The 56394-nt window shown below is 70.6% G+C and carries 58 protein-coding genes (2 of these 58 cut by a window edge); 32 read left to right on the top strand and 26 right to left on the bottom strand.

Annotation, left to right across the window (positions count from 1 at the left end; genetic code table 11):
• Window positions 1-922 carry the 3' portion of a S1C family serine protease gene (locus FK268_RS03840; protein WP_146431248.1) on the top strand. The gene continues 548 nt to the left of window position 1, outside the view, so only the last 922 of its 1470 coding nucleotides appear in the window; its start codon lies off the left edge, out of view; it ends in the stop codon at window positions 920-922.
• A 47-nt stretch (window positions 923-969) separates the two neighbouring features.
• The gene (gene tatB, locus FK268_RS03835; RefSeq protein ID WP_146431246.1) at window positions 970-1446 is read left to right on the top strand and encodes a Sec-independent protein translocase protein TatB; all 477 of its coding nucleotides are present in this window, start codon (window positions 970-972) and stop codon (window positions 1444-1446) included.
• Window positions 1447-1453: 7 nt separating this feature from the next.
• Here the strand turns inward: tatB and FK268_RS03830 are convergent, their stop codons facing one another.
• The 4 genes from FK268_RS03830 to FK268_RS03815 form a co-directional block, all read right to left on the bottom strand.
• Window positions 1454-1858 (bottom strand): GNAT family N-acetyltransferase, encoded by a 405-nt coding sequence (locus FK268_RS03830; protein ID WP_146431244.1) that lies wholly within the window; start codon window positions 1856-1858, stop codon window positions 1454-1456.
• A complete protein-coding gene (locus FK268_RS03825; RefSeq protein WP_146431242.1) occupies window positions 1855-2991 on the bottom strand; it encodes an Mrp/NBP35 family ATP-binding protein in 1137 nt (378 codons plus the stop codon). The genes FK268_RS03830 and FK268_RS03825 overlap by 4 nt, the downstream gene beginning before the upstream one ends.
• A 45-nt stretch (window positions 2992-3036) precedes the next feature.
• On the bottom strand, window positions 3037-4326 hold the full coding sequence (locus FK268_RS03820) for a lytic transglycosylase domain-containing protein (RefSeq protein ID WP_146431241.1): 1290 nt from the start codon (window positions 4324-4326) through the stop codon (window positions 3037-3039).
• Window positions 4327-4426: 100 nt separating this feature from the next.
• Window positions 4427-5065, bottom strand: coding sequence for a dTMP kinase (locus FK268_RS03815; RefSeq protein ID WP_146431239.1), 639 nt, complete (start codon window positions 5063-5065; stop codon window positions 4427-4429).
• A 65-nt stretch (window positions 5066-5130) separates the two neighbouring features.
• Between FK268_RS03815 and mtrA the strand changes: the two genes are divergently transcribed.
• From mtrA to FK268_RS03795, 4 genes are all read left to right on the top strand, one after another.
• Window positions 5131-5817 carry an MtrAB system response regulator MtrA gene (gene mtrA, locus FK268_RS03810; RefSeq protein ID WP_146431237.1) on the top strand — a complete coding sequence of 229 codons (687 nt, stop codon included), beginning with the start codon at window positions 5131-5133 and terminating at the stop codon, window positions 5815-5817.
• Between the two features lie 97 nt (window positions 5818-5914).
• Window positions 5915-7519: an MtrAB system histidine kinase MtrB gene (mtrB, locus tag FK268_RS03805; RefSeq protein ID WP_231706932.1), complete on the top strand. Its 1605-nt coding sequence runs from the start codon at window positions 5915-5917 to the stop codon at window positions 7517-7519.
• Window positions 7512-9308, top strand: coding sequence for an MtrAB system accessory lipoprotein LpqB (lpqB, locus tag FK268_RS03800; protein ID WP_146431235.1), 1797 nt, complete (start codon window positions 7512-7514; stop codon window positions 9306-9308). The genes mtrB and lpqB overlap by 8 nt, the downstream gene beginning before the upstream one ends.
• A 24-nt stretch (window positions 9309-9332) precedes the next feature.
• The gene (locus tag FK268_RS03795) at window positions 9333-10016 is read left to right on the top strand and encodes a ComF family protein (protein ID WP_231706896.1); all 684 of its coding nucleotides are present in this window, start codon (window positions 9333-9335) and stop codon (window positions 10014-10016) included.
• A 60-nt stretch (window positions 10017-10076) separates the two neighbouring features.
• On the opposite strand, the gene FK268_RS03790 is transcribed toward FK268_RS03795, so the two are convergent.
• Window positions 10077-11015 carry a hypothetical protein gene (locus FK268_RS03790; protein ID WP_146431233.1) on the bottom strand — a complete coding sequence of 313 codons (939 nt, stop codon included), beginning with the start codon at window positions 11013-11015 and terminating at the stop codon, window positions 10077-10079.
• Between the two features lie 344 nt (window positions 11016-11359).
• Between FK268_RS03790 and hpf the strand changes: the two genes are divergently transcribed.
• Window positions 11360-12079 (top strand): ribosome hibernation-promoting factor, HPF/YfiA family, encoded by a 720-nt coding sequence (gene hpf / locus FK268_RS03785; RefSeq protein WP_146431232.1) that lies wholly within the window; start codon window positions 11360-11362, stop codon window positions 12077-12079.
• A 128-nt stretch (window positions 12080-12207) separates the two neighbouring features.
• Window positions 12208-14910, top strand: coding sequence for a preprotein translocase subunit SecA (secA, locus tag FK268_RS03780; RefSeq protein WP_231706931.1), 2703 nt, complete (start codon window positions 12208-12210; stop codon window positions 14908-14910).
• A 28-nt stretch (window positions 14911-14938) separates the two neighbouring features.
• Here secA and FK268_RS03775 read toward each other — a convergent pair whose 3' ends face one another.
• The 3 genes from FK268_RS03775 to FK268_RS03765 all read right to left on the bottom strand — a co-directional run bounded on the left by FK268_RS03775 (window position 14939) and on the right by FK268_RS03765 (window position 16983).
• On the bottom strand, window positions 14939-15454 hold the full coding sequence (locus FK268_RS03775) for a hypothetical protein (RefSeq protein WP_146431228.1): 516 nt from the start codon (window positions 15452-15454) through the stop codon (window positions 14939-14941).
• 194 nt (window positions 15455-15648) lie between these two features.
• Complete coding sequence (locus FK268_RS03770; protein ID WP_146431226.1) at window positions 15649-16329, bottom strand: lysophospholipid acyltransferase family protein; 681 nt, start codon at window positions 16327-16329, stop codon at window positions 15649-15651.
• 66 nt (window positions 16330-16395) lie between these two features.
• Window positions 16396-16983, bottom strand: a complete 588-nt coding sequence (locus tag FK268_RS03765; protein WP_146431224.1) for an Rv3235 family protein — start codon at window positions 16981-16983, stop codon at window positions 16396-16398.
• Between the two features lie 92 nt (window positions 16984-17075).
• Here FK268_RS03765 and FK268_RS03760 point away from each other — a divergent pair, with 92 nt between their 5' ends.
• The 12 genes from FK268_RS03760 (at window position 17076) to msrA (ending at window position 29677) form a co-directional block, all read left to right on the top strand.
• The gene (locus tag FK268_RS03760) at window positions 17076-18479 is read left to right on the top strand and encodes a WS/DGAT/MGAT family O-acyltransferase (protein ID WP_146431871.1); all 1404 of its coding nucleotides are present in this window, start codon (window positions 17076-17078) and stop codon (window positions 18477-18479) included.
• The gene (locus tag FK268_RS03755) at window positions 18480-19004 is read left to right on the top strand and encodes a DUF6912 family protein (protein ID WP_146431223.1); all 525 of its coding nucleotides are present in this window, start codon (window positions 18480-18482) and stop codon (window positions 19002-19004) included. It abuts the gene before it with no gap.
• Window positions 19005-19044: 40 nt separating this feature from the next.
• A complete protein-coding gene (locus FK268_RS03750) occupies window positions 19045-19497 on the top strand; it encodes an META domain-containing protein (protein WP_146431221.1) in 453 nt (150 codons plus the stop codon).
• A 53-nt stretch (window positions 19498-19550) separates the two neighbouring features.
• Window positions 19551-20696: a ferredoxin reductase gene (locus FK268_RS03745; RefSeq protein WP_146431219.1), complete on the top strand. Its 1146-nt coding sequence runs from the start codon at window positions 19551-19553 to the stop codon at window positions 20694-20696.
• A gap of 102 nt (window positions 20697-20798) precedes the next feature.
• The gene (locus FK268_RS03740) at window positions 20799-22058 is read left to right on the top strand and encodes a fatty acid desaturase family protein (RefSeq protein ID WP_146431218.1); all 1260 of its coding nucleotides are present in this window, start codon (window positions 20799-20801) and stop codon (window positions 22056-22058) included.
• A gap of 154 nt (window positions 22059-22212) precedes the next feature.
• Window positions 22213-22737 (top strand): LacI family DNA-binding transcriptional regulator, encoded by a 525-nt coding sequence (locus tag FK268_RS03735; protein WP_205124443.1) that lies wholly within the window; start codon window positions 22213-22215, stop codon window positions 22735-22737.
• 136 nt (window positions 22738-22873) lie between these two features.
• Window positions 22874-24295: a GntP family permease gene (locus FK268_RS03730; protein ID WP_146431213.1), complete on the top strand. Its 1422-nt coding sequence runs from the start codon at window positions 22874-22876 to the stop codon at window positions 24293-24295.
• A gap of 145 nt (window positions 24296-24440) precedes the next feature.
• On the top strand, window positions 24441-25727 hold the full coding sequence (locus FK268_RS03725; protein ID WP_146431211.1) for a fatty acid desaturase family protein: 1287 nt from the start codon (window positions 24441-24443) through the stop codon (window positions 25725-25727).
• A gap of 33 nt (window positions 25728-25760) precedes the next feature.
• Window positions 25761-27179 (top strand): fatty acid desaturase family protein, encoded by a 1419-nt coding sequence (locus FK268_RS03720; RefSeq protein ID WP_146431210.1) that lies wholly within the window; start codon window positions 25761-25763, stop codon window positions 27177-27179.
• A gap of 61 nt (window positions 27180-27240) precedes the next feature.
• Complete coding sequence (locus FK268_RS03715; RefSeq protein WP_146431208.1) at window positions 27241-28608, top strand: ferredoxin--NADP reductase domain-containing protein; 1368 nt, start codon at window positions 27241-27243, stop codon at window positions 28606-28608.
• Window positions 28605-29075: a GNAT family N-acetyltransferase gene (locus FK268_RS03710; RefSeq protein ID WP_438695957.1), complete on the top strand. Its 471-nt coding sequence runs from the start codon at window positions 28605-28607 to the stop codon at window positions 29073-29075. The genes FK268_RS03715 and FK268_RS03710 overlap by 4 nt, the downstream gene beginning before the upstream one ends.
• A gap of 62 nt (window positions 29076-29137) precedes the next feature.
• Window positions 29138-29677, top strand: a complete 540-nt coding sequence (gene msrA, locus FK268_RS03705; RefSeq protein WP_146431206.1) for a peptide-methionine (S)-S-oxide reductase MsrA — start codon at window positions 29138-29140, stop codon at window positions 29675-29677.
• Window positions 29678-29715: 38 nt separating this feature from the next.
• On the opposite strand, the gene FK268_RS03700 is transcribed toward msrA, so the two are convergent.
• The 3 genes from FK268_RS03700 to aroA form a co-directional block, all read right to left on the bottom strand.
• Window positions 29716-30798, bottom strand: a complete 1083-nt coding sequence (locus FK268_RS03700) for a glycosyltransferase (RefSeq protein WP_146431204.1) — start codon at window positions 30796-30798, stop codon at window positions 29716-29718.
• A 127-nt stretch (window positions 30799-30925) separates the two neighbouring features.
• On the bottom strand, window positions 30926-31918 hold the full coding sequence (gene rsgA, locus FK268_RS03695) for a ribosome small subunit-dependent GTPase A (protein WP_146431202.1): 993 nt from the start codon (window positions 31916-31918) through the stop codon (window positions 30926-30928).
• Window positions 31911-33212, bottom strand: a complete 1302-nt coding sequence (gene aroA / locus FK268_RS03690) for a 3-phosphoshikimate 1-carboxyvinyltransferase (protein ID WP_146431867.1) — start codon at window positions 33210-33212, stop codon at window positions 31911-31913. Before aroA ends, rsgA begins: the two co-directional genes overlap by 8 nt.
• Before the next feature lie 72 nt (window positions 33213-33284).
• On the opposite strand from aroA, the gene FK268_RS03685 reads away from it, so the two are divergent.
• From FK268_RS03685 to FK268_RS03675, 3 genes are all read left to right on the top strand, one after another.
• Window positions 33285-34115: a hypothetical protein gene (locus FK268_RS03685; protein WP_146431200.1), complete on the top strand. Its 831-nt coding sequence runs from the start codon at window positions 33285-33287 to the stop codon at window positions 34113-34115.
• A 33-nt stretch (window positions 34116-34148) separates the two neighbouring features.
• Entirely contained in the window at window positions 34149-34601 is a 453-nt protein-coding gene (gene soxR, locus FK268_RS03680; RefSeq protein WP_146431198.1) for a redox-sensitive transcriptional activator SoxR, read from the top strand.
• A 61-nt stretch (window positions 34602-34662) separates the two neighbouring features.
• The gene (locus FK268_RS03675; RefSeq protein WP_146431196.1) at window positions 34663-35427 is read left to right on the top strand and encodes an SOS response-associated peptidase; all 765 of its coding nucleotides are present in this window, start codon (window positions 34663-34665) and stop codon (window positions 35425-35427) included.
• A 30-nt stretch (window positions 35428-35457) separates the two neighbouring features.
• Here FK268_RS03675 and FK268_RS03670 read toward each other — a convergent pair whose 3' ends face one another.
• The 4 genes from FK268_RS03670 to FK268_RS03655 form a co-directional block, all read right to left on the bottom strand.
• Entirely contained in the window at window positions 35458-35982 is a 525-nt protein-coding gene (locus tag FK268_RS03670; protein WP_146431194.1) for an FAS1-like dehydratase domain-containing protein, read from the bottom strand.
• Between the two features lie 120 nt (window positions 35983-36102).
• Window positions 36103-36462: a hypothetical protein gene (locus FK268_RS03665; RefSeq protein ID WP_146431192.1), complete on the bottom strand. Its 360-nt coding sequence runs from the start codon at window positions 36460-36462 to the stop codon at window positions 36103-36105.
• Window positions 36463-36606: 144 nt separating this feature from the next.
• On the bottom strand, window positions 36607-37959 hold the full coding sequence (locus FK268_RS03660; RefSeq protein WP_146431190.1) for an NAD-dependent succinate-semialdehyde dehydrogenase: 1353 nt from the start codon (window positions 37957-37959) through the stop codon (window positions 36607-36609).
• Window positions 37960-38087: 128 nt separating this feature from the next.
• Window positions 38088-38480 carry a VOC family protein gene (locus FK268_RS03655; RefSeq protein ID WP_146431188.1) on the bottom strand — a complete coding sequence of 131 codons (393 nt, stop codon included), beginning with the start codon at window positions 38478-38480 and terminating at the stop codon, window positions 38088-38090.
• A 59-nt stretch (window positions 38481-38539) separates the two neighbouring features.
• Here FK268_RS03655 and FK268_RS03650 point away from each other — a divergent pair, with 59 nt between their 5' ends.
• Window positions 38540-38974: a DUF6597 domain-containing transcriptional factor gene (locus tag FK268_RS03650; protein WP_231706895.1), complete on the top strand. Its 435-nt coding sequence runs from the start codon at window positions 38540-38542 to the stop codon at window positions 38972-38974.
• Between the two features lie 6 nt (window positions 38975-38980).
• Complete coding sequence (locus FK268_RS24920) at window positions 38981-39193, top strand: helix-turn-helix domain-containing protein (protein ID WP_306461485.1); 213 nt, start codon at window positions 38981-38983, stop codon at window positions 39191-39193.
• On the opposite strand, the gene FK268_RS03645 is transcribed toward FK268_RS24920, so the two are convergent.
• A complete protein-coding gene (locus FK268_RS03645; RefSeq protein ID WP_146431186.1) occupies window positions 39183-41294 on the bottom strand; it encodes an SDR family oxidoreductase in 2112 nt (703 codons plus the stop codon). The genes FK268_RS24920 and FK268_RS03645 overlap by 11 nt on opposite strands.
• Window positions 41295-41316: 22 nt before the next feature.
• Window positions 41317-41805: a Cys-tRNA(Pro) deacylase gene (gene ybaK / locus FK268_RS03640; RefSeq protein ID WP_146431183.1), complete on the bottom strand. Its 489-nt coding sequence runs from the start codon at window positions 41803-41805 to the stop codon at window positions 41317-41319.
• 512 nt (window positions 41806-42317) lie between these two features.
• Between ybaK and FK268_RS03635 the strand changes: the two genes are divergently transcribed.
• Window positions 42318-42992 (top strand): sigma-70 family RNA polymerase sigma factor, encoded by a 675-nt coding sequence (locus FK268_RS03635; RefSeq protein ID WP_146431180.1) that lies wholly within the window; start codon window positions 42318-42320, stop codon window positions 42990-42992.
• Window positions 42989-43270 (top strand): mycothiol system anti-sigma-R factor, encoded by a 282-nt coding sequence (gene rsrA / locus FK268_RS03630; protein ID WP_146431178.1) that lies wholly within the window; start codon window positions 42989-42991, stop codon window positions 43268-43270. The genes FK268_RS03635 and rsrA overlap by 4 nt, the downstream gene beginning before the upstream one ends.
• A 92-nt stretch (window positions 43271-43362) precedes the next feature.
• Here the strand turns inward: rsrA and FK268_RS25745 are convergent, their stop codons facing one another.
• Entirely contained in the window at window positions 43363-43437 is a 75-nt protein-coding gene (locus tag FK268_RS25745) for a 50S ribosomal protein bL37 (RefSeq protein WP_371820987.1), read from the bottom strand.
• An 84-nt stretch (window positions 43438-43521) separates the two neighbouring features.
• Here FK268_RS25745 and FK268_RS03625 point away from each other — a divergent pair, with 84 nt between their 5' ends.
• The gene (locus tag FK268_RS03625; RefSeq protein WP_146431175.1) at window positions 43522-45015 is read left to right on the top strand and encodes a sensor histidine kinase; all 1494 of its coding nucleotides are present in this window, start codon (window positions 43522-43524) and stop codon (window positions 45013-45015) included.
• Window positions 45016-45111: 96 nt separating this feature from the next.
• Here the strand turns inward: FK268_RS03625 and FK268_RS03620 are convergent, their stop codons facing one another.
• Both FK268_RS03620 and FK268_RS03615 read right to left on the bottom strand, forming a co-directional pair.
• The gene (locus FK268_RS03620) at window positions 45112-45366 is read right to left on the bottom strand and encodes a WhiB family transcriptional regulator (RefSeq protein WP_013125780.1); all 255 of its coding nucleotides are present in this window, start codon (window positions 45364-45366) and stop codon (window positions 45112-45114) included.
• A gap of 374 nt (window positions 45367-45740) precedes the next feature.
• Entirely contained in the window at window positions 45741-46736 is a 996-nt protein-coding gene (locus tag FK268_RS03615; protein ID WP_146431173.1) for a diacylglycerol/lipid kinase family protein, read from the bottom strand.
• Window positions 46737-46776: 40 nt separating this feature from the next.
• On the opposite strand from FK268_RS03615, the gene FK268_RS03610 reads away from it, so the two are divergent.
• Window positions 46777-47247: a hypothetical protein gene (locus FK268_RS03610; RefSeq protein ID WP_146431170.1), complete on the top strand. Its 471-nt coding sequence runs from the start codon at window positions 46777-46779 to the stop codon at window positions 47245-47247.
• Between the two features lie 6 nt (window positions 47248-47253).
• On the opposite strand, the gene FK268_RS03605 is transcribed toward FK268_RS03610, so the two are convergent.
• Complete coding sequence (locus FK268_RS03605) at window positions 47254-47868, bottom strand: acid phosphatase (protein WP_438695964.1); 615 nt, start codon at window positions 47866-47868, stop codon at window positions 47254-47256.
• Between the two features lie 37 nt (window positions 47869-47905).
• Here FK268_RS03605 and FK268_RS03600 point away from each other — a divergent pair, with 37 nt between their 5' ends.
• Entirely contained in the window at window positions 47906-48724 is an 819-nt protein-coding gene (locus FK268_RS03600; RefSeq protein WP_146431164.1) for a ParA family protein, read from the top strand.
• 12 nt (window positions 48725-48736) lie between these two features.
• Here FK268_RS03600 and FK268_RS03595 read toward each other — a convergent pair whose 3' ends face one another.
• The 3 genes from FK268_RS03595 to FK268_RS03585 form a co-directional block, all read right to left on the bottom strand.
• Window positions 48737-49981: an Rv3212 family protein gene (locus FK268_RS03595; RefSeq protein WP_146431160.1), complete on the bottom strand. Its 1245-nt coding sequence runs from the start codon at window positions 49979-49981 to the stop codon at window positions 48737-48739.
• 36 nt (window positions 49982-50017) lie between these two features.
• Complete coding sequence (locus FK268_RS03590) at window positions 50018-50245, bottom strand: DUF3107 domain-containing protein (RefSeq protein WP_146431157.1); 228 nt, start codon at window positions 50243-50245, stop codon at window positions 50018-50020.
• Window positions 50246-50329: 84 nt separating this feature from the next.
• Entirely contained in the window at window positions 50330-51001 is a 672-nt protein-coding gene (locus tag FK268_RS03585; RefSeq protein WP_146431155.1) for a ferritin-like fold-containing protein, read from the bottom strand.
• A 204-nt stretch (window positions 51002-51205) separates the two neighbouring features.
• Here FK268_RS03585 and FK268_RS03580 point away from each other — a divergent pair, with 204 nt between their 5' ends.
• Entirely contained in the window at window positions 51206-52831 is a 1626-nt protein-coding gene (locus tag FK268_RS03580; protein ID WP_146431153.1) for a DEAD/DEAH box helicase, read from the top strand.
• A 136-nt stretch (window positions 52832-52967) separates the two neighbouring features.
• Window positions 52968-54116 (top strand): DUF418 domain-containing protein, encoded by a 1149-nt coding sequence (locus tag FK268_RS03575; RefSeq protein ID WP_146431151.1) that lies wholly within the window; start codon window positions 52968-52970, stop codon window positions 54114-54116.
• A 56-nt stretch (window positions 54117-54172) separates the two neighbouring features.
• On the opposite strand, the gene FK268_RS03570 is transcribed toward FK268_RS03575, so the two are convergent.
• A complete protein-coding gene (locus tag FK268_RS03570) occupies window positions 54173-56023 on the bottom strand; it encodes a phospholipase C (RefSeq protein ID WP_146431150.1) in 1851 nt (616 codons plus the stop codon).
• On the bottom strand, window positions 56020-56394 hold the 3' end of the coding sequence (locus FK268_RS03565; RefSeq protein ID WP_146431148.1) for a Dyp-type peroxidase. Its footprint extends 762 nt past the window's final position; 375 of the gene's 1137 nt are visible here — the last part of the coding sequence; its start codon lies off the right edge, out of view; it ends in the stop codon at window positions 56020-56022. Before FK268_RS03565 ends, FK268_RS03570 begins: the two co-directional genes overlap by 4 nt.

The following is a 56394-nucleotide window of genomic DNA, read 5'->3' as shown; positions in this document are numbered from 1 at the left end:
CACGAAGGTCACCGATCAGGGCGCGATCGCGGGCATGGTCGCCAAGGTCGGGGCCAGTGTGGTCACGATCGAGGTGCGCACCAAGACCACGGGCGAGACGGGCTCCGGCTCCGTGATCGACGCCCAGCGCGGCTACATCATGACCAACAACCACGTCGTCGAGACGGCGTCCACCAACAAGGACGCCAAGATCGAGGTCGTCTTCTGGAACGGCACGCGCACCCCGGCGCAGCTCGTCGGCACGGATCCGTACACCGACGTCGCCGTCGTCAAGGTCGCCGTGGACGGGCTGCAGCAGATCAGCCGCGGCGATTCCAGCCAGCTCGTCGCGGGCCAGCAGGTCGTCGCGATCGGCTCCCCACTCGGATTGCGGCGCACCGTCACCTCCGGCGTGGTGTCGGCGACGCACCGTCCGGTCCAGGGGCCCGCGAACGGCCCGAATCCGCCGGCGACCTTCGACTCGGTGCAGACCGACGCCGCCATCAACCCCGGCAACTCGGGCGGCCCGCTGCTCGACCTCAAGGGGCGGCAGATCGGCATCAACACCCTCGGCCTGGCACCGTCCGGCGGTTCGATCGGCCTGAACTTCGCCATCGCCGCCGATGTCGCCTTCCCGATCGCCGAGTTGATCATCCGCGGCGACAAGGTGGTCCACGCCGATCTCGGCATCAACGGCCGCGAGGTGAGCAACGAGACCGCGTCCGGTGTGCGCGTGGAGAACGTCAAGAAGGGCGGCGCCGCCGAGAAGGCGGGCATCCGCGAGGGCGACGTGATCACCAAGGTCGGCGACACCGAGGTCGCCGAGGCGGCCGACGTCATCGTCGCGATCCGCGCCACGGGCGTCGGCAAGGAGACGACGGTGACGGTGGCCCGCGACGGCCGGCAGGTCCCGATCAAGGTCACGCCCCAGCCGCTGAGCTGAGCGGCCGCGGGGTGCGCTCGGTACTGAGCCTCCCGTAGCATGACGGGGTGTTCTCGAATCTCGGCATGGGGGAGATCTTCATGCTGGTCGTCGTGGGTCTGGTGATCCTGGGGCCGGAGCGACTCCCGGGTGCGGTCAACTGGTTCTTCACGACGCTGCGGCAGGTGCGCGACTACGCGACCGGTGCCACGCAGCAGCTCAAGGACGACATGGGCGGCGATTTCGACGCCATCCGCGAGCCCCTGCAGCAGATCCAGAACCTGCGCGGTATGACGCCCACCGCCATCGTCACCAAGCACCTGCTCAACGGCGACGACACGGTGATCCGTGAGATGAGCGAGCAGGTGCGGTCCACTGCCGACGCGCTGAACCTGCGCAAGGCCGTGGAGTCCGCGGCCGGGCCCGCGGCGCCCATCGACGCCGCGTCGTCGGAACTCAGCCTCGACAAGCCCCCGACGATGCCGCGGATGCACACGCCGCTCGCCCCCGAGGAGCGCGCCCCCTTCGACCCCGACGCGACGTAGGCCGGCGTCAGTTCGGCAGCCACATCCCGAGGCTGCGGGGTGCGGTCTCGACGAAGCCGAGCTTGCGGTACAGCGGCCGTCCGGCTTCGTCGGCCATCAGCGTGATGTAGGGGTCGGCCGGGGCCGAGGCGCGAATCTCCGCGATGAGCCACTCGAGGACGGCACGCCCGATCCCGCGACCTTGAAAAGCGGGCAGTGTCGCCATATCGGCGATGTGGAAGTACCAGCCTTCGTCGCCGAGTGCGCGGCCCATGGCGACGACCTGGTCGTCGACGACCACGTGACACCAGCGCCAGCTGTTCGCGAGCGCTCCCTCCGCCTGCGCTTCCGTCTTCGGCGACAGACCGGACTCCGCGCGCAATCGGCGGTAGTCGTCGACCGTCGGCGGCTCGGCGACGAGCCGGAAACTCACAGGTGGCGGGTGGTGTCGATGCCCAGCGACATGCCGGCCAGACCGCGCTTGCGGACGGCGAGCTTGTCGGCGATGGCGCGGAGGGCGGCGCCGGTGGGGGAGTCCGGCGCCGAGAGCACGACGGGCGTCCCCGCGTCGCCGGCCTCGCGCAGCTGCGGATCCAGCGGGATCTGCCCGAGCAGTGGCACATCGGCGCCGACGGCGCGGGTGAGCCGGGCCGCGACCTGCTCGCCGCCGCCGGAGCCGAAGACGTCCAGGACGGTCCCGTCGGGCAGAGTCAGGCCGGACATGTTCTCGATGACCCCGGCCACGCGCTGGCGGGTCTGCAGTGCGATGGCGCCGGCCCGCTCGGCGACCTCGGCGGCCGCCGTCTGCGGGGTGGTGACCACCAGGATCTCGGCGCCGGGGATGAGTTGCGCGATGGAGATCGCGACGTCGCCGGTGCCGGGCGGAAGGTCCAGGAGCAGCACGTCGAGGTCGCCCCAGAAGACGTCGGCGAGGAACTGCTGCAGCGCGCGGTGCAGCATCGGGCCGCGCCACACGACGGGGGTGTTGCCCGTGGTGAACATGGCCACCGAGATGACCTTCACGCCGTGCGCCTGCGGCGGCATGATCATCGAATCGACCTGGGTCGGCCGCGCGTCGGTGCCCATCATGCGGGGCACGGAGTGGCCGTAGATGTCGGCGTCGAGCACGCCCACCGACAGCCCGCGGGCCGCGAGCGAGGCCGCGAGGTTCACCGTCACGGAGCTCTTGCCCACGCCGCCCTTGCCCGACGCGACCGCGTACACGCGGGTCAGCGAGCCGGGCTGGGCGAACGGGATCACGGGCTCGGCCTTGTCGCCGCGCACCGTCCTCCGCAGCTCGGCGCGCTGCTCGTCGTTCATCACGTCCAGCTCGACGCGCACCTCGCCGGTCCCGGGCACGTCGGCGACGGCCGTCCGCACGCGGTCCACGATCTGGGTGCGCATGGGGCAGGCGGAGGTGGTCAGGTACACCTCGACGTCCACCGACGAGTCGGCCTGCACCGCGACCGACTTCACCATCCCCAGATCGGTGATCGGCTTGCCGATCTCGGGGTCGTTCACGGTGGCAAGGGCCGACCGGATCGCGTCTTCGGTAACCGCACTCATAGCGCCCTCCATCGTATCCGCAGGCCCCGACGGCCCGAATCCGCCTTACCTCGGGGGACGGGGCACCGTCGGCGAGGACGACGGGACGGGCGTACTCGAGACGGCCGGACGGGCGGGCGGGAGCGGGCGCACGCTCGACGGTGCGGGGCGCGCGCTCGGGGGCACCGGGTTCGACGGTCCGCTCGGTGTGATCGCGAGTGCGCCGCCGGGTCCCACCGGGCCGGGGATGCCCGGAGGCGGCGCTCCGGGCGACGGCGCACCGGGCGTGGACGGTGCGCTCGGTGCGGGTGCGCAGTCCGTCACGGTGGTCGGGGAGGGTGCGCCCGCGGGACCGCGCGCCGCGCTCGACGGTGCGGCCGGGTTCGCCGTGGTGGGCTTCGTGGTCGTCGATGCGGCGGGGAGAGGGCTCGTCGGCGGCGTGGGCTTCCCGGACGGGCCGGGGCGGCTGGACGACGGGGCACCGGGAGCGGCAGAGGCGGACGGCGCACCGTCGGGCACGCCGCAGCCGACGACGACCACCTGGCCGGGCGGCAGCGGCTTCGGCAGCTGCGTGGGAGGGGCGACGGGCGCGGTCATGTCGGGGATGCCGCCGACGGGGATCGCCCGGTCGCGGTACGCCTTCGACCAGGCCACGACGTTGTCGACGTAGGAGTTCGACTGGTTGTACGCGAACACCGCGACCCGCTGCTGTGCCTCCGACTGCAGGCCCGACGCGCTGGAACAGAGGTAGCGGGCCGCGCCGTAGGCGGCGTCGCGGATGTTGTTGACGTCGGCCTTGCCGTCGCCGGAGTTGTCACCGCCGAACAGCGCCCACGTGCTCGAGAGGAATTGCATCGGGCCCAGCGCGCGGGCGAAGCCGGCTCCGTCGCGGATCACGGCGTTGCCGGCCAGCGTCCCGTCGAGGACCGGCCCCTCGATCGGGGTCAGGGTGGTGCCGGCGGCGTCCACGTTGCCGCCGTCGGCGTGGCCCGATTCGATCCGGCCGATCGCGGCGACGAGGTTCCACTCGATGCCGCAGCCGGGTGCCTCGAGTGCCATCCGATCGGCGGCGCCCTGGTAGGCGGCGTAGGCGGCGCCGGGGATGCCGAGCGGCCCGGGCGCGACCTTCACGGCCTCCGGCCGCGGCGGCACCGGCACGTGTCGGACGGCCGGTGCCGGGGCGCCGACGGGGGCCGGCGGGCGCAGGTCGGCCAGGCCGATCGAGGCCTGCGCGACGAGCTCGGGTCCGGCGGAGCGGGGAGCGACGCGGATCGTGGGCCCGGCGGTGTCGGCGCCCACGGCACCGAACAGCAGCGCGGCAGCACCCGCTGCGGCGGTGGCCCCGAGGATCCGCACGATCGTCCCTCCCGGTTACTGACGAGTCAGTTTCGTGGCGGACGTTACTGCGCCGATGCACCGTTGCGGGTGGGACTTGCGTGAATAACAGGCCTGATCTTCAGGAAAGCGCGGCGATCTCGTCGGCGAGATGCTGCGGGGCGTCGTGCACGCCGTGCACGCGCCAGGGCGACACCCACTCCGCCGCGGCCAATGCGGTGTAGACCGCGCCGGTGCGGGTCTGCAGGTCGGAATCGGTCTCGTAGGCGTCGCGCGCGCGGGTGGCATCGCTCGCCTCACGGGAGCGCGCCCGCTCCGCCGCGAGGGTGACTCCCACGTCCAGGTACACCTGCAGATCGGGCACCGGGAGGCCGAACCTCCCGAACTCGAGGTCGCGCACCCAGGCCGCCACGGCACCGTCGGCGCCCTCGTGCAGCCGGGCCGCGCTGTACGCGGCGGAGGACGCGACGTACCGGTCGAGCAGCACCACGTCGTGCGCGGCGAGGGCGGCGCGGATGTCGGGCGCCGCGGCCTGCCGGTCGAAGGCGAAGAGCAGCCCCATCCCGTACACGGACTCGGCGACGTCGCCGTTGCCGCCGCGCAGCGCCTCGGCCGCCAGGTCGGCGAACTGGGTCCCGTAGCGCGGGAAGGCGAGCGCGGTCACCGTGAGGCCACGGCTCGTGAGGCGCTCCGTGACGGCGCGCGTCAGGGTGTTCTTCCCGGCACCGTCGAGGCCTTCGATCGCAACGAGTCGTCCCATGGCCCCCGATCGTATTCACCGGCCGACGGTGTCGTAGAACCGGACATGCCGCGCGAGGTGACAGTATGGAGGGCATGAAACCCCGGATCCTGGTGATCGACGACGATCCCGCGCTGGCGGAGATGCTCACCATCGTCCTGCGCAACGAGGGCTTCGACTCGACGGTGGTGGGCGACGGCACCCAGGCGCTCAGCGCCGCCCGTGAGTTCCGGCCCGATCTGGTGCTGCTCGACCTCATGCTCCCGGGCATGAACGGCATCGACGTGTGCCGCGTGCTGCGCGCCGATTCCTCGGTGCCGATCGTGATGCTCACGGCCAAGGCCGACACGGTCGACGTGGTGCTCGGCCTCGAGTCGGGCGCCGACGACTACGTCATCAAGCCCTTCAAGCCGAAGGAGCTGGTCGCACGCGTGCGGGCCCGGCTCCGGCGCACCGACGACGAGCCCAGCGAGCTGCTCTCGATCGGCAACGTCATCATCGACGTGCCCGCGCACAAGGTGACCCGCGACGGCGAGGTCATCTCGCTCACGCCCACCGAGTTCGACCTGCTGGTGACGATGGCCCGCAAGCCGCGCCAGGTGTTCACTCGCGACGTGCTGCTCGAGCAGGTCTGGGGCTACCGCCATCCGGCGGACACGCGCCTGGTGAACGTCCACATCCAGCGCCTGCGCGCGAAGATCGAGAAGGACCCGGAGAATCCGGAGATCGTCCTCACCCTGCGCGGCGTCGGTTACAAGGCCGGGCCCGCGTGACGGCCACGACGGCATCGTGACCGGCCGGGCCGGGGCGGCCCGGCCGGCGGCCGAGTGGGTCCGTGGCGCGGTGCGCACCTTCCTGGCGGACCCGACGGTGGCTTTGCGCGACGGTGCGCGGTTCACCGGGATGGGCCTGTCCTACGCGGGCCGGGTGTGGCGCCGTTCCCTGCAGCTGCGCGTCGTCACGCAGACGCTCGTCCTGAGCCTCACCGTGCTCCTGCTGCTGGGCTTCGTGCTCACCTCGCAGATCGCGAATCAGCTGATCGAGGCGAAGCTGACCGCGGGCAAGGAGGAGACGGCCCGGGTCAAGCAGAACGTCGAGATCGCGCTCGGCCGCAGTGAACCGCGGACCGAGGGCGTCGAGTCGGTGCTGCGGAGCGTGCGGTCGAGCCTGGTCAGTCAGGGCCTCGACACCGGGCCGACGGCAGCCCGGTCGGGCAATTACGATCCGGTGCTCATAGTCCCGCACGGGGCCGGGCGGCCGCCCACCGTCCTGGGCAGCGAGAGCGAGGTCCCGCAGTCGCTGCAGACCTTCGTCCGCAGCGGGCAGACGGCCTTCCAGCACGCGACGGTCACCGACACCACCGGGCGCTACGGCAAGGTGCTGGTGATCGGTACGCCCGTGCAGTCCGCGATCGCCGGGCTCGAGCTGTACCTCGTCTTCCCCCTCACGCAGGAGGAGAACACCCTCAACCTGATGCAGGGGACCCTCTACACCGGCGGCGCGGTGCTGGTGCTGCTGCTCGCGGCGGTGAGTCTGCTCGTCGCGCGACAGGTGGTGCTCCCGGTGCGGTCGGCGTCGCGGATCGCGGTGCGCTTCGCCGAGGGCAGGCTCAAGGAGCGCATGCCGGTGCGCGGCGAGGACGACATCGCGCGGCTCGCGATGAGCTTCAACGACATGGCCGAATCGCTGTCCAAACAGATCGGCCAGCTGGAGGAGTTCGGCAACCTCCAACGGCAGTTCACCTCCGACGTCTCGCACGAGTTGCGCACGCCGCTGACCACCGTGCGGATGGCGGCCGACATGATCGCCGACTCCGCCGACGACCTCGATCCCGGCCTGCGCCGCACCACCGAGCTGATGCAGAAGGAGCTGGACCGGTTCGAGACCCTGCTCGCCGAGCTGCTGGAGATCTCCCGGCACGACGCGGGCGTCGCCGAGCTGCACGCGGAACGGATCGACATCGAGGTGCCGATCATCTCCGCGATGGCCACCGTCCGGCATCTGGCCGAGCAGTCCGAGACCGAGCTGATCCTGGACATGCCCGACGATCCGGTCATCGTCGAGGCGGACACCCGGCGGGTCGAGCGGGTGCTGCGGAACCTGCTCGCGAACGCCATCGACCACAGCGAGGGGAAGCCGGTCATCCTCACCATGCGCGCCGACGACGAGGCGGTGGCGATCACCGTCCGCGACTACGGTGTGGGCCTGCGTCCGGGCGAGGAGAAGCTGGTCTTCAACCGGTTCTGGCGGTCCGACCCGTCGCGGGTGCGGCGGTCCGGCGGCACGGGCCTCGGCCTGGCGATCAGCATCGAGGACGCGCGCCTGCACCACGGCCGGCTCGAGGCCTGGGGCGAGCCGGGCAGCGGCTCCTGCTTCCGCCTGACGCTGCCCCGCACGCGCGGCGGGAAGGTCACCGTCAGCCCCCTGCCCCTGAAGTCGATGCGGCGCGTGGACGGAGGCTCCGACGATGTCTAGCTCCCTCCGTCTCCCCGTCGTGAAGGCGCTCGCGATCCTGCTCGCGGCGCTCCTCGCGCTCTCCGGCTGCGCGAACATCCCCGAGTCGACGCCGCCGCGCGTGATCGGCGACCTCGGCGGCGAGACCTCGGCGCCCGAGCGCGACGTCTCCCCGCGGCGCGACGCGCAGCCCGAGCTCATCGTCCGCGACTTCCTCAAGGCCAATGCGCTCGCCGACGGCAACTACGCGGCGTCCCGCAAGTTCCTGCTGCAGAACGCGAACTGGCAGGTGCCCAAGCGGGCCGTCGTGGTGAAGGACATCGACGTCCTGCCCACCGAGCGCACGTCGAACTTCATCAAGGCGACCATCCGCGCCCAGTCGACCGGCTACCTCGACGTCGACGGCACCTTCACGCCGGCCACCCAGTCGATCACGCAGAACGTGCAGCTCGTGCAGGCCGACGGGCAGTGGCGGATCCAGGGGCTCAGCGACGTCGGCGACGGGCCGATGCTCGTGATCGACACCGAACAGTTCAAGGCCGTCTACCGTCGCTACCTGCTGTACTTCCCGGACCCGACGGGGCGCACCCTGGTGCCCGACGCGCGCTGGCTCGCCAGCCCGCGCGCGAAGCTCGCCGCCGACCTGCTGATGATGCTGGTCCGGGGCCCTCGGTCCACGCTCAAGGACGCCGTCTTCAATCCCTTCGGCTCCAACGCCGCCGTGCGCGGCGCGGTGACCGACGCGCAGGGCGAGCACCGCGATCCCGGTGTCGGCTTCGCGGGTGTGCGGGTGGACTTCACCGGCCTGCCGCGGATGGAACCCGACGTCGCCCGGCTCGTGGCGGGGCAGGTCGTCTGGAGTCTCGCGGGCGCCGACGTCCAGGGACCGTACGTCATCACCGTCGACGGTTCCGCGCTCGACGACAGGCACCAGTCCGGGTGGAACCCCAACGACGTCGCCTCGATCAGCCCGAACGCATCGTCGGACCTCGCCGTCGGCCTGCACGGCGTGCTCGACGGCCGGTTCGTCAAGGTCGCGGGCGGCCAGGTCACACCCGTCGCCGGCCCGCTGGGCGCCAGCACGTCGATCCGCTCGGTCGGACTGTCGGGGTCGGGCAGGCAGGTGGCCGCGGTGCTCGATGCGGGCGCCCGCGGCGGCCCCGGTACGGCGCTGACGATGGGCCCGTACGGCGGGGTGCCCACGCAGGTGCTCACCGCCGGTTCGATGACGAGGCCCTCGTGGACGCCCGACGACGCCGCCGTCTGGACGGTGCTCGACGGGACGCGGGTGGTGCGGGTCCGGCAGGACCAGTCGACGGGCGAGGTCACCACGGCCGACATCGACTCCCGCGACGTCGCCGCCGCCGTGCCGGGGCCGATCACCGAGCTGCGCCTGTCGCGCGACGGGGTCCGGGTGGCGCTGGTCGTGAGCGGCCGAGTGCTGGTCGGCGTCGTGCAGACGCTGCCGAACGGGCAGACCAGGATCGGTAACGTCGCGCCCGTCGCGACCGACCGTGAGCTGGCCGCCTCGTCGGTCGACTGGCAGACCGGCGACACCATCTACATCGGGCGCAACACCTCCGATTCGCCGGTGCTGCAGGTGCGCTACGACTCCGGTGAGGTCGTCGTGCGACCGAGCCGGAACCTCTCTCCGCCGGTCACGATGGTTGCGGCGTCGGCGAACGCGGTGTACGTGACCGACTCGTCGGGAGTGTGGCAGATCAGCGTCGGTCCCGACAGCGACGAGCAATACTGGAGCCAGGTGGATCGTCTGGCGGGGGGCCGGGCGAACCCGGTGCTGCCGGGGTAGGAGCGCACCTGGAGCGGGGGAGCCGTGCGCGCGGTGCGGAGTCTCGTCGGCGCGGTGGCCGGTGGCGTCGACGACCTCGTCGAACTCGCCGTGCCCCGCACCTGCGGCGGCTGCGGTTTCCCGCGGGTGCGCTGGTGCGCGCGGTGCGAGGCGGCGCTGCACGACGTTCCCGCTCTCATCCGCACCACCGTCGAGGTGGGGACGGATGTCTGGACGCTCGGCAGGTACGACGGTCCGCGGCGCCGCGCGGTCCTGCAGCTCAAGGAGCGGGGCCGGGGAGACCTGGCCGTCCCGCTGGGCCGGGGCCTGGCCCACGCGCTGCTGCGCCTGCGTGCCTGGGGTGAGTTCGACGGTGCGCCACTGGTCCTCGTGCCCGCGCCCACGACGGCGTGGGCGGCGCGGCGCCGCGGCGGCGACGTGGTGACAGCGGTCTGTCGCGCCGCAGCCGGGACCGCCGCACCGGTGTGCCCGATGGTGGTCTCGCCGGTCCTGCGCTCCGTCGGCGCCGCGGAGTCCGTCGGGCTGGGCGCCGCCGCCCGCGCCGCGAACGTGCGCGGTACGGTCCGGCTGCGTGGTCTTCCGGAAACCGGCACCGTGGTGCTGATCGACGACGTGGTGACGACCGGGGCCACGCTCGCCGAGTCCGTCGCCGTCCTGGCCCGACGGGGCGTCCCCGTCGCCGCCGCCGTCACTCTCGCCGCGGCGTGAGCGCGGTGGTCCTCGATCGCGGGTTCGGGGGGACACGGTCGAAGCGCGCATTCTAGGAAGTCATCGCGTGTTCGGGGTGACCGTGATCGAGGTGATGCACCCGGAGGAGCCGATGTTGGACAGGAAGAAATCGACGTACCCGCCCGGGATCGACGCCCGGTGGGCGGTGGGGGACGTGCTGTGGACGTCGTCAGTGAGGGCGGGGGTGACGGTGAACCGTGCGCGAAGCGTCCGCTCGATGTCGACGGCGCACACCTGGCTCTGGGGCGCGATGTCGAACGCGGTGCGGGCCCACGCTCGCGTTGCCGCGTCCTCCCCGACGAAGACGCGGTCGAGCCGCACTCCGTCGGCCCAGGTCTTGCCATCGTCGGCGCCGTACCCGTCGCCCTTCTGCGCGCGGGCGAGGAGTGGGCGGCCGACCAAGGCGGTCGTCGCATCCCGCGTCAGCGGCATGTGCCGGATCGCCCTGTCGACGAAGTGCCAGAACACGTCCTCGATGTTCTCGCCGCCCTCGACCCACAGATACATGACGGTCGTCGTCTCCTGTGGGGACAGCTTCATCGCCTCGACGAGTCCGTCGGTGAGTCCGCGGTACTCCGTCGATCCGGGCTTCGGAGCGGCGTCCTTGTCATCGACGAGTAGGCCTACTCGGACCTTCTCCATCGGCGATGCCGACGATCCGGTGAAGGTCGCGGCGACCACCGTGAGGGCCCCGGCATCGGTGGTGGCGATCGGTGAGATCGTGCCCTGTGCGACCCGCCGGTACGCCTCCGGACCGCGGAAGGGCTCGCCGAACGTCGACGTGGCGATGGTCGTGCTGCGCAGGACCGCATCGGCTTCGGCGAACGTCCGACCGACGAGTTGGGTCGGAGCGAGTGGATAGCTCGCCGTCTGCTCCGTCGAGGGTGCTGGGCCTGTTCCCTCCCCTCCCGTGGTCGCGCATGACGCGAGGAGGACAGCGGTGCCGGCGATCGCCAGCGCTGTTCGACACTGGGGCATGGAAGGTCTCCGAACGCTCACGGTCTGCTCTTTGCAGAAGATAGCATGCACATCAGTGAATAGAGGTGCTCGTTCCTATGTCTGCGACCTGTTCGACGGATGGTGTGCGGCGTGACGCGGCGGTGAACTCACAGTGACCAAATCCTGGCGGGATCGGAGAACCGGGGCTATCTTCGGGGGTACCTTTCCCGGTTCGAGAAAGAGGAGGTGATGTTCCACCTTCCAGGGCGCCCGGCAGTCCGCCCGGCGTTCGAATCTGAGCCCGTCCCCCTGCGCATCTGACCGAGTACGGACTGGTGATCCGCACTGGCGCAGCATGATCGGGCCCGCACGAAAGGTTTCACATGACCCTTCTGTCTCCGCGCGATACGAATCGCACCAGCACGCCCAGCGTCGAGGTCGACCCCTTCCGCGAACCCAGTCACGTGACTGACGAGCGCGACAAGGAATACCTCACCCCCAACGCCCCGGTGGCCATCGACGGCCGCAACGTGGAGGTGCCCGAGCACTTCCGCGTCTACCTGGGGGACAAGCTGGCGCGTCTCGAGAAGTTCCGTTCCACCATCACCCTGTTCGAGGTGAGTCTCTTCCACGAGCCGAATCCGCGGCAGTCCAAGGCCTGCCAGCGGCTGGAACTCACCGTTCGCGGCAAGGGCGGCGTCGCCCGCGCCGAGGCCGCGGCGGAGAACTTCTACGCCGCGTTCGAGACCGCTCTCACCCGGCTGCAGAGCCGCCTGCGCAAGGCCTCGGACCGCAAGAAGGTGCACTACGGCAACCGGACGCCGGTCTCGGTGGCCGAGGCGACGGCACCGTCGGCGCTCCCGGACGCCCCGGCCGACGACTCCGACGGTGACCCGTACGCCCACCTCGTGGAGGATCACCTGCCCGGTCAGGTGGTGCGCATCAAGGACCACCCGGGCACGCCGATGACCGTCGACGATGCCCTCTCGCAGATGGAACTGGTCGGCCACGACTTCTTCCTGTTCTTCGACAAGGAGACCGAGAAGCCCTCCGTCGTGTACCGGCGGAAGGCGTTCGACTACGGCCTCCTCCGCCTGACCTGACGTTTCGCCTACCATGGATCCCGGTCGCGGTGACGCGGCCGGGATTCGTGTGTGCTCGAACTTGACTTGTAACGGATTGAGGTTGCTCAGTGGTTCTCTCCAAGGTGCTGCGGTTCGGCGAAGGCCGGATGGTCAAGCGGCTCGACGGCCTGGCCTCCTACGTGGAGAGCCTGAACGACGAGTACGAGGCGCTCTCCGACGAGAAGCTGCAGGGCAAGACCGAGCTGTTCAAGAAGCGCCTGGAGAAGGGCGAGTCGCTCGACGAGATCCTGCCCGAGGCCTTCGCCACCGCCCGGGAGGCGGCGTGGCGCGTGCTGGGGCAGAAGCCCTACCACGTGCAGATCATGGGCGCGGGCGCGCTGCACGGCGGCGACATCGCCGAGATGAAGACCGGTGAGGGCAAGACCCTGACCTCGGTGATGGCCGCGTACGCCAACGCGCTCACCGGCAAGGGCGTGCACCTGGTCACCACGAACGACTACCTCGCCAAGCGCGACGCGGACTGGATGGGGCGCGTGCACCGCTTCCTCGGGCTCGAGGTGGACTGCATCCTCGCCGGGCAGGACCCGGACCGCCGTCGCCAGGCGTACGCCGCCGACATCACGTACGGCACCAACAACGAGTTCGGCTTCGACTACCTGCGCGACAACATGGCGCACAGCGAGGAGGAGCTGGTCCAGCGCGGCCACAACTACGCGATCGTCGACGAGGTCGACTCGATCCTCATCGACGAGGCCCGCACGCCGCTCATCATCTCCGGCCCGGCCGACGGGTCGAGCAAGTGGTACACCGAGTTCGCCCGGATCGTGCCGCAGATGGAGAAGGACACCCACTACGAGGTGGACATCCGCAAGAAGACGATCGGCGTGAACGAGGCCGGCGTCGAGCTGGTCGAGGATCAGCTCGGCATCGAGAACCTCTACGACGCGCAGAACTCCCTGCTGGTCAGCTACCTGAACAACGCGATCAAGGCCAAGGAGCTCTACGAGCGCGACAAGGACTACATCGTCCGCTCCGGTGAGGTGCTCATCGTCGACGAGTTCACGGGCCGCGTGCTCGCCGGCCGCCGCTTCAACGAGGGCATGCACCAGGCGCTCGAGGCCAAGGAGGGCGTCGAGATCCAGGCCGAGAACCAGACGCTGGCCACCATCACGTTGCAGAACTACTTCCGCCTCTACGACAAGCTCTCCGGCATGACCGGTACGGCCGAGACCGAGGCCGCCGAGCTGCACCAGATCTACAAGCTCGGCGTCATCCCGATCCCGACGAACAAGCCGATGATCCGCAAGGACCAGACCGACCTCATCTACAAGACGGAGGAGGCGAAGTTCGCCGCCATCGTCGAGGACATCGCGGAGCGGCACGAGACGGGCCAGCCGGTCCTGATCGGCACCACCTCGGTCGAGCGTTCCGAATATCTCTCGCGCCAGCTCGAGCGCAAGAAGATCCCGCACACCGTGCTCAACGCCAAGTTCCACGAGCAGGAAGCCGCGATCATCGCCAAGGCCGGCACGCCCGGTGCGGTCACCGTCGCCACCAACATGGCCGGTCGTGGCACCGACGTGGTGCTCGGCGGCAACCCCGACATCATCGCCGACCTCAAGCTCCGCGAGCGGGGCCTCGATCCCGTGACCACGCCGGAGGAGTACGAGGCGGCGTGGGACGAGACCATCGAGCAGGTCAAGAAGGAGTCCAAGGCCGACGCCGAGGCCGTGCGCGAGGCCGGCGGCCTCTACGTCCTGGGTACCGAGCGGCACGAGTCGCGGCGCATCGACAACCAGCTGCGCGGCCGCTCCGGTCGTCAGGGCGATCCGGGCGAGTCCCGCTTCTACCTGAGCCTCGGCGACGAGTTGATGCGGCGCTTCAACGGCGCGCAGATCGAGGCGTGGATGAACCGCGTCAACCTGCCCGACGACGTGCCGATCGACAACAAGTTCGTCTCCCGCGCCATCCGCAGCGCGCAGACGCAGGTCGAGCAGCAGAACTTCGAGATCCGCAAGAACGTCCTCAAGTACGACGACGTGCAGAACGAGCAGCGCAAGGTCATCTACGACGAGCGCCGCAAGATCCTCCGCGGCGAGGACCTGTTCGACCAGGTCAACCACATGACCGACGACGTCGTCTCCGCGTACGTGGACGCCGCGACCTCGACGGGATACGTGGAGGACTGGGACCTCGAGGAGCTGTGGGAGGCGCTGCGCACGCTCTACCCCATCCAGCTCGACTGGAAGCAGGTCGTCGGCGAGGACGAGAACGGCGACCGCGACGAGATCACCAGCGCGGAGCTCAAGGACGTCCTCCTCAAGGACATCCACGCCGCGTACGACGCGCACCAGGAGAACATCGAGAAGGCCGCCGGCGAGGGCACTATGCGCCAGGTCGAGCGGTCGGTGCTGCTGTCGGTCCTCGACCAGAAGTGGCGCGAGCACCTCTACGAGATGGACTACCTCAAGGAGGGCATCGGCCTGCGCCAGATCGCCCAGCGCGATCCCGTGGTCGAGTACCAGCGCGAGGGCTACGACATGTTCAACGGCATGCTCGAGGGCCTCAAGGAGGAGTCGGTCGCGACCCTGTTCAAGGTGCAGGTGCAGGAGCCCGAGGGCGGTGCAGCGGACGGTGCAGCGCCCGCTGCGGTGAGCAGCCCCGTCGCCGAGCCGGATCCGGAGAAGATCACGCTGTCCGGCCCGTCGGAGTCGGGCGATCTCACCGAGATCTCGCAGAACGCCGACGAGCCGCAGGGCACCCGGTCCGAGCGGCGTGCCGCCAAGCGCGAGGCCGACAAGGCCGCGCAGCGGACCTCGACCGCGCGGGCGAAGCACCGGCGGAAGTGACTCGCCCCGTCGGGCGGTGTGGAATGACCTACTCCGCTCGACGGGCCCCGGCGCGACCCCGGCGACGTGCCGCGCCGGGTGGCAGAGCGATCGCCCGCCCGGCGGCGAAGGTCGCGGCGAGCACGAGGAGCACGGACGTCACGGTGAGCACCCAGGTGGAGGGCGTCGTCGAGAATCCGTGGAGATAGGCCGTGCCCACGCCCGCCCCGAGGGCGAGCGCCGCGCCGACCGGCACCACCCAGGACAGCGTGCGGACGGTGGACCCGGTATGCGGGTCTCCGCTGGCGCGCAGCACCAGGTGGACCGCGACGAGGGCGGCGATGTGGGCGAGAACGCCGCCGGCCGCGTAGATCGCGAGGACCGTGCCCGTGGACGACGGGGTGTCCGCTCCGGCGAAGGCCGCCCCGATGAACGCGAGCACCGGCGCCATCCCGACCGCGGCACCGAGGATCCCCGCGGCGACGACGCGGCCGATCCGGTCACCGTCGCGCCCGCGCGGACGGACTCCGATCGCCCACAGCAGTGCGCCGAGCGCCGCGCCCACGACGGAGCCGACCAGGAGCGGCCGGACGTAGGCCGTCGCATCGTTCTGCTCCCCGAAGGAGATGGAGATGCTGTCCGCACCGAACCGGATGCCGTCCTCGCCCAGCCAGGTACCGCCGGCGGTCGCCGCCGTGATCAGGGCGACGACGGCGCCGAACAGGGCGAAACCGAGGACCTGCCGCAGCGCTTCGATGGCTATTTTCCGCCCTTCTTGGCGTACTCGGGAACCCGCGCCTGGCCGGTGCGTTCGCCGATGACGTCCATCAGCCGGTCGGTGGCGCGGCGGATCGAATCCTGATCGTCGAGACTGGCATCGCTGAGGTCCAGCGGCGGCAGCACGTCCACCGCGACGCGGCTCTTCCAGAAGTTCTTCCGGGTGCGATGGTCCGTGCGGGCCAGCGCGATCGGGATGATCGGGGTGCCGGTGGCGAGCGCGACGCGCACGGCGCCGGTCTTGCCCTTGTAGAGCCGGCCGTCGGGGGAGCGGGTGCCCTCCGGGTGGATGCCCCACGCGCCCCCGTCCTCGACGATCTTCGTCGCGGCCTCGAGCGCGGGCGCCGAGACGGAGCCGCCACGGCGGTCCACCGGGATCTGGCCCATACCGGAGAAGAAGACCTTCTTGAACCGTCCCTTGAGGCCGGGTTCGGTGAAGTAGTCCGCCTTGGCGAGGAAGCTCACGGGCCGGCGCGCGCTCTGCACCACGTAGAAGGAGTCCGAGATCGCGAGGTGATTGGCCGCCAGGATCACGGGGCCCGTGCGCGGAATGTTCTCCAGCCCGGTGTATTCGGGGCGCCCCCACACCCACAGCGCGGGGCCGATCAGGAAGTGCCGGGCGACCCGGTAGCGGAATGCGGCACGCAGCGAGCTCAGTGACATGGGGGCATTCTCTCCCGAGGGACCCGTCGCCGGGTTTGCGATTGACCGAAATCCCTCGGATCGACCTCACGCCGCGGTGGTGAAGGCGACCCACCGCCACCGTCCGGCAGCGGCCTCCACCCGGCCCGCCGCCGCGAGCACGCGGTCCCCACGGGTGTAGGTCAGGAAGATCTCCGCGCCCACCTCCGGGACCGGGGCGCGCCGACGGGGCCGCCGGATCAGCTCGCGAGGCGTGCCGACGTGCACGTTCCCCCAACCCGAGACCGTCGTGGTGGGGCCGGTCTCGGCGAGGGTCCGCAGCACGTCGACGACGGTGCCCGTCGCGATCGTCGTGAGGTGCTTGGCCGGTCGGCGGCGGTCGAGCACCTCGAAGACCGGTCGGAGCGTGGACACCACGAAGCGGTGCGCCTCGGGATGCACGGCGGCCACGGGCCCGGGCACGCCGACGGATGCCGGTGCCGCCGGTCCCGCCGGCGACGGTGGTGCGGGCAGCGGCGGTGCGGACCGGGCGGCCCGCACCCGGTGCATCGGCCGTGCCGGTGGTTCCGCGTCGGGTGCGCGCAGCACGACGAAGCCCGGATCCGGTGTGCGGGCCGGGCGGGACCTGGTCCCGTCGGCCGTCGGAATGATCGCCCCCATACTCATTAGACGCATCAGGAAGCCGTTCGGATCCCGTGTACTCGAACCGGCGCGGAGCGGCCGATCCCGTATGCTGGCGCCGACGATCGGTGCGCGGGGAGGTGCAGGTGAAGGGCAGGCTCAGCCAGTCCGATGCGGAGTTCTACGCGTTGGAGAATTCCACGACCCCCACGCACGTCGGGTCGCTCGTGATCCTGCGCCGCCCGGAGGAGGGCCTCGACTACGAGCGATTGCTCGACACCATCGAGGAACGGCTCGCCGAGGTGCCGCGGTACCGGCAGAAGGTGCGGACGGTGCCGCTGGGCATAGCCCGCCCCGTCTGGATCGAGGACCGCGACTTCGACATCACCTATCACGTGCGGGTGTCCGCGCTGCCGCAGCCCGGCAGCGACGACCAACTGCATGATCTGGTGGCGCGACTGAATTCGCGTCCGCTGGATCGTGAGCGGCCGCTCTGGGAGGTCTACCTCATCGAGGGTCTCGCCGACGACCGGCTGGCGGTCTTCTCCAAGACCCACCTCGCGCTCGTCGACGGCCGTGCGAACGTCGACCTGATGCAACTGCTGCTCACCGACAGTCCGCACACGCCGCAGCCGCCCGAGGACCTATGGATGGGGCAGCACGAGCCCAGCGACGGGGAACTGGTGATGGGTGCTGTCGTGGACATGCTCTCGCGTCCCAAGCGCACCGCCGCGATGATCCAGGGCGTCGTGGGCGAGGTCGCCGAATCGATCACCGGGCTGCAGGAGGACGCGGCCAACGTGATCGAGCGCGCGTCCTCGCTGGTCCGGGCCCGCACGTCCGTGGCGCCCGTCCGATCGCTCAACGTCCCCATCTCGCGGAGCCGCCGGTTCGCGGTGGCGCGCATGGACCTCGACGAATTCCGGCGGCTGCGGGCCGCCTTCGGCTGCACCGTCAACGACCTGTTGCTGTCGGTGATCGCAGGCGGCCTGCGCACCTGGCTGATCTCGCGGGGCGAGCCGATCAGCGCCGGCACGGAGGTACGGGTGCTCGAGCCCATCGCCGTCGACGACGTCGGACTCGGCGTGGGGGAGCAGGTGCGGGCCTACATCGTCCGCCTGCCCGTGGCCGAGGGCAACGCGGTGGTACGGATGCGCCAGATCGCGCACGGCGCAGCGGCACAGGTGGATCGGAACCGGCAGGTCGCCGCGCGGGCGCTCGCCACGAGCGGTGGCTTCACACCGACCACCCTGCACGCGCTGGGCGCGCGGACCGCGATGAGCGTCTCGCCGCGGTCCTTCAACACGCTGGTCACCAACGCCCCGGGGCCGCAGTCCCCGGTGTACCTCGCGGGCGTCGAGGTGCAGCAGGTGTACCCGGTGCCGCCGCTCATCGCGAATCAGGTGGTGTCCATCGGCATCACGTCGTACAACGGCACCGTCTACATCGGGCTCAACGCCGATCGCGACGGCATGTGGGACGTGATCTCGATGACCGAGTTCCTGTACGAGGCACTGGACGAGCTCGCCGCGTCCGTGAAAGGGGAGTAGATGACGGTCCGCGTGTACGTACCCAGCACTCTGGCCGGGCTGCAGGTCCTGCAGCGCGACGGTGAGCTGTTCCCCTTGGGCGGCACCGTCTTCGGTGTCACGCCCGCCCTGCGCGAGGCGTACACCTCGGGTGACGACGAGGAGCTCGCCGAGGCCGCCATGCGGCACGCCGCCCGCGCCTCCCTGCGGCTGCTCGCCGTCGACGGTCCGGACGACGCCGAGGCCGGCGGTGAACCGGAACCCGTTCGGCGCGTGGTGATCACCGTCGACGTGCCCGCCGCGAAGGAGCGCCCGGACCTCGACGACGCCGTGCTCAAGGTGACCGAGCCGATCCGCTTGAAGAACGTGCTGGCCGTGCACGTCGACGTCGCCGAGGCGGAGGAGGCGGTCGCCCGCGCGGCGCAGCTGGTCGACGCCGCCGATCTGGGCGACGAGGACGCCGAGCTCGCCGTCGGCGACGCCGAGGACCACGATCTCGCCTGGTACGCCGTGCAGGAACTGCCCTTCCTCCTCGAACTCCTCTGATCGCCTGAGCGCGCGCGGGGCCGGGCGCTACGGTGAAGGTATGACTGCGCGCGCTGCTCGAGTCGCTGCCTCGATCCTCGTCGGGGCGGGCGTCCTGGCATCGGCGCCCGCGGCGTCGGCGGCTCCGGTTCCGCTGGCCGGCACGCACTGGCGGTTCGACGCGCACGGGTTCGCGCGGGCGGCACCGGTGAAGTACACCGGCGCGCCCGCGTACTTCAGCATCAGGGGCGACGGGGCGGGCGGTGACGACGGCTGCAACGTCTTCGGCATGAACGCCGCGGTCCAGGGCGATCGTGTGGTCTTCGGCGGGCTGGTCTCCACGCTGCGGGCCTGTTTCGCGCCCGGCGCGGGTGAGCAGTTCCGTGCGGCCTTCGACGGTCCGCGAACCGTCGCGATCACGGGCGACCGGTTGCGGGTCTCCGACGGTCCGCGCGGCTACTGGGACTTCGTCGCGAACGGCCCGGCGAAGCCCTCGCCCCGCAGCGCCCGATAGGACAACCTCACAGAAATTGTCCCAAGAGGTTACGGCACCGTAGGCTCACCCCCATGAGCAACTCTTTCCGCGCCTTCCGTGATTGGCTCGAGGCCCCGGCCAAGGGCGTCTCCGCCGAGCACCCCCGCGCCAACCTGGTGCGCGGCGCGGTGGCGCGGCTGACCACGCCACTGCTGCCGGACGACTACCTGCACCTGATCAATCCGCTGTGGTCGGCCCGCGAGCTGCGCGGCAAGATCGTCAAGGTGCAGCAGGAGACCGACGAGTCGGTCACGCTCACCATCGAGACCGGCTGGGGCTTCAACACCAAGTACGAGGCCGGCCAGTACGTCGGCATCGGCGTCCTCGTGGACGGCAAGTGGACCTGGCGCTCCTACTCCCTGACCTCCGTGCCGGACATGGGGCACGGCCGCGCCCCGCGCGAGGTCTCGATCACCGTCAAGGCGATGAACGAGGGCTTCCTCTCCAACCACCTCGTCACCGGGGTGCAGGAGGGCACGATCGTGCGTCTGCAGGCACCGTCGGGCGACTTCACGCTCCCGAACCCCCTGCCGCCCAAGGTCCTGTTCCTCACCGCCGGCAGCGGCATCACGCCGGTCATGGCGATGCTGCGCACGCTGGAGCGGCGCGGGATCCCCGCGGCGACCGACATCGTGGCGGTGCACTCCGCCCCGAACGCCGATTCCACGCTGTTCCGCGACGAGCTCGAGGCCTTCGACGCGAATCATGCGAACGTGCACGTCCAGCTGCGCTACACCCGCGACGTGGGGCGCCTGACGCCGGCCAACATCGGTGAGGCCGTCCCGGACTGGCAGGAGCGCCAGACCTGGATCTGCGGCCCCGGAGTCTTCCTCAACGACATGGAGAAGGCCTGGAAGGACCGCGGTATCGAGTCGCGCCTGCACCAGGAACGATTCACCGTCGAGCGCGCGGACGTCTCCGCGAGCGGCGGGGAGGTCACCTTCATCAAGGCGGGGAAGACCACCGACGTCGACGGTGCCACCACCCTCCTCGAGGCGGGCGAGGCCGCCGGCGTGCAGATGCCCTTCGGCTGCCGCATGGGCATCTGCCAGACCTGCGTGGTGCAGCTCGCCGACGGTCAGGTCCGCGACCTGCGCAGCGGTGACCTGCACACCGAGGGCGAGCGGATCCAGACGTGCATCAGCGTGGCAGTGGGTGATTGCAGCCTCGACGTCTAGCGAGGCGTCCGACCTGCGGTTCCGTCACATCCGTTGACAGCCTACGCAGCCGTAACTTACGGTTGCGTAGGTTAGAGACGGACCACTGAAGGGCGGCCCTGCATGGCGATCACCGACATCCCCGAGTACGCTCACCTCACCGAGGCCGACGTCGAGACGCTGGGTGCGGAGCTCGACGCCATCCGGCGCGACATCGAGGCGGCGCGCGGCGCCTCGGACGTGCGCTACCTGCAGCGCACCATCGCGGCCCAGCGCGGGCTCGAGGTGGCGGGCCGACTGATGCTCCTCGGCGCGCACAAGCGCGGGTTCTGGTGGGGCTCGGCGGTCTCGCTGGGGCTGGCGAAGATCATCGAGAACATGGAGCTCGGGCACAACATCATGCATGGGCAGTGGGATTGGATGAACGATCCCGAGATCCACTCCACGACGTGGGAGTGGGACAACGCCGGCACCTCGCGCCTGTGGAAGCACACCCACAACTACGTGCACCACAAGTACACGAACGTCCTCGACATGGACGACGATGTGGGTTACAAGACCCTCCGCGTCACGCGCGACCAGCCGTGGACCCCGTTCAACGCGGGCAACATCGTCTACAACTCGCTTCTGATGCTGCTGTTCGAGTACGGGGTGGCCATCCAGCACCTTGAGCTCGGACGCGCCGTGCAGAAGTGGAACAAGCCGTGGTACGACCAGGCGAAGTTCAAGGCCGACGCCGCGGAGGTGGGTCGCAAGATCGGCCGGCAGGTGCTCAAGGACTACGTCGCGGCGCCGCTGGTCGGCGTGCCCTTCGGCGGTAAGCGGGGCTGGCGCAAGGCGCTCACCGCCACCGTCACGGCGAACGTCATCCGCAACGTCTGGACCAACGCCGTCATCTTCTGCGGGCACTTCCCCGACGGTGCCGAGAAGTTCACCGAGCAGGACGTCGACAACGAGACGCAGGCCGAGTGGTACCTGCGCCAGATGCTGGGCAGCGCCAACCTCTCGGGCGGCCCCGTCATCGACTTCCTCTCCGGCAACCTGAGCTACCAGATCGAGCACCACCTGTTCCCGGACCTTCCGTCGAACCGGCTGGCCGAGATCGGCGTCCGCGTCCGCGCCCTGTGCGAGAAGTACGACCTGCCGTACACGATCGGGCCGCTGCACGTGCAGTACTACAAGTCCTGGCGGACCATCGCCAAGCTCTCGCTGCCGGACAAGTACCTGCGCGACACCGCCGACGACGCCCCCGAGACCGCCTCTGAGGCGATGTTCGCGGGCACCGAGTTCGCCGAGCCCCGGGTCGACGCGGCCACCGGCCGGCGCTTCGGCCTCAAGGCCGCGCGAGCGGCCGTTCACGCCCGCCGGGGCCGCCGCTCCTGACCGGGTGGTCCGGCGACCGCCCTGTCGTCGATGGCCCGGTCGGGCCCGGGACTCGTCCCCGGCGGCGGTCGCGGGCATCGCGACTTAGTCGCGCCGTGCCGCGTGCGGCTAGGCTCATCGGGTCCGTACCCGGCGGCCGCGGAGGTGGATCGACGTGACGAAGCGACGCACTTCGCTGGCCGATGTCGCGCGCGCCGCGGGCGTTGGGCTCGCGACGGCGAGTCGGGCGCTCAGCGGCAACGCGGACGTCGCACAGGCCACGCGTGATCGGGTTCTCGATACCGCGAGTTCCCTCGGATACCGGCCCAGTGCGGCGGCGCAGGCACTCCGCACGGGACGATCGAGGACCGTCGCCGTGGCCGTCGGCTCGCCCATCGCCGCCGACGTGCTCGAAGGGGTCCTTCGTGCGTGCACCCGCGCGGGGTACCAGGTCCTACTGCAGGAAGTCGAGGCGCTCGCGGCCGGTACTGGGTCGCATGAGCCCGATCCCGGTCCGGACGGCCGGATCGCCATCACGCCCGACGGTGGCGGCCCCGACGGTTCTCCCGCGGTCACCGTCGGACATGGCACGGTCACGGTGTCGGTCTCCGGACGGCATGCCGACGGTGCCGGCGTCGCCCGGGGCGAGGCAGCAGCGACGGCATTGGTGGCCGCGCTCGGTGCCGGGCTGCGCGCCTGATTCCAGCCTGATCGTCCCGTTTTCAGATGATTTTCGGCGATGTGCTTGACGAGATCCACGCCACAGGTCCAGGATCTACCGGAAACGTTTCCAGTCTCGGAGACGTACTGGATCCCGAAGGGTGGAGTTCCGCCTCATGACCGGTCATGCCTGGTATCTCTTGACGCTACTCGTGGTCGCTGTGGGCGTCCTGATCTTCCTGATCAACGGCCGATTCAAGATGCATCCTTTCCTAGCCCTGATGGTGGTCTCGCTCGCGACCGCCCTCGCCGCTGGAGAGCCCGTGGCGAAGATTCCGGACTCGTTCGCCAAGGGTGCCGGTGGTGTCATGGAGGATGTCGGCATAACCCTGGCGCTCGGCGCGATGCTCGGCCGCCTGCTCTCGGACTCCGGTGCGACGGACCGGATCGCCTCGCTGATCATCGACCGTGGCAACCCGCGGACCATCCCGTGGCTGATGACGGCCGCAGCGTTCGTGATCGGCATCCCGATGTTCTTCGAGATCGGGTTCATCATCATGCTGCCCTTCATCTTCAACGTGGCGGAGCGGCTCAAGCGGGCCTACCCCGAGGCGCCCTCGCCGTACGTCGCGATCGCCACGCCGACCATCGCGGCCCTCGCCACGCTGCACGGAATGGTGCCGCCGCACCCCGGTCCGCTGACGGCAGCGTCGGGCTTGCACGCAGACCTGGGGCGCACGATCGTCGTGGGGCTGATCTGCGCCGTCCCGACGGTGATCGTCGCGGGTCCGGTGTACGGCCGGTGGCTGTCCCGGCGGATGGTGGTCGAGCCAGACCCCGCCTTGGTCGCGCAGTTCACCGACACCGAGCGGGTGGTGCCGTCGGGCGCGGGATCGGGTGTCGCTGTAGGTGAATCCGATGCCGGCCGTCCGGCGCCGTCTTCCTCCGTCGGGGCGGCGGTGGTATGCATCCTGGTCCCGATCCTGTGTATGCTCGCTCACTCGATCGGGCAGGTGTCCTTGGCGAAAGGGGACCCGCTCCTCGACTTCCTGACGATGATCGGCGATCCCGTCATCGCAATGTTGCTCGGGGTCCTGGTCGCGCTGGTCCTGCTCGCCCGGGGGGGTGGTGAGACGGTGCGCCGTGCGCTCGGCGACAGTCTCAAGCCGATCGTCGGGATCCTGCTCATCATCGCCGCCGGCGGCGTGTTCAACGCCGTGCTCAAGGACAGCGGTATCGGCAAGGCGATCGCGACGGCGGCGGAAACGCTCGACGTGAACGTACTGGTGCTCGGATGGGTGCTCGCTCTGCTTCTCTCGCTCACCACCGGATCGGCGACGGTGGGCATCGTCTCGGCCACGGGGATGGTCGCGCCGCTGCTCGCCGGGTACGCCGATCAGTGGATACCGGCGCTCGCCGTCGTGGCGATCGGCGCGGGCTCCATCGGTCTGAACTACGTCAACCACGCCGGGTTCTGGCTGGTGAAGGAGTCTCTAGGGATGGACATCGGGCAGGCGACGAAACTGCACACCGCGGTGCAGACGATCGTCAGCGTGTGCGGCCTGGCGATGGTGCTACTTCTGTCAGTCGTCCTCTAGACCGTGGAGATCCGGCTGGCATGAGCGGTGCGGGCTGCGTCACTCTTGGAACAAGATCGATGACTTTGTTTCATCCCGCTGCTACAGTGGAATCGTTCTGTTCTTAAGGCCGCAGTATGCGGTCATACCGATTGGGGATCGCCTCGTGGCTATCACTGACGTCGCGGAGTACGCGCACCTGACCGACGCCGACATCGAGGCGCTCGGTGCTGAGTTGGACGCGCTGCGCCGAGAGATCGAGGAGAGCCGCGGCGAGGAGGACGCCAAGTACATCCGCCGCGTGATCAAGAGCCAGCGCATCGCCGAGACCGCCGGCCGCGTCTTCGGGCTGGGCGCCGGCATGAAGGGCTGGAAGGGCAAGGCCGCGTGGGCCGCGTCCGCCGCCTGCCTGAGCTACGCGAAGGTGATCGAGAACAACGAGCTCGGCCACAACATCATGCACGGCCAGTGGGACTGGATGAACGATCCGGAGATCCACTCGACCAGCTGGGAGTGGGACAGCGCCTCGGACGGCAAGTTCTGGCGCCACACCCACAACTACATGCACCACAAGTACACCAACGTCACCGACATGGACGACGACATCGGCTACGGCATCCTGCGCGTCACGCGCGATCAGCCGTGGGAGCCGTACATGCTGTTCAACCCGGTGTACAACGTCATCCTGATGATGGGCTTCCAGTACGGCAAGGCCGTGCAGCACCTCGAGCTGATGAACGCCATGAAGGCGGCGCTCAACGGCGGCGAGCAGTACGCGAACTACGACTGGGAGGAGTTCCGCAGCCGGCTCAAGGTGGTGCTGACCAAGATCACGAAGCAGACCGCGAAGGACTACGTCCTGTTCCCCGCGATGGCCGTGCCGTTCACCGGCGCCCGCGGCTACAAGAAGGCGGCCTCGGCCAACCTCGTCGCGAACACGGTCCGCGACGTCTGGGACCACATGACCATCTTCTGCGGCCACTTCCCGGACGACGCCGAGAAGTTCACCATCGAGGACATCGAGAACGAGACCCTCCCCGAGTGGTACCTGCGCCAGATGCTCGGCACCGCGAACTTCGAGGGCAGCAACGCGCTGCACTTCATCACCGGTCACCTGGGCCGCCAGATCGAGCACCACCTGTACCCCGACCTGCCGTCCAACCGGTACAACTACATCAACTCGCGCCTCGTCGAGATCTGCGAGAAGTACGACCTGCCCTACAACAGCGGCCCCATGTGGCGGCAGTACGCCGAGTCCTGGCGCACGATCATCAAGCTGTCGCTGCCGGACCGGTTCCTCAAGGCCACCGTCGACGATGCGCCCGAGACGCACTCGAACAAGCGCTTCTACGACGAGTCGGGCACGTCGACCGTGGTCAAGGGCGAGATCGATGCAGAGGGCAACCGTCGCGGCCTGCGCTCGCACGTCGAGGAGCTGGCGGCCGCGAAGTAACGCGGCCCGCCGGACTGCGCGTAGCCTGAAGACGTGGCTATCACTGATGTCGGCGAATACGCCCATCTCGACGACGCCGACGTCGAGCGGCTCGCTGCCGAACTGGACGCGATCCGCGCCGACATCGAGTCGTCGCGCGGTGATCGGGACGCCCGGTACATCCGGGGCGTGATCCGGGCGCAGCGCGCCTTGGAGGCTGCGGGCCGGCTCACGATCCTCGGCTCCAAGAACCGCTGGTTCTGGGCGGCCGGCGCGGGCATGCTCGGGGTCGCCAAGATCATCGAGAACATGGAGCTCGGGCACAACGTGATGCACGGGCAGTGGGATTGGATGAACGATCCCGAGATCCACTCCACCACGTGGGAGTGGGACATGGCCTGTCCGGGCGCCCACTGGAAGCACTCGCACAACTTCCTGCACCACAAGTACACCAACGTCGTGGGCATGGACCTGGACGTGGGCTACGGCGTGCTCCGCGTGACCCGCGACGAGCAGTGGGAGGCCAAGCGCTCAGCGCAGTTCCTCAACAACCTCTTCCTGGGGCTCACCTTCGAGTGGGGCATCGCCCTGCACGACATCGAGCTCGCGGAGGCGATCGCCGGCAACAAGCCCTGGCCGCAGACCCGCAAGCAGCTGCGTGAGCTGGGCGTCAAGGCCACCCGTCAGCTGGGCAAGGACTTCCTGCTCTACCCGGCGATCAGCAAGGTCGTGGGTGGCTCCTTCGGGCGCACGCTGACCGCGAACCTGACGGCCAACGTGGTCCGGAACATCTGGACCTACGTGGTCATCTTCTGCGGGCACTTCCCCGACGGTGCGGAGAAGTTCACCACCGAGTCGATCGTCGACGAGACGCCCGGCGAGTGGTACCTGCGGCAGATGCTCGGCAGCGCGAACATCTCCGGCGGCCCCGTCATGGATTTCATGACCGGCAACCTGAGCTACCAGATCGAGCACCACATGTTCCCGGACCTGCCGTCGAACCGGCTGGCCGAGATCGCGACCCGGGTGCGCGCGATCTGCGAGAAGTACGACCTCCCCTACACGGAGGGTCCGCTGCTGCGGCAGTACTACCTCAGCCAGCGCACCATCGCCAAGCTCTCGCTGCCGGATCGCTGGCTCCGCGCCACCTCGGACGACGCCCCCGAGACCGCCTCGGAACTGCGTTTCGCCGCCGTCCGCGAGCGCCTGCAGCACGCGCAGGAGGCCGCACAGGACCGCCTGGCGCATGCGCAGGAGGCCGCGCACGACCGGTTCGCGCATGCGCAGGAGAACGCGCACGAGCGACTCGCCCACGCCCGTGAGGCGGCGCACGCCGCGCAGGAGGAGGTCGAGCGCGTGGGTCTGCGGTCGGCGATCGCCGAGGCCGCGCGCCACAAAGTCGAGGAGAAGCGCGCCCGTTCCGAGGCCAAGCGTGCGCGTCGCGCTCGCCGTCGGCGCTCCGGTGTGGCGTAGACTACGTACTTTGGGCAGCCTAAGAAGACTGCCGGGCCGTTCGTTTCGGGAGTGTTGAAAGATGAAGCCCTTGCGTGTCGCGATCGTGGGTTCCGGGCCGTCGGGGTTCTTCGCCGCCGGGAACCTGCTGGAGCAGGAGGACCTCGACGTCCAGGTGGACGTCTTCGACCGCCTGCCCACGCCCTTCGGGCTGGTCCGGTACGGCGTCGCGCCCGATCACCCCGCGATCAAGTCGGTCACCAAGATCTTCGACCGCACGGCGCAGCACGAGAACTTCCGCTACTTCGGCAACGTCGAGATCGCCACCGACATCCAGGCCTCCGAGCTGGCGCAGTGGTACGACGCGGTGATCTATGCGATCGGGGCGTCCGGCGGCCGCCGCCTCGAGGTCGACGGTGCCTGGCTCCCCGGCAATCACCCGTCGAGCGACTTCGTGGGCTGGTACAACGGCCACCCCGACCGCTGCGACCTCGATGTCGATCTGAGCGTCGAGCGCGCCGTCGTCATCGGTAACGGCAACGTCGCGTTGGACGCGGCCCGCATCCTGGTCACCGATACCGACAGGCTGTCCGGCACCGACATGGCCGATCACGCCCTCGAGGCGCTGCACCGCTCGTCGGTGCGTGAGGTCGTCGTGCTGGGCCGGCGCGGCGCCGAGCACGCGGCCTTCACCCCCGCCGAGGTCGCCGAGCTCGGCAAGCTGCCCGGCGTCGACGTGATCGTGGACCCGGCCGACGTCCCCGCCGAGGACAAGGAGCGCGACAAGGCGCGCCCGCCGGTCCAGCGCAACAACCTCAAGCAGCTGCGCAAGCTGGCCGCGCAGGAGCCCACCGGCGCGGACCGCCGGATCGTGCTCAAGTTCCTGCGGTCCGTGGTCGGCATCGGCGGCGACGACCGCGTGCGCACCGTCTCGGTCGCGACCAACGAGCTCGTCGAGGGCGAGGACGGTGCGGTCGAGGCGCAGCCCAGCGGTACCGTGACCGAGCACGATGCGGGCCTGGTCATCCATGCCGTCGGCTACCACGGCACCCCCATTCCGGGCATCCCCTTCGACACCGAGCGGGGCGTCTTCCGCAACGCCGACAGCCGGATCGTCGGATACGACGGTGCGCCGCTGCCGGGCCACTACGTCGTGGGCTGGATCAAGCGCGGACCGTCGGGCGTGATCCCGACGAACCGGGACTGCGCGCGCGACACCGTCTCGGTCCTGCTCGCCGACGTCGCCGAGGGCAGGCTGGCGCGGAGCCACTTCGACGGTGCACAGGTCGAGAAGCTCATCGTCGATCGGGCGCCGAACCTGGTGGAGTACGACGGCTGGATGGCCATCGATGCGCACGAGACCGCCCTCGCCGAGGAGGCCGACCGCCCCCGCGTGAAGCTGACCAGCGTCGACGCGATGATCGACGCCGCACAGGCCGCAGCGGAGTGATCGCGCGCGCCGACTTCGACGATCCCGCCCTCGCGGCCTTCCTCGCCGCGCATCACGCGGACATGGCGCCCACCGCGCCGCCCGAGAGCCAGCACGCGCTGGGCCTCGACGAGCTGCGCGCGCCGCACGTGCGTCTGTGGACGTTGCACGACGACGGGGAGTTGATCGGCACCGTCGCGCTGGCGGAACTGGAACCCGGGCACGAGGAGCTGAAGTCGATGCGCGCCGCGCCGCACGTGCGCGGCCGGGGGATCGGCCGCAGGCTTCTCGGATTCGCGCTCGACGACGCCCGCTCCCGCGGAGTGCGGCGGATCTCGCTGGAGACCGGTAGCCAGGACTTCTTCGCCCCGGCCCGGGCCCTGTATCTCGCGTACGGCTTCGTGCCGTGCCCGCCGTTCGGGAGCTACGTCGACGACCCGAACAGCACCTACCTCACGAAGCCACTGGGAGTACCGTCGGAATCGTGACGCTCCTCGACGTGTTGAAACGAGCAGCGGGAGCACGTGTCTCCCGGCGGAAGGATCTGCGTATGACTGACACCGGCACCATCACCACCGTTCCCGGCCGCGAGACCGCGGTCCTGGCGGGCGGATGTTTCTGGGGGATGCAGGACCTGATCCGCAAGCAGCCCGGCATCGAGTCCACACGCGTGGGCTACACGGGCGGCGTGAACGCGAACGCCACCTACCGCAATCACCCCGGGCACGCGGAGGCCGTCGAGATCGTCTTCGATCCGGAGAAGACCAGCTACCGCGACGTCCTGGAGTTCTTCTTCCAGATCCACGACCCGTCCACCGTCGATCGCCAGGGCAACGACGTCGGCTCGAGCTACCGTTCGGCGATCTTCCCGCTGAGCGCGGAGCAGGAGCGGGTCGCCCGCGACACGATCGCCGATGTCGACGCGTCGGGGCTGTGGCCGGGCAAGGCCGTCACCACGATCGAGGCGGCGGGCCCGTTCTGGCAGGCCGAGCCGGAGCACCAGGACTACCTGGAGAAGTACCCGGACGGCTACACCTGCCACTTCCCGCGTCCGGGCTGGAAGCTCCCGAAGCGCAGTACCGCCCAGTAGCGGGGCCCGCGGGCCGGTGCGACCGGCCCGCCCGGGGCTCAGCCGAGCACGGCGGGGAACGCCGAGAGCTCGGGGAGCGCCTGGGTGCGCCGCGCGAACCGCTGGGCGTTCCGGCGGTACGCGGGGTCGCTCAGGACCTTCGCCGTGGCCGCGGCGATCTCCTCGGCCGATGCCGTGGCCGGATCGAGGGCGATGCCGGCGCCGAGGCGCTCGACCTGCGCGGAATTGCCGGGGTGGTCTCCGAACAGTGGGAGCAGCACCGTCGGGACGCCGGCCTGCAGTGACTCGCGGACCCCGTTGAAACCGCCGTGCGAGACGAAGGCGTCGCAGGTCGACAGCACCGTCTGCTGGTCGACGAAGTCGGTCACGATCACGTTGGCCGGCGGGTTCGGCACCGGATGTGCGCCGACCGCGACCACTGCGCGCACGTCGAGCGAGCCCAGCGCCTGCACGATGCGGTCCAGGAGGACGCCGCCGATGCCGATCCGCGGCGCCACCGAGCCGAGGCTCGCCAGCACCAGCGGCCCGTCGGCGGGGAGATCCGCGATCGCGGCATCCAGCGGGGCGTGCGTCCGTGGGCCCGGACGGAAGCAGTGCACCCCCTCGACGGGCCGCTCGGGCGGGTAGAAGTCGAGCGGCGTCTGCGCGATCCGGGGCCGCCGGGGGAGCGCCGCCACCTCGGGCAGGTCGTGCGCCCGGCGCACCTCGTTGAGGACGGCGACCAGCTCCGGGGCCTGCTCGTCGAGCATCGGCGCCACGTCGAGGACGGCCTCGCGGCAGCCGAGCTTCTCCGCGACGAGGTGGCCGCCGAACTCGGTGTTGTCGCGCAGGACGAGGTCGGGAACGGTGCCGCCGAGCGCGTCGAGCAGCGCGGTCGCCGCGCGGTGCGCGATGACCCCGATGAAGGCGCGCGCGGAGACGAGCACCGACGACGTCGGCAATGCCCCGTCGATCGGCGGCAGCGACGCGGGCGGGACGTAGCCGGTCACCGTGAAGTCGTCGGCGCGCAGCGCCGGATCGGTCACGACCTCGCGCAGCTCGGGCACGCCGCGCAGCGGCAGCGCCTCGAATCCGTACTCGGTGGCCAGGTCCACCCCGGCCTCGGGGACGGCGATCGTCACCCGGTGGCCGGCGGCGCAGGGCCGACGCCGCCGGCAGGACGAACGGGACCAGGTGCGAGTAGCCGGCGATGCCGGTGATCAAGATGTTCACGTAACTAACAATATCGGAGGCGGGGCTCCGACGCGTTCATGCCCAGTCGGGGGTGGACGACAGGTCCGCCAGCAGGCCCCGGACCGCCATCGCCCGACGGTGTGCCGTCCCCTCCAGGCGGTCGAGGGCGCACTCGGGGTCGGCGGGCGGCCCCAGATGCGTGCAGCCGCGGGGGCAGTCCTCCACGGCCTCGCCGAGGTCGGGGAAGGCCGCGACCACGTCGTCGGTCGAGATGTGCGCGAGCCCGAAGCTGCGGATGCCGGGGGTGTCGACCACCCAGCCGCCGTCGGGCAGCCACAGCGCCACGGACTGGGTCGACGTGTGCCGCCCCTTACCCACGCCGGAGACGACGCCGGTGGCGCGGTTGGCGTCGGGGACGAGGCGGTTGACGAGCGTCGACTTGCCGACGCCGCTGTGCCCGATGAGCGCCGTGAGGCGGCCGGTGAGGAGCTCGTGCGCCTCGTCGAGCGGGTCGCCGCGGCCGGCCGCGATCACCGTGAGGTCGAGGTCGGCGAACGCGGCGGTGAACTCCTCCGCGTCGGCGAGATCGCCCTTGGTCAGGCACAGCACCGGCGTCAGGCCGCCCGCGTAGGCGGCGATGAGGGTGCGCTCGACGAAGCCCGTGCGCGGCGGGGGATCGGCGAGCGCGGTCACGATGAGCAGTTGCTGCGCGTTCGCGACGACGATCCGCTCGAACGGGTCGGTGTCGTCGGCGGTGCGGCGCAGCACCGTCTTCCGCTCGTCGACGCGGACGATCCGGGCGAGCGTGTCCTTGCGGCCGGACAGGTCGCCGACGACGCCGACGGAATCGCCCACGACGATGGGGGAGCGGCCCAGTTCGCGGGCCCGCATGGCGGTGATGATCCGGTCGGGGTCGCCGCCCAGGGCGCAGCCCCAGCGCCCGCGGTCCACGGAGACCACCATCGCGGAATCGGCCTCGCTGTGGTCGGGCCGGTTCTTGGTGCGCGGTCGGCTGCCCTTGCCCGGGCGCACCCGGACATCGGTCTCGTCGTATTCGCGCTTACCCAAGGCCCGCTTCTTCGCCGCCGAGCAGCGCGTGCCACAACGCGGGGAAGTCGGGCATGGTCTTCGCGGTGGTGGCGATGTCCTCCACCTGCACGCCCTCGGTGACGAGGCCGAGGATCGCGCCCGCGGTCGCCATGCGGTGATCGGCGTAGCTGTGCCAGACGCCCCCGTGCAGCGTCGCGGGTTCGATGGTGAGCCCGTCCTCGGTCTCGGTGCAGCGCCCGCCGAGCGCGGTGATCTCGGCGGTCAGCGCCGCCAGGCGGTCCGTCTCGTGGCCGCGCAGGTGCGCGATCCCGCGCAGGTGCGAGGGCGAGTCCGCGAGAGCGGCCAGGGCGGCGACGGTGGGCGTGAGCTCGCCGATGTCGCGCAGATCCCAGTCCACACCGTGCAGCTCTCCGGTGCCGCGGGCGGTCAGCGCGCCGTCGGCGATGCTCACCGCGGCCCCCATCGCGGCCAGGATGTCGGCGAACTGCACGCCGGGCTGGGTGGACTGCGGGTTCCAGTGCGGCACGGTGACGGCACCGCCGGTGACCGCGGCCGCGGCGAGGAAGACGGTGGCGTTCGACAGGTCCGGCTCGACGATCCAGTCGTGCGCGCGGAGCCCGCCCGGCGCGACGCGCCAGGTGTTCGCCTCGGAGGTGTCCACGTCGGCGCCCGCGGCGCGCAGCATGTCGACGGTCATCTCGATGTGCGGCATCGACGGGACGGGCTTGCCGTCGTGGTGCACCGTGACGCCCTCGGCGAAGCTCGGGCCGCTGAGGAGCAGGCCGGAGACGAACTGCGAGCTGGCCGATGCGTCGATGGTGACGGCGCCGCCGCGGATCGGACCGTCGCCGTGGACGGTGAAGGGCAGACCGTCGCCGTCGATCCGGGCGCCGAGGCCGCGCAGCGCGTCGAGGACGGTGCCCAGCGGCCGGGTCCGGGCCTGCGGGTCGCCGTCGAAGGCGACGGTGCCGCGCGCGCCGGCCGCGAGCGGCGGGAGGAAGCGCATGACGGTGCCGGCGAGCCCGCAGTCGACTGCGCCGCCGTGCAGTTCGCCGCCGGTCACCGCAACCGTGGTGTCGGTAACGACCTCGACCCGCGCGCCGAGCGCCCCGAGTGCCCTCGCCATGAGGTCGGTGTCGCGACTGCGCAGGGCGTTGGTCAGCGTCGATCGCGATCTCGCCTGCGCGGCAAGGACGTACGCGCGATTGGTGATCGACTTCGAGCCGGGGAGGGCGACGGTGCCCGTCACCGGACCTGCGGCGAAGGGCGCGGGCCATAGCTCCAACTGCTCCACGCGCACATCCTCGCACATGAGGGTCGCCTCACCGCGTGCTACCTTGCTGGGCATAACAGGCCCGTTCATCACCCGCCGGGAGAGAAGAAGATGAAGCGCACATCTGCGTCCGTTGCCATCGCCGCCACCGCCGCTGCCCTGGCGACCGCTGCGGGCGTCCTCGCCCCCGCCGCGTCGGCAGACCCGAAGCCGGCGGAGCCGCCGAAGAACAAGGCCGGAGAGCTCGTGATCGGTTCGGGCAACCTGCCCGACTCGATGGACTTCGGCGGGGCCGTGCTGTCGGGTGCCGCTGCGGGCTGGAACGGCGCGTGGGCGTCGTTGAACGCGGCCAAGGTCGACCCGGCCGACTGCAAGGTGCTCTACGCGGGCCTCCCGATCCCCAAGGGCACCGACACGGCCCAGACCAACGGCTCCTCGCGCGGCGTCATGTGGTCGATGGTCGTCTCGAAGTTCGCGATCGACGTCGCGCCGCTGCGTGCCGCCCTCCCGAAGTGCGCCACGTTCAAGGCGACCAAGGACGGCGTCGTCAGCGAGGTCAGCGTCCGTGAGATCGCCGCGACCGGCATCCCCGGCGGGCTGGGCCTCGAATTCACGCAGAAGAGCAAGCGCGGCAACCAGGTTCAGTACCTGCAGTCGCGGCAGTACACCGGCGTCGTCAACGGCGTGACGATGTCGCTCCGCGGTGGCCGCGAGTCGCGCGATCCGGCGCCCTTCGTCGGTGCCGACGATCAGCTGGCCGTCGACCTGCTGCGCGTGCAGAGCTCCATCCTGAAGAACCCGCCGGAGGCCGCGGCCGCTCCCGCGCCGGCCGCGAGCGCATCGGCCAAGCCAGGTGCGCCCGCTCCGGCGGCGTCGGCGAAGCCCGCTGCCCCCGCCGCCAAGCCCGCGGCCGCGCCGTCGTCGGCGAAGCCCGCGCGCTGATCCCTGAACTAACATTCAGGTAGTCTTCGCGGAGTGGAGACCACCCGGGAGTTCAGCGTCGGCCAGTTGTCCGCGCGCAGCGGCGTGGCGGTGTCCGCGCTGCACTTCTACGAGCGCGAGGGCCTGATCACGGCCCGACGCACCTCCGGCAATCAGCGGCGCTATCCGCGCGAGATGCTGCGCCGGGTGGCGTTCATCCGGATCAGCCACCGCGTGGGGATCCCGCTCGCGACCATCCGCGAGGCCCTGGCCACCCTGCCCGACGGTCGCACGCCCACGAAGTCGGATTGGGAGCGGCTGTCGAGGCACTGGCACGACGATCTGTCGCACCGGATCGACGAGCTCACCCGCCTGCGGGACAACCTCACCGACTGCATCGGTTGCGGTTGCCTCTCCATGGCCTCCTGCGCGCTCGCGAACCCGCACGACGCCCTCGCCACCACCGGCGCCGGCCCGCGCCGCGTCTTCGACGAGTTCCAGGGGTAGGTGAAGACGCAGGTCGGTGCTGCAGCCGGAATCCGTCAGCGCACCGTCGTAGCCTGATGGCATGTGCGGACGCTACGCGGTGACCACGGACCCGGCGCTGTTGGCGGCGGAGATCGACGCCGAGGACGAGACGGAGGGCACGGAACTCGACGTGCCCGGCTACAACGTCGCCCCCACCACGACCATCGTCACCGTCGTCGCCCGGCACTCGCGGGAGGCCCCGGCCGATCCCGCCACCCGGAGGCTGCGCGCGATGCGCTGGGGCCTGTTGCCGCACTGGCAGAAGACGCTGAGCGGTCCACCGCTGTTCAACGCGCGTGCGGAGTCCGTGGACGAGAAGCCGGCGTTCCGCACGGCGATCACGTCCAAGCGCTGCCTCGTCCCCATGGACGGATGGTACGAGTGGCAGCTGCTCGACGATCCGGAGCAGGTCAAGAAGCCCCGCAAGCAGCCCATGTACCTGACGCCGGCCGACGGTACGCGCCTGTACGTCGCGGGCCTGTGGTCCGTCTGGCGTCCCGCCGGTGCGGGTCTCGACGTGCCGCCCACCCTGTCGGCGACGGTGCTCACCACCGATTCCGTCGGACCGCTCCGCGATGTCCACGACCGGATGCCGCTGGTGCTCACCCCGGACGTCTTCGACGAGTGGCTGGACCCGGACGGCCCGGTCGATCCCGCCCTGCTGCGCCCGCCTGCGCAGGAGATCGCCGAGCGCATCGAGATCCGGCCGGTGTCCACGCTGGTCAACGCGGTCAAGAACGACGGCCCGCAGCTGATCGAGCGCACTGAGCCCGGTAGCGAGCCGGGGCAGCTCAGCCTGCTGTAGCGGCGGCGTGCGGCCGGGCGCAGTACGCGGTCAGGTCAGTTGCTGCGTGAGGGGGCCGGTTCCGAACAGCATCACGTTCTCCACGAGGGCGTCCTCGAGCGCGGGGGCGTCGGCCGCGTCGCCGAGGTACACGATCTGGCTCGTTCCGACGATGCCGGGCGCATCGTCCACGACGGCGACGCTCTCGACGGTGAAGAAGTCGGCGCCGCCGCGCCGACTGTGGTCGGCGATCCGTGCGCCGATGTCGATCCGGTCGCCGACCACGGGATGCCGCTCGTAGCGGTACGTCTGCCCGGCGTGCAGGATCCGGGACATGTTGGGGCTGCTGATCGACGCCGCGACGAGGGCGGCCACCGCGTGGAGCATCGGTGCTGCGAGGAGTGTGGCGGGCACCGGCGTGTCCAGGGGAGGTACGCCGAGGCTCTCCCACGGGGTGTGCCAGCACCGCGTCGCTCGGCCGAAGGCCCGCACGCCTTCGGTGGTGACCTCGAAGGCGTTGGGGTACCACGCATCCCATTGAGGGTGAGAGTCGGCAGCCTGCATTCTATCGGTCACGCAGTGTTTGTAGTGGAAACCGTTACCCGAGTTCAACTCGAACGCTGTACGGGAGCCGGATTCGTGGGCAAGGACACACGTCGAGCGGCGACGGCGTGGGCGTACGCGCCGTATCGGGCGTCAGATCATGCGCAGGACCAGTCCGATCGCCGCGACGAAGAAGGCGCCGAGACCGTACGCGTGGAACAGTGCCCCGCGGCCGAGGAGACGGGCGTCGTACCGCCCGGCCCAGTGCTCCTCCTTGCTCCATCCGACCAGCGCGATCACGGAGAAGCCGAGGATGCTCAGCGGCATCAGGACGGACATCCGCTGGGTGGCGGTGGCGAAGCCCGCGAGCATGCCGGCGGCGAAGCACGCCCAGGTGATCCAGTCGGGAAGCCGGATGCGCAGGAGGCCGAGTGCGGGTGTCGCGAACATCGTCACCACGAAGACGATCACCGCGCTCATGGTCGGAACGAAGAAGCTGCCGCCGGAACTCACCTTTACCCCTTCGCGTTCACAGGTGTGTTCCAATGATTATACGGATTGCTAACCGCAATCACAGTCGCGGAGGTGTGACCTCGACGGCGTCCGCACGCCGTGCGGGCGGTTCCCCGTCGGCCCGGGAAACCGCCCGGCTCGGGGTCACCGGATGGTGCGGATCAGCTTCTTGTTGAGGAACTCCTCGATGCCCAGAGGGCCCAGCTCGCGGCCGAAACCGGAGCGCTTCACGCCGCCGAAGGGCAACTCGACCCCCTCGGCGAGCGAGCCGTTGACGAAGACCATGCCGGCCTGGATCCGGTCCGCGACGCGGGCGGCCTGCTCGGGGTCGGTGGTGAAGACGTAGGAGCCGAGGCCGAACGGCGTGTCGTTGGCGAGCTCGACGGCCTCCGCCTCGCCGTCCACCTTGAAGACGGTGGCGACGGGCCCGAACAGCTCCTGGCGGAACGCGGGGTTGTCCTCGGTGACGTTCGTCAGCACGGCCGGCGGGTAGTAGGCACCGTCGCGCTGCCCCTCGATGGTGAGGTCCGCGCCGGCCTCCACGGCCTGGGTGATCTGCTTCTCGAGGTTGATCGCGGCCTGCTCGGAGGACAGCGGAGCGATCCCCTCACCCGCGGACAGGAGCCGCGCGGTGAGCCCGGAGAGGAAGTCGTCGTACAGGTCGGAGGCCACGATGAACCGCTTCGCGGCGTTGCAGGCCTGCCCGGTGTTCTCCAGGCGTGCACCGGCGGCCGCCTCGACGGTGGCGTCCATGTCGTCCGTCGAGAGCACGATGAACGGGTCGGATCCGCCGAGCTCGAGTACGCACTTCTTGAGGTTGCGGCCGGCGACCTCGGCCACCGCGGCGCCCGCTCGCTCCGAACCGGTCAGGGAGACGGCGGCCACGCGCGGATCGGCGATGATATCGGCGGCCTGCTCGTTGGTGGCGCGGATGTTGACGTACGCGCCCGCGGGGAGACCGGCCTCGGTGAAGATCAGCTGCAGCGCTTCGGCCGACTCGGGGCACTGCGGCGCGTGCTTGAGCAGGATCGTGTTGCCCGCGGCCAGGTTCGGGCCCGCGAACCGCGCCACCTGGTAGTACGGGTAGTTCCAGGGCATGATGCCGAACAGGACGCCGATCGGGGAGCGGCGGATCACGGCGCTGCCGCCGCCCTCGAGTACGTCGATCGGCTGATCGGCGAGGAACTTCTCGGCGTTGTCCGCGTAGTACTCGTAGATGGCGGCGGAGAAGTCCACCTCGCCGAGTGAATCCTCCAGCGGCTTGCCCATCTCCCGCTGGATGATGCGGGCGAGCATCTCCCGTCGTTCGGTGTGCAGCTCGGCGACGCGGCGCACGAGCGCGGCCCGCTCCGCGACCGTCGATTCCTGCGGCCACGTCCGCGCGGCCCGCGAGGTGGCGTCGAGCGCCGCCTCGACCTCGGCGGGCTCCGCGGTCGGATAGGTCTGCAGTACCTCGCCGGTGGCGGGATCGGTCACCGCGTACTGGATGTCGGCCATCGTCGGATCTCCTCGTGGGGGACGGGAACGGTTTCCCCTCCCACGATAGGCAGATCGACGCCTCCGCGCGCCCGCTCGGCGGGACCCACCCGCGCCTGGACCTCGGGACCTCCCGCGCGCCCGTGGGGCTACTGCGGCGCGAAGAGCTGCACCTGGTAGCCGTCGGGATCGACGACCCCGGCGTACCGCTGCCCCCACGGGGCGTCGAACGGGTCCATCGCACTCGGGCTCCCCGCGGCGACGAGCTCGGCGTGCACCTCGTCGACGACCGACGGTGAGGAGCACTTCACGCACAGTGTCGCGTTCTGGCCGGGCTGCTTGACCCAGTCCGGTTCCATCGAGCGCACCACCGCGACCGTGTCCCACATCAGGCGCATCCCGCCCGGGAGCGCCGCCTCGACGTGCGGTTCGTGCTCGGCACCGTCGGGGATGTCGAGTCCCAGCCTGCGGTAGAAGGCGAGGGATGCGGCCAGGTCCTCGGTCACCATCCCGATGGCGTCGAAGCGCAGTCGTTCAGTCATGCGGCCACGGTATGTCGCGGCGCGGCCCGAGTCTTGAACGTTTCGGACATACTCGAACCGTGTACAGCGAACGGCCGGCGGCGATCCCCGGAGCGGTCCGGTGGACGTCGGTGGGCGGGGCCGGCACGTCACTGATCCTGCCCGACGGCTGCATGGACGTCATCGTCATCGACGGCGCGCCGATCGTCGCGGGGCCGGATGCCGTCGCGGCCCGCGTGGTCGTGGCCGACGGTGCGCGCCTGGACGGCGTGCGCTTCCCGCCCGGGATGCTGCCGCAGCTGCTCGGGATCGCCGCGGACGAGCTCACCGGTACGCGCGTACTCCTCTCGGAGGTGCTGCCGCGCAGGAGGATCCCGCGTACCGCCGATCCGGAGGCGCTCGCCGCCGCGCTCCTCGACGGAGTGGTCCTGGACCGTCGGATAGCCGGTATCGCAGCGCGGTTGAGCGCCGGCCGCCCCGTCGGCGAGGTCGCGGCGGAGGCGGATCTGGGGTAGCGGGCGCTGCATCGTCTGGCCCGGCGGTCGTTCGGCTACGGTCCGAAGACCCTCGCGCGGATCCAGCGCTTCCAACGCGCAGTCGGGCCGATCCGCGCGGGCCGGGGCCTGGCGGAGGTGGCGGCGTCGTCGGGCTACGCCGATCAGGCGCACCTGACGCGGGAGGTGCGCGCGCTCACCGGAGCCCCGCCGAGCTCCCTGCGCGCGGCTACCAGTTGATCCCCGGCAGCCGGTTGAGGGTCTTGCGGGCGAGGCGCCGCAGGCCCTGGTCGCCGGAGATGCCGAACAGCGGGCTGACCGCCGCGGTGGAGATGTCCTTCGAGAGGTCCTTGGTGGCCGCACGGGTGGCCGCGAGCCGTCCGCGCGGCGTATCCACCTCGGCCACATCGACTTCCAGGACCTTGGCCACACCCTCGTCATCGCCCTCCGGCTCGGGGAAGAGCAGGTAGCCCTGGTGCTGCGCCGCCGCCGCGATCCGCGGCGAGAGGAACTGGCCGAACTGTGCGAGCGTGCCGAGCGGGGTGTCGATGCGGCGCGGCCGCTCGATGATGGCCCGCACCACGATCTGACCGGCCTTCTCCACCGACAGTGCCATGGCGTTGTCGTAGGCGTCGGTGGGCTCGATCATGCGGGTACGGGTGAGCGGCATGTGGATGTTGGTGAAGGTCACGTGGTCCGACATGGTCTCGGCCGCGGTGATGTCGCTGAAGGCCTCGAGCGCGGACTTCGACGCGATGTAGGCCGCGAACCGCGGGCCGCGCACCTGCACGCCGATCGACGAGATGTTGACCACGTGCCCGGACTTGCGGGCGATCATGTGCGGCAAGAGCTCCAGGATCAGGTACACGGCGCCGAAGTAGTTCACTGCCATGGTGCGCTGGTAGTCGTGCGCCCGGTCGACGGAGTTGATCGTCGCGCGGCGGATCGATCGTCCGGCGCTGTTGACCAGCACGTCCACGTGGCCGTGCTCGGCGAGGATCTGGGCGACGGTGGTGCGCACGGCCTCCGGATCGGTCACGTCGCACTGGTAGGCGCGGACGGTGCCCTTCGGCACCCCGGGCATGCCGGGCTCCGCCTCGATGCGCTGCACCGCATCGGCGAGGTCCTCGGCCTTGCGCGCCACGATGTAGACGTCGGCCCCCTTGAGCACCGCCTGTTTCGCCGCCTCCCGGCCGATGCCCGAGGAGCCGCCCGTGAGCAGGATGTGCTTGCCCACGAGGGGGCCGCGCGGATCGTCGCGGCGGTTGCGCGCCGGGTCGAGGTGCTCGGCCCAGTACCGGAACAGGCGCGGCCCGTACGACTTCAGGCGCGGCAGGGCGACCCCGTACCTGCTGAGCGCGCGGTAGGTCGCCTCCGAGTCGAACCGGGTGTTGTAGAAGGGGTGGTCGAGGATCGACGGGGGGATCCCGATCTGCCGCGCGACGGTGTCGCGCAGCGCCCGCACCTCGTTCCGGCGGCCGATGCGTGCGGCGAACTCGCCGAGCGGCGCGCTGGGAACGGGCAGTGTCTTCGGGCCCGAGAATGCGGGCGCGATCGCCTCGTAGATCGTGGCCATGCTCTGGCCCTTGGGGTCCGCCAGGTGGTAGACGGTGCCCGGCGCGGGCGGCGCCGTGACGAGTGCGACGATGCCCGCCGCGACGAAGTCGACCGGCACGATGTTCGTGTAGCCGAGGTTCGCGAAAGGCACGTGCAGGTGGTGCGGGATGGTGCCCATCAGCCGCAGGAACGGGAAGAAGTAGTACGGGCCGTCGATCTTGTCGATCGCGCCCGTCGTCGAATCGCCCACGACGATCGCCGGGCGGTAGATCTGCCACGGCGCACCGGACTCGCGGACGAGGCGCTCGGCCTCGTACTTGGTGCGGTGGTACGGCGTGGGGAAGTGCTGCGCCACGTCGAAGTCGGCCTCCGAGAACCAGCCCTCGTGGTTACCGGCCACCGCCAGCGACGAGACGTGGTGGATCGTCGCGCCGAGCCTTTCCGCCAGCTCCAGGGTGTTGCGCGTGCCCTCCACGTTGGTCAGTTGCTGGATCTCCTCCGACGCCTCCATGTCGTAGACGGCGGCCAGGTGGATCACGTGATCGACGTGCTCCGGGAGATCGCCGGGCGTGATGCCGAGGCCGGGCTGCGTGACGTCGCCCGCGACGGGCACGACCTGCGGCGCCAGCTCGTGGCCGAGGTCCGCGATGAGCCGTTCGAACCGGGGGAGCGAGGAGTCGCGAACCAGCAGGAAGATCGTCGCGTCACGGTCCGCGGCGGCGAGCCGCGCCACGACCGCACGGCCGATGAAGCCCGTCCCGCCGGTGACGAAGTAGCTGGCCATACTGCGAACTTACCCGGTCGGTTCAGGGGGCTGCTATGGGCGCTACCACGGCCGACGTCGCGGCGACCAGGTCCGACGGTGCCAACTCGACCTCGAGGCCCCGTCGGCCCGCCGAGCAGAAGACGGTCCCGAAGCCCAGCGCGGACTCGTCGACGGCGGTCGGCAGGCGCTTGCGCTGCCCGAGCGGGGAGACTCCGCCGAGCACGTACCCGGTGACCCGGCGGACGTCGGCGGGGTCCGCCATCGCCGGCCGGTGCAGGCCGAGCGCGGCCCCCGCGGCCTTGAGGCTGAGCTTGCCGGAGGTCGGCACGATCGCCACCGCGAGCTGCTTCCCGTCCCCTATCACCAGCGTCTTGAACACCCGCGCCGGATCGTGCCCCAGTGCCTCCGCCGCCTCGCCGCCGAAGGATTCCGCGCGGGGGTCGTGGACGTACTCGTGCACCTGGAAGTCGATGCCCGCCGCCTGCAGCGCCGCGATCGCGGGCGTCGCAGCGGCGTTCTTCTTACCCATGACTGCCAGTGAATCATGCGTGCACCGTAAGACGATGTGTCATGCACGAACGGCAGGATCGTCGTAGGAGGTAGCGGCCCTCGCGGCAGATCCGGAGGACCGGCGGAGATCGCTCGGATTCGAGAAGACAGGGATGCGATCCGTGCGTGGTATCCGAGCAGACCCGCCACGTACGCGGACGATCCCGCGCGGGATGCGCGGGAAGCCGCCGCGTATCCCGCGCGCCTGTGCGTACGTGCCGCGTGCGCACCGTCGTGCGTCCTGCGCAGATGGACGCGTGGCGTGCGCGGATACCGCCCGCCGCAGCGATCAGGATCGATGTGGCGGTGAGCACGGCTGTACCGAGCGATCGAAGACGTCCATGGGGCGCACCGCCGACGTTCGCCACGGTTCGGCGCCGCCTCCACTGATCCGGATACGGCGGGAACAAGCCGGCCGACGGCGCTGTTGCAGAGGTCGTGAGTGCAGGTAGCGGCGCAGCGGTCCTCGAACGACCGGTAGCCTTCGACGGTATGACCGACGGGGACATCACGCACGTGGCGGAACTGGACTCGGCCCCGGACGAGGTGACCGAGACGCCGGAGCAGCTCACCGCCCGTTTCGAGGCCGAGGCGCTGCCCCTGCTGGACCAGCTGTACGGCGCCGCGCTGCGGATGACGCGCAATCCCGCCGATGCGGAGGATCTGGTCCAGGAGACCTACGTGAAGGCCTACAGCGCCTTCCGCAGCTTCAAGAAGGGCACCAACCTCAAGGCGTGGATGTACCGCATCCTCACCAACACCTACATCAACGGCTACCGCAAGAAGCAGCGGCAGCCCGCGCAGTACCCCACCGACGAGATCACCGACTGGCAGCTCGCGGCCACGGCGGAGCACAGTTCCACCGGCCTGCGCTCGGCGGAGATCGAGGCGCTGGACGCACTGCCCGACGATGAGATCAAGCAGGCTCTCGCGAAGCTCCCGGAGGAGTTCCGCATGGCGGTGTACTACGCCGACGTGGAGGGATTCCCCTACAAGGAGATCGCCGAGATCATGGGGACGCCCATCGGCACGGTCATGTCGCGGTTGCACCGCGGCCGGCGGCAGCTGCGCGCCGAGCTGGAGGGCGTCGCGCGCGAGCGCGGCTTCCTGCGGGGGCAGGATTCCGACGGTGCCGAGGGCTCCGCCGAGCAGGAGGATGAGAAGTGACGTACTCGTCGGACGGCAACCCGGACCTGGAGCTCGATTGCTCCGCCGTGATGGCGGACATCTGGCTGCTCCTGGACAACGAGTGCGATTCCGAGGCCAAGGAGCGGCTCAAGGCTCATATCGACGGCTGTTCCCAGTGCCTGTCGCACTACGGCATCGAGCAGCAGATCAAGTCGCTGGTCAATCGCAAGTGCGGGGGCGAGCGCGCCCCCGAGGGGCTGCGCGAGCGGCTGACGATCAGCATCCGGCACACCGAGGTGCGCTACCGCTCCGAGTAGCCGCACCGCCGCCGTCCGTACCCGGGACACCACGAGGGCCCGTCGACCATGTCGACGGGCCCTCGTGTGCAAGTGCAGTGAATCCTGATGGCTCAGGAGTTCGGACGCTTGCCGTGGTTGGCGGCGTTCTTCTTGCGCCCGCGCTTCTTACGTCCACGCTTTCCCATGGCGGTCTCCTTCCTGTCCCGAGCTGATTCGCAGTACCGGCTATTGTTTCACGACGGCACCGACGACGACAAAAAGGCGGTCCCATGGCCTCCCTCGCCGACCTCCTGGCGATCCACACCGACCTCCCCGGTCGGGCCGCCCGCCACCTGCAGCGCATCGCGGGCGAGTGGCAGTTGCTGGCCGACCTGTCGTTCGCCGACCTGCGGCTGTGGGTGCGCAACGATCCCGAGGGCGACAGTGCCGATCCGGCGTACATCTGCATCGCGCAGTGCCGGCCCAACACCACCTCCACCGTGTACGACTCGGACGGGGTGGGCGTGGTGGTCCCTCCCTGGGAGGCGCCCACGCTGCACGCCGCGTTCGAGGGGGGCGTCGTGGTCAAGGGGGTGACCCCGGCGTGGACCGGACCCGCGCGAGTGCGCCGCGAGGCCGTACCGGTCCCGTCGAACGGCGAGGTGATCGCCGTCCTGACCCGCGACTTCAACGTCACCCACCCGCGCACCCCCAGCCCCCTCGAGGTGGCGTACACCGAGTGCGCCGACGACTTGTGCACGATGGTCGCCGAGGGAACCTTCCCCGAACCCGAGGAACTGCCCACGGGGGAGGCCGAGCCGCGGGCCGGCGACGGCTTCATCCGCCTCGACGCGGGCGGCCGCGTCGTCTTCGCGAGCCCCAACGCGCAGTCCGCGTACCGGCGGATGGGCGCGCATACGGACCTGGAGAGCAGCGAGCTCGCCGAGGCCACCGCCGAACTCGTCGGCGACAGTTTCGAGTCCGAGGACCTCGCCGCCGCCCTCGACGGTGCGCTGCGCCGCGGCGAGGGCTCGCGGATCGAGCTCACCAAGGGCGGCGTCACCGTCGTCCTGCGCGTCCTGGGGCTGCATCCGGGAGGCAGGCACGACGGTGCCGTGGTCCTGCTCCGCGATGTCACCGAGCTCAAGCGCCGTGACCGCGCCCTGATCTCCAAGGACGCGACGATCCGCGAGATTCACCACCGCGTGAAGAACAATCTGCAGTCGGTCTCCGCGCTCCTGCGGCTGCAGGCGCGCCGCACCCGCAACGACGAGGCGAAGCGCGCGCTACTGGAGTCCGTGCGCCGGGTGGCGTCGATCGCCCTGGTCCACGAGACCCTGTCGATGAGCGTCGACGAGCACGTCGACATCGACGAGGTCATCGACCGGCTCATCCCGATCATGGGCGATGTCACGCCCGCCGGCGGCTCGGCGGCGGTCACCGTCGTCCGACGAGGCGACGTGGGTCTGCTCGACGCGGATCGCGCGATGCCGCTGGTGATGGTGGTCACCGAGCTGATCCAGAACGCGATGGAGCACGCCTACGAGCCGGGGGAGTCGGGCACCATCGAGCTGCTCGCGCACCGGTCCACGCGGCTGCTGGCGGTCACGGTGCGTGACGACGGTGCCGGACTGCCGCCGGGTTTCAGCCTCGGGGGCTCGGACCGGCTGGGCCTGCAGATCGTCCAGACGCTGGTGAAGTCCGAGCTGGGCGGCGAACTGACGCTGACCAGCCGCGAGCGCGGCACCGACGCGCAGCTCCACGTGCCGCTCCAGCCCGCCTGACCGGGGGAGCCGGGCCGTCGGGCCGGGCCTGCCGTACCCCGGACACGCCGAAGGCCCGGTGGCGGGCCACCGGGCCTTCGTGCGAAGCGGACCGTCTCAGACGGCGGTGCGGGTGCGCGTGCGCGCGTTACGACGCTTGAGTGCGCGACGCTCGTCCTCGCTCATGCCGCCCCAGACGCCGGCGTCCTGACCGGACTCGAGGGCCCAGGACAGGCACTCGGCGGTCACCGGGCAGCGGTTGCAGACGAGCTTGGCGTCCGCGATCTGCGCGATGGCCGGACCGCTGTTCCCCACGGGGAAGAACAGCTCGGGATCCTCGTCGCGACAGATGGCCTTATGGCGCCAATCCATGTCAGTACACTCCTTCAGGCGCGCGGGCGCGCCACTCATCGCAGGTGCCTATCCGGCACCGAATTTCCAGGCTGTTAACGCGGGGGGAACCGAACTGTTTCCGCGTTGTTACGTCATGAATATTTCCACGTTCCCGGCAGGAGTCAATAGATTCCGGCTCAGAGGTGGGGGATCTCACAGCGGGGGCGGTGAGGACCCCCTTCCGAGCGGTGGGCTACACTCCAGCCGGTTCAGCGGCGTGCCCGCAAGAATATCCGCATACGCTGCGGCTTTGCAATAGGTTTCTGTACGGTCGTGATGAATCGCTCAAATCCGGCCGTCCTATTGCCTCACCCGGAGTCCGCGGGGAAGCCCCGCGGCGGAGCCGGGAACGATCAGCGCACGCGCGGCAGCGGAGGCAGGTCGGCGACCACGCGGATCCGCTCGGGGGAGTACCAGAACCGGACCTCCGTGCGATCGCCGAGGTGATCCCCGTCGACCTGCGCGGGCACCGGGATCGCGCTGCTCACGCGCAGTTCGGGCAGGTCGTCGTGCCGGACGAGGTGGCGCACCGTCGGCCCCTTGGTGCGACGCGCCGAGAGCATCTGCCGCACCAGCATCAGGTTGGGGATCGTGCGCATCGAGCGCGATGCGAAGACGCCCAGTCCGGTGCCGTAATCGGTCCCCGGGTTGGTGAACACCGCGCGATTGTTGAGGAAGGTCCAGGGGCTCGCGTTCGAGACGAAGGCGAAGTGCACCCCGTCGACGTCCTTCCATGTGCCGGGTTCCTCCCCGGGCAGGTGGACGGTGAGCTGCGGCTCGCGGCGCGCCGCCGAGAAGAAGGTGCGGATGGACGTGCGCACGTACCGCGAGGAGGTGGCGGCCTTGCCCTTGGCGCGCAGCGCCTCCATGTTGGCGATGACCTCGGCGTCCACTCCCATGCCGGCGTTGAACAGGAAGTAGCGCTCGTCGGCGCAGCCCAGGCCAATGGTGCGGAAGCTGCGCCGCGCCAGCAGGTCCGTGAGGTGGACGGTGGCCTCCTCCGGGTCCCGCGGCACGGCCAGGGACCGGGCGAAGACGTTCGCGCTGCCGCCGGGGATCACCGCGACCGCCGGCAGTTCGTCCGCGGGCACCGGCGTGGGACCGTCGGGAAGGCCCTCCCGCCCGAGAACGCCGCAGACCACCTCGTTGACGGTGCCGTCGCCGCCGTGCACGATCACGAGATCGGTGCCGTCCGCGCGGGCCGCGGCGGCGAGTTCGGCCGCATGACCACGGTGTTCGGTCTGTGCCAGGGTGACATCGAGCGTGGACGCCAACGCCATGGCGACGAGGTCTCGGCCCGCTGCCGTGATCGAGGTGGCGTTGGGGTTGGAGATCAACAGGGCGCGCACACAGAGCAGCCTACCCACGACGCCCCGATACCCTGGGGTCGTGACATCGACCAACGGAAGCGGCGGCGACGCCCGCCCGGCCGCCACCCGCTCCCGGACGAAGCGCTCGGGCGACACGCGCACCGCGGCCCCGGGCACCGTCCTGGCGGCGGGGTGGCTCGTCGCGATCGAGGGTGCGGTCGCACTCGTCGTCGGCGTCGTCGAACTCGTCCGCGGCATCGCCGGGACCGCCTCCACGACGACGGGCGCCTACGGGCTGGCCTTCTGGATGATCCCGATGGGCGCCGCGGTGCTCGCGGGCGGCATCGCGCTGCTCCGCGGGAAGCGATGGGGGCGCACCATCGGCGTTCTGACCAATCTCCTGCTCGGATTCACCGGCATCAGCGGCGCGTTCGCGCAGAGCTCGCCGGTGCTCGGCTACCCCCTGCTCGCGCCGGCGGTCGTCGTGCTCGTCCTGCTGTTCAGCCCGCCGACGGTGGCCTGGCTCGAGGGCGAGTACCGCCGGGACTGACGGCGCTCAGCGGCCCGCGTAGTGCGCCGCGGCGTAGCCGGTGAGGCCGAACCGGGTCAGTTGGGGGACGTCGTCGCGGTCGTAGCCGAAGACGGCGGCCGAGGCGGGCAGGATCATCACGTTGCGGCCGAAGGCGAGGGGCTGCCGCAGGAAGCGCGCCGTCAGGACCCGGCCCAGGTGCCCGTGCGCGACGAGGACGACGTCGCCGTCGGCCATCGCGGACCGGGCCCGATCGAGCACGCGATCCACCCGCGCCGTGACCTGCTCCGGTGACTCGCCGCCGGGTGCGCCCGCCGACCAGACCGTCCAGCCCGGATCGTCGACGCGGATCTCCGCGCTGGTGCGGCCCTCGTAGTCGCCGTAGTCCCATTCCGCGAGGTCGGGGTCGACCGCGGTCACCGTGAGCCCGGCGAGCTCCGCGGTGGTGGCGGCGCGGGTGCGCGGACTCACCAGCACCGTCGGACGATCGAGGGCGAGGTCGTCGAGGACCGGTCCGAGGGCGCGGGCCTGCTCCTCTCCGGTCGCGGTCAGCGGGACGTCGGTGGCGCCGGTGTGGCGTCCGGCGCGCGACCATGCGGTCTCGCCGTGGCGGATGTACACGAGGCGGTGGGGCTGGCTCACCCGTTCATCGTCGCGCATCAGTGGGTACCCTCGCACCATGACCGGTGCCACGCCGTCCGACGGCGCCCCCTACGTGCTCGCCGTCGCCAATCAGAAGGGCGGCGTCGCCAAGACCACGACCGTCGCCAGTCTCGGCGCGGCACTCGTCGAACTCGGTGCCCGCGTGCTCGTCGTCGACCTCGATCCGCAGGGCTGCCTGACCTTCTCGCTGGGCCACAACCCCGACCGCATCGAGCACAGCGTGCACGACGTCCTGTTGGGGGACAAGGGCATCGACGACGTCCTCCTGGAGACCGAGGACGGCGTCACCGTACTGCCCGCCACGCTGGACCTCGCCGGAGCCGAGGCGCTGCTGCTCATGCGCGCGGGCCGTGAGTACGCGCTCAAGCGGGCTCTCGCCGAGGTCGCCGACCGGTTCGACGTGGTGATCATCGACTGCCCGCCCAGCCTCGGCGTGCTCACGCTCAACGGGCTCACCGCCGCGGACGCCGTCGCGATCCCGCTGCAGTGCGAGACGCTCGCGCACCGCGGCGTGGGGCAGCTGCTCAAGACGGTCCGCGACGTCCAGGCCATCACCAACCCGGAGCTGAGCATGCTCGGCGCGATCGCCACCCTCTACGACGCGCGCACCACGCACAGCCGCGACATCCTCTCCGACGTCGCCGATCGCTACGACCTCGCCGTGCTCTCCCCGCCGATCCCGCGCACCGTCCGCTTCGCGGAGGCCAACGCCGCCGGCCGCACGGTGCTCGCGGGCCGGAAGAACAAGGGCGCCACCGCTTACCGCGAGCTGGCGCAGAGCATCAAGGGCCACGTCTCCGACGGTGCACCCCTGGTCACCTGGTCCGCCGAGTAACAGCGGCGGGCGTCAGGCCGCGCGGTAGGCCTGGACCGTCGATCCCCACTGGGCGATCAGGGTGTCGCCGGCCTGCGCGAGCAGCACCGGCCCCTCGGTGTAGCCGGGCTTGTCGACGGGGGTGGAGCGGGTCAGCGCGTGTGTTCGCAGGTCGTAGGCGCTCAGCGACGTGGGGCCGGGCACCACGAGCTGGCCGCCCACCACGGCGCCGGGGCCCAGCGTTCCGGGGATCACCATCGACGCCGTCAGCGACGCCGCATCGACCACCACCGTCGAGGTCCCGGTGTAGAACGAGGCGATACCGGCCTCCGTCACCACGGGCACGGACCGCGGGGCGCCGCCGGGCGAGGTGGTCACGTCCACGGTGCGCGACGCGCGGCCCTGCGGATCGACGGTGACGACCCGCGCGGGTCGACCGTCCTGCGCGGGCACGTAGACGACGGCGCCGGTCGAGGTGGCGGTGATCAGCCGGGCGCGGTCCGCCCCCTCGGGCGCGGCGGCGCCGAGGTCGGCGGCGACCGCGGAGGAGGTCTCCTGCGGCTCGGCCGCCTCCTTGGGGGAGGCTCCGATCACGGTGAGCCGCGGAGCGGCCTCGGTGGGGCAGGTCTCGAGCACGGCGATCGACGATCCCGCGGGGAGCGCGGAGCCGATGGTGCACCCGGAGCGGGGCTGCACGCCCGGGTTCACGGGCACGTCCGGCTTGCCGTACTCGACGGTGCGCACCAGGTCCGAGCGGAAGACGTCCACCCGGGTGGGGCCCTGGGCCACGGCGTAGTTGCCGTCGCCCGTGAGCGTCACGTCGTGGTCCTCGCGGCTGGTGCGGCTGGCTTTCCTCTTCCCCGTCGTGGGATCGAGCGCCATCACCTCGCCGCAGCCGCGCACGTCGCGGTAGAAGGCCAGGGCCAGTCCCGCGTTCTCGATGAGGCCGCAGACGTCGGTTTCGCGCTGGTAGCGCCAGGTGCGCTGCCCCGTGACGGGGTCGTGGCCGGTGACCTCGCCGCCGCGAGCGAGCACCAGACCGCCCGACGCGGCCAGCGTGAGCGCCGGCCGGTCCGACTGTGCGGTCCACGCCGCCCGGAGCGTCGCGGGCAGCTCGACGAGGGTGCCGGGCACGGTCGACGGCGCGGGTGCCGTCTCGCTGACCGACTTGCTCGCCGAACCCGCGTTCCACGCCACGAAGCCCAGGACGACCACCGCGACCAGGATCGCAGCGGAGGCCGCCAGATCGACGCGGGTTCTGCGTTCGGGTTTCACCACGGGCCCGAGCCTACTGGCGACGCGCGCGGGTTCCCGTCAGCTGGCGTTGAAGCCGACCGAGCGGCTCTCGTTCGTACCGATCTCGACGTAGGACACGCGGGCGGCGGGCACCAGGAACCGCTTGCCCTTCTCGTCCGTGAGTTCCAGCAGCTCCGTGCGGCCCGCGAGCGCGTCGCCGACGGCCTTCTTCACGTCGTCCGCCTGGTCCTTGCTCTGCACCACGAGTTCGCGGTTCGAGTCCGCGATACCGATCTTGATCTCCATGCCACGAGGCTATCGGTCCGGGCGGATCGTTGGCGCCGTCGGACCACTGATTTCCGCTGAGGGCAGCGCGCACGCTCCGTCGGCTCAGCTCAGGCCGAGCGTGGCCATCCGCTCCGCGTGCCGGGTCTGCAGCGACTCGAAGAACTGCGCCACGCCCGGCAGGTCGCCGGAGTGCTCGAACAGCAGCGCGGCGAGCTCGTCGCGCGTGGCGAGCACCTCCTGCGCCTGCGTGATCGCTTCGGAGAGCAGCCGCCGCCCCCAGAGGGTGAGTGGCGAGCGCAGGGCCGGGTTGGCGGTGACCGCGGCCCGCACCCGCTCCACCGCGAAGTCCGACTCGCGCGTGTCGGAGAGCACCGCGGCGACGATCGTCGCGGGCTCGCCCGGCAGCGCCCGCGCGACCTCGGAGTAGAAGTCGGCGGCGAGGCCGTCGCCGATGTAGGCCTTGACCAGCGATTCGTTCCAGTTCCGCGGGGTCGTCCGCTCGTGGTAGCGGGTGATCACGGGCACGAACGGCGCGATCGCGGTCGTGACGTCCTGCCCGCGACGGTCCAGTTCCGTCTCCAGCAGCTCGAAGTTGCGCATCTGCGCGGCCGCCATCGACGAGACGGCGATCCGGCCGCGCAGATCCGGCGCCATCCCGGCCTCCTTGGCGAGGCGCTCGAAGGCGGCGAGCTCGCCGTACGCCAGCACCGCGAAGAGGGCCGCGACGCCCGGGTGTTCGGCGCTGTTTCCCCGGTCCTGCGGCTGTTCGCTCATGGTGCACATGCTAGTGCGGGGCGCTCCGCGGGGTACGATGGTCGGTAGCGATCGATTTCGGTCGCCGGTAGTTGTGCGCGCACTCCGCCTCCGTCGCCGAACGGCAGGGGCGTCGAGGCGACGATGACGGCCCGTGAGCGGGCCGGGGATTCATTGGCCGGAACAGTGCGCGCGTGAGACATGAACGCGACGCATTCGCCGCCGATGAAAGGCAGAACCATCACCACTGCGAACAACGACATCCACACCGAGCCCGCCATCGAGGAGGGCATGCCCGACGTCCACGTGATCGGCGACGATCACGTCTCGCCCAGCTTCGCCGAGCTCGGGGTCGACCAGGGCATCGTCGACGCCCTCGCGGGGCGCGGCATCGAGCGCACCTTCGCCATCCAGGAGCTCACCCTCCCGCTCGCGCTCGCCGGCAACGACCTGATCGGCCAGGCCCGCACGGGTATGGGCAAGACCTACGGCTTCGGCGTCCCGCTGCTCAACCGCCTGGTCACCCAGGCCCGCGCCGAGGTCGGCGAGGACGGCCTGCGCGCGCTCGACGGCACGCCGCGCGCCCTCATCATCGTCCCCACCCGCGAGCTGTGCGTGCAGGTCACCGAGGACCTGGAGCGGGCCTCCGACGGCGTCCGGGTGCAGGCGACCAAGGGTGAGCGCGACCTGAGGATCACGTCGATCTACGGCGGCCGCCCGTACGAGGCGCAGATCGAGGCGCTGCAGAAGGGCGTCGACGTGGTCGTCGGCACGCCCGGCCGCCTCCTCGACCTCGCCAACCAGGGCCACCTGGTGCTCGGCAAGATCCAGATCCTCGTGCTCGACGAGGCCGACGAGATGCTCGACCTGGGCTTCCTCCCCGACATCGAGCGCATCCTCACCATGGTGCCCACCGAGCGGCAGACCATGCTGTTCTCGGCCACCATGCCCGGCCCGATCATCACGCTGGCCCGCACCTTCCTCAAGCAGCCCACGCACGTGCGCGCCGAGCACCACGACGATTCCGCCGTGCACGAGCGCACCACGCAGTTCGTCTACCGCGCCCACGCCCTCGACAAGGTCGAGATGGTGGCGAAGATCCTGCAGGCCGAGGGCCGTGGCGCGACCATGATCTTCACCCGCACCAAGCGCACCGCGCAGAAGGTCGCCGACGAGCTGGCGGAGCGCGGCTTCAAGGTCGGGGCCGTGCACGGCGACCTCGGCCAGGTCGCGCGCGAGAAGGCGCTGGGCAAGTTCCGCGACGGGTCCATCGACGTGCTGGTCGCCACCGACGTCGCGGCCCGCGGCATCGACATCGACGACGTCACCCACGTCATCAACTTCCAGTGCCCCGAGGACGACAAGACCTACGTGCACCGCATCGGCCGCACCGGCCGCGCGGGCAAGACCGGCACCGCGGTGACCTTCGTCGACTGGGACGAGCTGCACCGCTGGGAGCTCATCGACAAGGCCCTCGGTCTCGGTAAGCCCGAGCCGGCGGAGACCTACAGCTCCAGCGAGCACCTGTTCACCGATCTGGGCATCGATCCCAAGGTCAAGGGCAGCCTGCCCGGCGTGCGCAAGCGCGCCGAGGGCGAGGTCGTCGAGCGCAGGCCGCGCGAGCGGCGCGAGAGCACGCGCACCCGGACCCGGACGCGCACCCGCGGAGGCAAGCAGGCCGACGGTGCCGCCCCCGCCGCCGACGCGGCCGAGGCCCCCGCGCCGGCCGACGGCGCACCGTCGGAGAGCGGTGCCGAGGGCGACGCCCCGGCCCGCAAGCGCCGCCGTCGTCGCCGCTCCGGTGCGAAGAAGGCCGAGGGCAGCGCCACCGCCGAGGCCTCGGCGGAGTAGGTCCACCGAACGACGGGACGTGACATGCGCGTCCACGTCGGTGGTCGGGTTGCCGGTCGTGTCCCCCGAACGATGGACCCGCCGATAACCGCATGGCGGTCGCGGGGTCCTCGCGTTCCGGGGGACAGTGGTTCCCATGACCTCGACATCGGCCCCGACCGGCACCGCGGCGCCCACGACGCGTCGCATCGCGGCGCTCGACACCGCGCGCGGCATCGCGATCCTCGGCACTTTCGGTACCAACGTGTGGATCTTCACGGAGCCGCGCGGCATGATCGGCTACCTGGAGACGGTGGGCGACGAGTCGCTGCCGATCCGGGTGCTGCAGACCCTCGCGCAGGGCAAGTTCCTCGGCCTGCTCAGCCTCATGTTCGGCGTGGGCCTCGCCATTCAGCAGGCCTCCGCCGCGCGTCATGATCGTCCGTGGCCGGGACGCTACTGGCGCCGCGCTCTGGTGCTCTTCCTCGACGGCCTCGTGCACTTCCTCCTGGTCGCGGAGTTCGACGTGCTCATGGGCTACGCGCTCGTCTCCTTCCTCGTCTCGGCGCTGCTGATCCTGCGGCCGAGGGTCAGGGCGCGGTGGGCGATCGGGGCGATCGCCGTGCACCTGACGGTGGTCGCGCTCGCGGTCGTCGGCATGATGCTGCCGGGCGGTGATGCCGGCCCCGAGCGGTCCGCGGCGAACCCTTACGCCGACGGTTCCTTCCTCGACCTCGTGCTCTTCCGCGTCGACCACGCGCTGCTCTTCCGCGCGGAGACGATCTTCATGATCCCGCTGACGATCGCGATGTTCCTCACGGGCGCACGACTGCTCCAGGCGGGGATCTTTCTGCCCGACGGTGCGGCGCTGCGCCGCCGGCTGCTCGTGGTCGGTGCGATCGCCGCGCCCGTCGATCTCGCGGTGGGCATCGCCGGTGCGCCGCTCGGACTGTCGGGTCCCGCGGTCTTCGTCGGCCGGTACGTCATCGCCCCGCTCGTCGCGTTGGGGCTCCTCGCGCTGGTCGCGGAGTTCTACCAACGCCGCGACGTGGGCAGGGCCGGCGCGGCGCTCGCGAACGTCGGACGGACGGCCCTGAGCTGCTACGTCCTGCAGAACCTGCTTGCCTCGATCCTCTGCTACGGGTGGGGGTTCGGCCTCGCGGCGCGGTACGGCGCCGAACATCGCCTGGCCTTCACCGTCGCGGTGTACGTCGCGGTGATGGCCTGCCTGCTCGCCGCGTCCGCGCTCTGGACCCGACGGTTCTCGCGCGGCCCGATCGAGATGATGATGCACCGGGTGGCATGAGCCGGGGAGGCGGTCGTCCTCCCACGGCGATCCGTGGGAGGACGACCGCCGTCGGACTACGCCTGTGACCTGCGGCTGCGCAGCGCCCAGACGCCCACGCCGACGAGCACGACCACGACGACGGGGATGCCGACCCACAGCCAGGTGTTCGACGAGGAGTCCTTCGACTCACCGGCGGCCTGCGTCGCGGACGGCGAGGCGGGAGCCGCGCTCGACGGTGCGCTCTTGACCCCGGCCGCCTGCGCGCCCTGGTCCGTCGGCGGCGGGGAGTCGACGACGGCGCCGGTGATCTGGTGGAGGAAGACCTTGTCGGTGCGCGGCGCCCCGAAGTCGAAGAGGCCGTCCAGCTTCCCGGACCGCTCGTCCGCCGAATCCGCGATCCGGCCGGTACGCCAGTTGTCCTCGAGGAACTTGGTGATCGAGGCCTGCTCGATGGCGTCGTGGTTCACCACGTTCTTCCGCGCGAACGGCGAGATCAGCAGGAAGGGCTGGCGCGTGCCGGGGCCGCACCGCACGGACTGGCCCGCGAGGGCGGGGGCGGCCGCGTCGGCGCAGATCGACTTGTCGAGCTTCGGATCCTTGCTGCCCGAGAGGATCACGGGAGCCTGGTGGTCGTACCACCCGTCCGAGTCGTCGTACGCGAGGATCACCGCGGTCGATCCCCACTCCTTGGACTGCTGCAGGCGGTTGACGTAGGTCGCGACGAAGGTCTGCTCGTCCAGCGGGTCCGAGTACGCGGCGTGGCCGTCCTGGTACTCGCCGGCCTTGAGGAAGCTCACGGCGGGCAGGTTGCCCGCGCCCAGAGCGGCGTCGAAGTCGGTGAGGTCGTAGTTGTGGTTCGCCGGACCGCCGTGACCCACCTCGGCGACGTTCGCCGGCGCGACGTGGTGCTCGTTGGCCGTCGACTTGTAGTAGGCGAACGGATTGTGGTGCGGGCTGTAGTCGACGGACGCGTTGCCCGCCACGTTCTTGTGCGTCGTGCTGCACAGCGCCCGCGCGTCGCCCGCGGCGGCGGTCGACGGCCGGAAACCGCCCTGGAACCAGCCCCAGGTGACGGACTTCTCGTTCAGCAGATCACCGATGTTCTTGCCCTGCATGGCCGCGAGCGCGTCCTTGCCGGTGCGGTTCTTGTTGGAGCAGTCGTCGTACAGCGGGTCCGGGTCCTCGTACATCGTGCCCACGCCCTGCGCGTTCGGGGCCCCGACGGTGTACTTGTCGGGCGCGACGGTCTTCTTCCCGGTCACGGCGTCGTAGGACTCGACACCGAAGGTCTGGCCGGAGACCAGGTTGATCGCCCCCGGGGTCGACGGCCCGAACTGGGTGGACCAGAAGTTGTCGTTGAGGGTGTAGTTCTGTGCGTAGTTCCAGAGTCCCGCAACGGTGTTGCCGTCGTAGTAGCCCATCACGGAGCCGGGGTGCTCGAACATGCCGGGACCCGACGAGGCGCACTTGTCCTTCGTGGTGAACTCGACGAACTTGTCCATCGCCCCGCCGTTGGCGGCCTCCTGCTCGGCGGTGTACTCGTGGTTCTGGTCGCAGGTCACGGCCTGGCCGGGCGTGAACCGGAAGGGCTTGTACTTGTTCGGGTTCTGCTCGCCGGCGAGGCCCGCACGGGTGAACGTGTTGACGTCCGTGGGCGTTCCCGGGGCGGCCGTGAACCGGGGAGCGTCCAGGCCCGAGCCCTGGAGCTTCTCGCCGGGCGTGTTCGCCGCCACCGGATAGGTGCCGAAGTAGTGATCGAAGGAGATGTTCTCGTTGAAGATCACCACCACGTGTTTGATCGGGGTGGCGGTGTCGCCGGGGTCGGCGAGCACCGACGGTGCGCCGATCGCGCCGGCCGCCAGCGTGATCGCCGCGGCACCGGCCAGCGCCGCGGCGCGAGTCGTGCGGGAGCGGAAGGGAATCACAGTATGCCTCCTGTCGTGGAGCAGTCCGTTCCCGCGTCGCGGGGCGGAAGATAGAAGTAGCCGCCGCCGAACGGGGCGATGTAGTCGGTGAGCGGCTCGCCGCTCAGCCGCTCCTGGACGGCTTCGAACTGAGCCTTCACGTCGCGCTGCAGGCAGGTGAAGATCAGCCCCAGATCGAGGTTGCCGTTCATGTCGATGCCGCCCGCGTAGTTGTAGGCGCGCCGGAAGATGCGGGAGCCCGCGGTCTCCTCGGTGCGTGGGTTGGCGAGTCGGATGTGACTGGTCAGGGGGATCACGTCGCCGCCCGGATCGTCGGCGTACTGCGGCTCGTCGGCGTCGGTGCTGCCGTCGAGCGGCGCCCCGCTGGCGCG

Source organism: Tsukamurella sputi, from assembly GCF_007858445.1.
GTDB classification, from domain to species: domain Bacteria; phylum Actinomycetota; class Actinomycetes; order Mycobacteriales; family Mycobacteriaceae; genus Tsukamurella; species Tsukamurella sputi.
The sequence above is the reverse complement of the archived record's forward strand: the minus strand, read 5'-3'. Positions and strand labels throughout refer to the sequence as shown.

What these genes read in the sequence shown, in the direction of transcription:
- FK268_RS03825 (WP_146431242.1), bottom strand. Translation starts at nt 2,991, where the DNA reads ATGAGTGCGGTTACCGAAGACGCGATCCGGTCGGCCCTTGCCACCGTG.
- FK268_RS03815 (WP_146431239.1), bottom strand. Translation starts at nt 5,065, where the DNA reads ATGGGACGACTCGTTGCGATCGAAGGCCTCGACGGTGCCGGGAAGAAC.
- mtrA (WP_146431237.1), top strand. Translation starts at nt 5,131, where the DNA reads ATGGAGGGCATGAAACCCCGGATCCTGGTGATCGACGACGATCCCGCG.
- lpqB (WP_146431235.1), top strand. Translation starts at nt 7,512, where the DNA reads ATGTCTAGCTCCCTCCGTCTCCCCGTCGTGAAGGCGCTCGCGATCCTG.
- FK268_RS03790 (WP_146431233.1), bottom strand. Translation starts at nt 11,015, where the DNA reads ATGCCCCAGTGTCGAACAGCGCTGGCGATCGCCGGCACCGCTGTCCTC.
- hpf (WP_146431232.1), top strand. Translation starts at nt 11,360, where the DNA reads ATGACCCTTCTGTCTCCGCGCGATACGAATCGCACCAGCACGCCCAGC.
- secA (WP_231706931.1), top strand. Translation starts at nt 12,208, where the DNA reads ATGGTCAAGCGGCTCGACGGCCTGGCCTCCTACGTGGAGAGCCTGAAC.
- FK268_RS03770 (WP_146431226.1), bottom strand. Translation starts at nt 16,329, where the DNA reads ATGTCACTGAGCTCGCTGCGTGCCGCATTCCGCTACCGGGTCGCCCGG.
- FK268_RS03765 (WP_146431224.1), bottom strand. Translation starts at nt 16,983, where the DNA reads ATGCGTCTAATGAGTATGGGGGCGATCATTCCGACGGCCGACGGGACC.
- FK268_RS03755 (WP_146431223.1), top strand. Translation starts at nt 18,480, where the DNA reads ATGACGGTCCGCGTGTACGTACCCAGCACTCTGGCCGGGCTGCAGGTC.
- FK268_RS03750 (WP_146431221.1), top strand. Translation starts at nt 19,045, where the DNA reads ATGACTGCGCGCGCTGCTCGAGTCGCTGCCTCGATCCTCGTCGGGGCG.
- FK268_RS03745 (WP_146431219.1), top strand. Translation starts at nt 19,551, where the DNA reads ATGAGCAACTCTTTCCGCGCCTTCCGTGATTGGCTCGAGGCCCCGGCC.
- FK268_RS03740 (WP_146431218.1), top strand. Translation starts at nt 20,799, where the DNA reads ATGGCGATCACCGACATCCCCGAGTACGCTCACCTCACCGAGGCCGAC.
- FK268_RS03730 (WP_146431213.1), top strand. Translation starts at nt 22,874, where the DNA reads ATGACCGGTCATGCCTGGTATCTCTTGACGCTACTCGTGGTCGCTGTG.
- FK268_RS03715 (WP_146431208.1), top strand. Translation starts at nt 27,241, where the DNA reads ATGAAGCCCTTGCGTGTCGCGATCGTGGGTTCCGGGCCGTCGGGGTTC.
- msrA (WP_146431206.1), top strand. Translation starts at nt 29,138, where the DNA reads ATGACTGACACCGGCACCATCACCACCGTTCCCGGCCGCGAGACCGCG.
- aroA (WP_146431867.1), bottom strand. Translation starts at nt 33,212, where the DNA reads ATGTGCGAGGATGTGCGCGTGGAGCAGTTGGAGCTATGGCCCGCGCCC.
- FK268_RS03685 (WP_146431200.1), top strand. Translation starts at nt 33,285, where the DNA reads ATGAAGCGCACATCTGCGTCCGTTGCCATCGCCGCCACCGCCGCTGCC.
- FK268_RS03675 (WP_146431196.1), top strand. Translation starts at nt 34,663, where the DNA reads ATGTGCGGACGCTACGCGGTGACCACGGACCCGGCGCTGTTGGCGGCG.
- FK268_RS03660 (WP_146431190.1), bottom strand. Translation starts at nt 37,959, where the DNA reads ATGGCCGACATCCAGTACGCGGTGACCGATCCCGCCACCGGCGAGGTA.
- FK268_RS03655 (WP_146431188.1), bottom strand. Translation starts at nt 38,480, where the DNA reads ATGACTGAACGACTGCGCTTCGACGCCATCGGGATGGTGACCGAGGAC.
- FK268_RS03645 (WP_146431186.1), bottom strand. Translation starts at nt 41,294, where the DNA reads ATGGCCAGCTACTTCGTCACCGGCGGGACGGGCTTCATCGGCCGTGCG.
- ybaK (WP_146431183.1), bottom strand. Translation starts at nt 41,805, where the DNA reads ATGGGTAAGAAGAACGCCGCTGCGACGCCCGCGATCGCGGCGCTGCAG.
- FK268_RS03635 (WP_146431180.1), top strand. Translation starts at nt 42,318, where the DNA reads ATGACCGACGGGGACATCACGCACGTGGCGGAACTGGACTCGGCCCCG.
- FK268_RS03625 (WP_146431175.1), top strand. Translation starts at nt 43,522, where the DNA reads ATGGCCTCCCTCGCCGACCTCCTGGCGATCCACACCGACCTCCCCGGT.
- FK268_RS03620 (WP_013125780.1), bottom strand. Translation starts at nt 45,366, where the DNA reads ATGGATTGGCGCCATAAGGCCATCTGTCGCGACGAGGATCCCGAGCTG.
- FK268_RS03600 (WP_146431164.1), top strand. Translation starts at nt 47,906, where the DNA reads ATGACCGGTGCCACGCCGTCCGACGGCGCCCCCTACGTGCTCGCCGTC.
- FK268_RS03590 (WP_146431157.1), bottom strand. Translation starts at nt 50,245, where the DNA reads ATGGAGATCAAGATCGGTATCGCGGACTCGAACCGCGAACTCGTGGTG.
- FK268_RS03585 (WP_146431155.1), bottom strand. Translation starts at nt 51,001, where the DNA reads ATGAGCGAACAGCCGCAGGACCGGGGAAACAGCGCCGAACACCCGGGC.
- FK268_RS03580 (WP_146431153.1), top strand. Translation starts at nt 51,206, where the DNA reads ATGAAAGGCAGAACCATCACCACTGCGAACAACGACATCCACACCGAG.
- FK268_RS03575 (WP_146431151.1), top strand. Translation starts at nt 52,968, where the DNA reads ATGACCTCGACATCGGCCCCGACCGGCACCGCGGCGCCCACGACGCGT.